Annotated in this window: 52 protein-coding genes and 1 tRNA gene (2 of these 53 only partly in view); 27 read left to right on the top strand and 26 right to left on the bottom strand. The window is 72.1% G+C overall.

The genetic code is table 11. The features are described from left to right. The 4 genes from AOQ37_RS16710 to AOQ37_RS16695 form a co-directional block, all read right to left on the bottom strand. A protein-coding gene (locus AOQ37_RS16710; RefSeq protein WP_062645326.1) for a DUF6227 family protein crosses the window boundary here: on the bottom strand, positions 1-89 show its 5' end (the start). The gene continues 658 nt to the left of window position 1, outside the view; the window shows 89 of its 747 coding nt (coding positions 1-89); its start codon is at positions 87-89; its stop codon lies off the left edge, out of view. A 177-nt stretch (positions 90-266) separates the two neighbouring features. Then, positions 267-1,493, bottom strand: coding sequence for a L,D-transpeptidase (locus tag AOQ37_RS16705; protein WP_062645325.1), 1,227 nt, complete (start codon positions 1,491-1,493; stop codon positions 267-269). 144 nt (positions 1,494-1,637) lie between these two features. Continuing rightward, positions 1,638-2,666, bottom strand: coding sequence for a P1 family peptidase (locus tag AOQ37_RS16700; protein ID WP_062645580.1), 1,029 nt, complete (start codon positions 2,664-2,666; stop codon positions 1,638-1,640). Positions 2,667-2,716: 50 nt separating this feature from the next. Further along, entirely contained in the window at positions 2,717-3,982 is a 1,266-nt protein-coding gene (locus tag AOQ37_RS16695; protein ID WP_374701510.1) for a low temperature requirement protein A, read from the bottom strand. A gap of 122 nt (positions 3,983-4,104) precedes the next feature. On the opposite strand from AOQ37_RS16695, the gene AOQ37_RS16690 reads away from it, so the two are divergent. Then, positions 4,105-4,287, top strand: coding sequence for a hypothetical protein (locus tag AOQ37_RS16690; RefSeq protein ID WP_062645324.1), 183 nt, complete (start codon positions 4,105-4,107; stop codon positions 4,285-4,287). Between the two features lie 76 nt (positions 4,288-4,363). On the opposite strand, the gene mscL is transcribed toward AOQ37_RS16690, so the two are convergent. The 6 genes from mscL to AOQ37_RS16660 all read right to left on the bottom strand — a co-directional run bounded on the left by mscL (position 4,364) and on the right by AOQ37_RS16660 (position 10,176). Next, positions 4,364-4,831: a large conductance mechanosensitive channel protein MscL gene (gene mscL, locus AOQ37_RS16685; RefSeq protein ID WP_062645323.1), complete on the bottom strand. Its 468-nt coding sequence runs from the start codon at positions 4,829-4,831 to the stop codon at positions 4,364-4,366. A gap of 108 nt (positions 4,832-4,939) precedes the next feature. Further along, a complete protein-coding gene (locus AOQ37_RS16680) occupies positions 4,940-5,602 on the bottom strand; it encodes an RcpC/CpaB family pilus assembly protein (RefSeq protein WP_374701507.1) in 663 nt (220 codons plus the stop codon). A gap of 177 nt (positions 5,603-5,779) precedes the next feature. Further along, positions 5,780-6,622 (bottom strand): S-methyl-5'-thioadenosine phosphorylase, encoded by an 843-nt coding sequence (locus tag AOQ37_RS16675; RefSeq protein ID WP_062645322.1) that lies wholly within the window; start codon positions 6,620-6,622, stop codon positions 5,780-5,782. A gap of 75 nt (positions 6,623-6,697) precedes the next feature. Beyond that, positions 6,698-7,018 carry an FmdB family zinc ribbon protein gene (locus tag AOQ37_RS16670; RefSeq protein ID WP_062645321.1) on the bottom strand — a complete coding sequence of 107 codons (321 nt, stop codon included), beginning with the start codon at positions 7,016-7,018 and terminating at the stop codon, positions 6,698-6,700. A gap of 67 nt (positions 7,019-7,085) precedes the next feature. Then, a complete protein-coding gene (locus AOQ37_RS16665; RefSeq protein ID WP_062645320.1) occupies positions 7,086-8,384 on the bottom strand; it encodes an MFS transporter in 1,299 nt (432 codons plus the stop codon). Between the two features lie 277 nt (positions 8,385-8,661). Continuing rightward, positions 8,662-10,176: a potassium/proton antiporter gene (locus AOQ37_RS16660; RefSeq protein WP_062645319.1), complete on the bottom strand. Its 1,515-nt coding sequence runs from the start codon at positions 10,174-10,176 to the stop codon at positions 8,662-8,664. A 251-nt stretch (positions 10,177-10,427) separates the two neighbouring features. Here AOQ37_RS16660 and AOQ37_RS16655 point away from each other — a divergent pair, with 251 nt between their 5' ends. Continuing rightward, positions 10,428-13,214: a penicillin acylase family protein gene (locus AOQ37_RS16655; protein WP_062645318.1), complete on the top strand. Its 2,787-nt coding sequence runs from the start codon at positions 10,428-10,430 to the stop codon at positions 13,212-13,214. Between the two features lie 76 nt (positions 13,215-13,290). On the opposite strand, the gene AOQ37_RS16650 is transcribed toward AOQ37_RS16655, so the two are convergent. Continuing rightward, positions 13,291-13,905, bottom strand: a complete 615-nt coding sequence (locus tag AOQ37_RS16650; RefSeq protein ID WP_078890215.1) for a 5-formyltetrahydrofolate cyclo-ligase — start codon at positions 13,903-13,905, stop codon at positions 13,291-13,293. 104 nt (positions 13,906-14,009) lie between these two features. On the opposite strand from AOQ37_RS16650, the gene galU reads away from it, so the two are divergent. The 7 genes from galU (at position 14,010) to AOQ37_RS16615 (ending at position 19,615) form a co-directional block, all read left to right on the top strand. Further along, positions 14,010-14,912: a UTP--glucose-1-phosphate uridylyltransferase GalU gene (gene galU / locus AOQ37_RS16645; RefSeq protein WP_062645316.1), complete on the top strand. Its 903-nt coding sequence runs from the start codon at positions 14,010-14,012 to the stop codon at positions 14,910-14,912. Positions 14,913-14,917: 5 nt separating this feature from the next. Beyond that, entirely contained in the window at positions 14,918-16,246 is a 1,329-nt protein-coding gene (glp, locus tag AOQ37_RS16640) for a molybdotransferase-like divisome protein Glp (protein ID WP_062645315.1), read from the top strand. 62 nt (positions 16,247-16,308) lie between these two features. Further along, the gene (gene moaC / locus AOQ37_RS16635; RefSeq protein ID WP_020128380.1) at positions 16,309-16,788 is read left to right on the top strand and encodes a cyclic pyranopterin monophosphate synthase MoaC; all 480 of its coding nucleotides are present in this window, start codon (positions 16,309-16,311) and stop codon (positions 16,786-16,788) included. After that, on the top strand, positions 16,785-17,321 hold the full coding sequence (locus tag AOQ37_RS16630; RefSeq protein ID WP_062645314.1) for a MogA/MoaB family molybdenum cofactor biosynthesis protein: 537 nt from the start codon (positions 16,785-16,787) through the stop codon (positions 17,319-17,321). Before moaC ends, AOQ37_RS16630 begins: the two co-directional genes overlap by 4 nt. A gap of 26 nt (positions 17,322-17,347) precedes the next feature. Then, positions 17,348-17,944: a GNAT family N-acetyltransferase gene (locus AOQ37_RS16625; RefSeq protein WP_020128382.1), complete on the top strand. Its 597-nt coding sequence runs from the start codon at positions 17,348-17,350 to the stop codon at positions 17,942-17,944. A gap of 144 nt (positions 17,945-18,088) precedes the next feature. After that, positions 18,089-19,459 carry a divisome protein SepX/GlpR gene (sepX, locus tag AOQ37_RS16620; RefSeq protein ID WP_062645312.1) on the top strand — a complete coding sequence of 457 codons (1,371 nt, stop codon included), beginning with the start codon at positions 18,089-18,091 and terminating at the stop codon, positions 19,457-19,459. An 82-nt stretch (positions 19,460-19,541) separates the two neighbouring features. After that, positions 19,542-19,615, top strand: a tRNA-Ala gene (locus tag AOQ37_RS16615). A gap of 53 nt (positions 19,616-19,668) precedes the next feature. Here AOQ37_RS16615 and AOQ37_RS16610 read toward each other — a convergent pair. Together AOQ37_RS16610 and AOQ37_RS16605 are read right to left on the bottom strand one after the other, a co-directional pair. Continuing rightward, positions 19,669-22,179 (bottom strand): ABC transporter permease, encoded by a 2,511-nt coding sequence (locus AOQ37_RS16610; RefSeq protein WP_062645311.1) that lies wholly within the window; start codon positions 22,177-22,179, stop codon positions 19,669-19,671. Beyond that, complete coding sequence (locus AOQ37_RS16605) at positions 22,173-22,949, bottom strand: ABC transporter ATP-binding protein (protein ID WP_062645310.1); 777 nt, start codon at positions 22,947-22,949, stop codon at positions 22,173-22,175. The genes AOQ37_RS16610 and AOQ37_RS16605 overlap by 7 nt, the downstream gene beginning before the upstream one ends. 133 nt (positions 22,950-23,082) lie before the next feature. Here AOQ37_RS16605 and AOQ37_RS16600 point away from each other — a divergent pair, with 133 nt between their 5' ends. Beyond that, positions 23,083-24,519, top strand: a complete 1,437-nt coding sequence (locus tag AOQ37_RS16600) for a sensor histidine kinase (protein WP_234436920.1) — start codon at positions 23,083-23,085, stop codon at positions 24,517-24,519. Between the two features lie 41 nt (positions 24,520-24,560). Then, positions 24,561-25,151 (top strand): LuxR C-terminal-related transcriptional regulator, encoded by a 591-nt coding sequence (locus AOQ37_RS16595; RefSeq protein ID WP_062645308.1) that lies wholly within the window; start codon positions 24,561-24,563, stop codon positions 25,149-25,151. Positions 25,152-25,275: 124 nt separating this feature from the next. Here AOQ37_RS16595 and AOQ37_RS16590 read toward each other — a convergent pair whose 3' ends face one another. Then, the gene (locus AOQ37_RS16590) at positions 25,276-25,758 is read right to left on the bottom strand and encodes a GNAT family N-acetyltransferase (protein WP_199825028.1); all 483 of its coding nucleotides are present in this window, start codon (positions 25,756-25,758) and stop codon (positions 25,276-25,278) included. A gap of 171 nt (positions 25,759-25,929) precedes the next feature. Between AOQ37_RS16590 and AOQ37_RS16585 the strand changes: the two genes are divergently transcribed. Then, positions 25,930-26,733: an exodeoxyribonuclease III gene (locus AOQ37_RS16585; RefSeq protein WP_062645306.1), complete on the top strand. Its 804-nt coding sequence runs from the start codon at positions 25,930-25,932 to the stop codon at positions 26,731-26,733. 74 nt (positions 26,734-26,807) lie between these two features. Here AOQ37_RS16585 and AOQ37_RS16580 read toward each other — a convergent pair whose 3' ends face one another. Then, positions 26,808-27,452 (bottom strand): MerR family transcriptional regulator, encoded by a 645-nt coding sequence (locus tag AOQ37_RS16580; protein ID WP_062645305.1) that lies wholly within the window; start codon positions 27,450-27,452, stop codon positions 26,808-26,810. A 139-nt stretch (positions 27,453-27,591) separates the two neighbouring features. Here AOQ37_RS16580 and AOQ37_RS16575 point away from each other — a divergent pair, with 139 nt between their 5' ends. The 4 genes from AOQ37_RS16575 (at position 27,592) to AOQ37_RS16560 (ending at position 31,206) form a co-directional block, all read left to right on the top strand. Next, positions 27,592-29,109 carry a flavin-containing monooxygenase gene (locus AOQ37_RS16575; RefSeq protein WP_062645304.1) on the top strand — a complete coding sequence of 506 codons (1,518 nt, stop codon included), beginning with the start codon at positions 27,592-27,594 and terminating at the stop codon, positions 29,107-29,109. Then, positions 29,106-29,981 carry an alpha/beta fold hydrolase gene (locus AOQ37_RS16570; RefSeq protein ID WP_062645303.1) on the top strand — a complete coding sequence of 292 codons (876 nt, stop codon included), beginning with the start codon at positions 29,106-29,108 and terminating at the stop codon, positions 29,979-29,981. Before AOQ37_RS16575 ends, AOQ37_RS16570 begins: the two co-directional genes overlap by 4 nt. After that, entirely contained in the window at positions 29,978-30,862 is an 885-nt protein-coding gene (locus tag AOQ37_RS16565; protein ID WP_062645302.1) for an SDR family oxidoreductase, read from the top strand. Before AOQ37_RS16570 ends, AOQ37_RS16565 begins: the two co-directional genes overlap by 4 nt. 92 nt (positions 30,863-30,954) lie before the next feature. Then, positions 30,955-31,206 carry a hypothetical protein gene (locus tag AOQ37_RS16560; protein WP_062645301.1) on the top strand — a complete coding sequence of 84 codons (252 nt, stop codon included), beginning with the start codon at positions 30,955-30,957 and terminating at the stop codon, positions 31,204-31,206. Between the two features lie 78 nt (positions 31,207-31,284). Here AOQ37_RS16560 and AOQ37_RS16555 read toward each other — a convergent pair whose 3' ends face one another. Then, positions 31,285-34,686 carry a S41 family peptidase gene (locus tag AOQ37_RS16555; protein ID WP_062645300.1) on the bottom strand — a complete coding sequence of 1,134 codons (3,402 nt, stop codon included), beginning with the start codon at positions 34,684-34,686 and terminating at the stop codon, positions 31,285-31,287. A gap of 181 nt (positions 34,687-34,867) precedes the next feature. On the opposite strand from AOQ37_RS16555, the gene AOQ37_RS16550 reads away from it, so the two are divergent. From AOQ37_RS16550 to AOQ37_RS16530, 5 genes are all read left to right on the top strand, one after another. Continuing rightward, complete coding sequence (locus tag AOQ37_RS16550; protein ID WP_062645299.1) at positions 34,868-35,473, top strand: TetR/AcrR family transcriptional regulator; 606 nt, start codon at positions 34,868-34,870, stop codon at positions 35,471-35,473. Positions 35,474-35,596: 123 nt separating this feature from the next. Further along, complete coding sequence (locus AOQ37_RS16545; RefSeq protein ID WP_062645298.1) at positions 35,597-37,822, top strand: MMPL family transporter; 2,226 nt, start codon at positions 35,597-35,599, stop codon at positions 37,820-37,822. A 143-nt stretch (positions 37,823-37,965) separates the two neighbouring features. Next, positions 37,966-38,457 (top strand): YbaK/EbsC family protein, encoded by a 492-nt coding sequence (locus tag AOQ37_RS16540; protein ID WP_062645297.1) that lies wholly within the window; start codon positions 37,966-37,968, stop codon positions 38,455-38,457. Further along, positions 38,454-39,299, top strand: coding sequence for an EamA family transporter (locus AOQ37_RS16535; RefSeq protein WP_062645296.1), 846 nt, complete (start codon positions 38,454-38,456; stop codon positions 39,297-39,299). Before AOQ37_RS16540 ends, AOQ37_RS16535 begins: the two co-directional genes overlap by 4 nt. A gap of 182 nt (positions 39,300-39,481) precedes the next feature. After that, complete coding sequence (locus AOQ37_RS16530; RefSeq protein WP_062645577.1) at positions 39,482-39,754, top strand: DUF1876 domain-containing protein; 273 nt, start codon at positions 39,482-39,484, stop codon at positions 39,752-39,754. 5 nt (positions 39,755-39,759) lie between these two features. Here AOQ37_RS16530 and AOQ37_RS16525 read toward each other — a convergent pair whose 3' ends face one another. From AOQ37_RS16525 to AOQ37_RS16500, 6 genes are all read right to left on the bottom strand, one after another. Next, a complete protein-coding gene (locus tag AOQ37_RS16525; RefSeq protein ID WP_062645295.1) occupies positions 39,760-40,965 on the bottom strand; it encodes a serine hydrolase domain-containing protein in 1,206 nt (401 codons plus the stop codon). A 76-nt stretch (positions 40,966-41,041) separates the two neighbouring features. Continuing rightward, positions 41,042-41,515, bottom strand: coding sequence for an organic hydroperoxide resistance protein (locus AOQ37_RS16520; RefSeq protein ID WP_062645294.1), 474 nt, complete (start codon positions 41,513-41,515; stop codon positions 41,042-41,044). A gap of 303 nt (positions 41,516-41,818) precedes the next feature. Beyond that, positions 41,819-42,286, bottom strand: a complete 468-nt coding sequence (locus AOQ37_RS16515) for a MarR family winged helix-turn-helix transcriptional regulator (RefSeq protein WP_062645293.1) — start codon at positions 42,284-42,286, stop codon at positions 41,819-41,821. Between the two features lie 11 nt (positions 42,287-42,297). Continuing rightward, positions 42,298-43,086, bottom strand: coding sequence for an energy-coupling factor ABC transporter ATP-binding protein (locus tag AOQ37_RS16510; RefSeq protein ID WP_199825027.1), 789 nt, complete (start codon positions 43,084-43,086; stop codon positions 42,298-42,300). Beyond that, entirely contained in the window at positions 43,074-43,835 is a 762-nt protein-coding gene (gene cbiQ / locus AOQ37_RS16505) for a cobalt ECF transporter T component CbiQ (protein ID WP_062645292.1), read from the bottom strand. The genes AOQ37_RS16510 and cbiQ overlap by 13 nt, the downstream gene beginning before the upstream one ends. Before the next feature lie 4 nt (positions 43,836-43,839). Then, positions 43,840-44,913 (bottom strand): energy-coupling factor ABC transporter permease, encoded by a 1,074-nt coding sequence (locus AOQ37_RS16500; protein WP_062645291.1) that lies wholly within the window; start codon positions 44,911-44,913, stop codon positions 43,840-43,842. A 296-nt stretch (positions 44,914-45,209) separates the two neighbouring features. Between AOQ37_RS16500 and AOQ37_RS16495 the strand changes: the two genes are divergently transcribed. Then, positions 45,210-45,566 (top strand): SsgA family sporulation/cell division regulator, encoded by a 357-nt coding sequence (locus tag AOQ37_RS16495; RefSeq protein ID WP_062645290.1) that lies wholly within the window; start codon positions 45,210-45,212, stop codon positions 45,564-45,566. An 18-nt stretch (positions 45,567-45,584) separates the two neighbouring features. Here the strand turns inward: AOQ37_RS16495 and AOQ37_RS16490 are convergent, their stop codons facing one another. From AOQ37_RS16490 to AOQ37_RS16475, 4 genes are all read right to left on the bottom strand, one after another. Beyond that, entirely contained in the window at positions 45,585-47,264 is a 1,680-nt protein-coding gene (locus tag AOQ37_RS16490; protein ID WP_062645289.1) for a penicillin-binding transpeptidase domain-containing protein, read from the bottom strand. Between the two features lie 142 nt (positions 47,265-47,406). Then, positions 47,407-49,044, bottom strand: a complete 1,638-nt coding sequence (locus AOQ37_RS16485; RefSeq protein ID WP_062645288.1) for a penicillin-binding transpeptidase domain-containing protein — start codon at positions 49,042-49,044, stop codon at positions 47,407-47,409. Between the two features lie 239 nt (positions 49,045-49,283). Then, entirely contained in the window at positions 49,284-50,456 is a 1,173-nt protein-coding gene (locus AOQ37_RS16480) for a N(5)-(carboxyethyl)ornithine synthase (protein ID WP_062645287.1), read from the bottom strand. A 209-nt stretch (positions 50,457-50,665) separates the two neighbouring features. Then, the gene (locus tag AOQ37_RS16475; RefSeq protein WP_062645286.1) at positions 50,666-52,417 is read right to left on the bottom strand and encodes a dolichyl-phosphate-mannose--protein mannosyltransferase; all 1,752 of its coding nucleotides are present in this window, start codon (positions 52,415-52,417) and stop codon (positions 50,666-50,668) included. A gap of 62 nt (positions 52,418-52,479) precedes the next feature. Here AOQ37_RS16475 and rsmI point away from each other — a divergent pair, with 62 nt between their 5' ends. From rsmI to rsmA, 5 genes are all read left to right on the top strand, one after another. Next, positions 52,480-53,340, top strand: a complete 861-nt coding sequence (gene rsmI / locus AOQ37_RS16470; protein ID WP_062645285.1) for a 16S rRNA (cytidine(1402)-2'-O)-methyltransferase — start codon at positions 52,480-52,482, stop codon at positions 53,338-53,340. 325 nt (positions 53,341-53,665) lie between these two features. After that, entirely contained in the window at positions 53,666-54,082 is a 417-nt protein-coding gene (locus AOQ37_RS16465) for a hypothetical protein (RefSeq protein WP_062645284.1), read from the top strand. 156 nt (positions 54,083-54,238) lie between these two features. Next, positions 54,239-55,129, top strand: coding sequence for a TatD family hydrolase (locus AOQ37_RS16460; protein WP_062645283.1), 891 nt, complete (start codon positions 54,239-54,241; stop codon positions 55,127-55,129). A 114-nt stretch (positions 55,130-55,243) separates the two neighbouring features. Continuing rightward, positions 55,244-56,758, top strand: coding sequence for a resuscitation-promoting factor (locus AOQ37_RS16455; RefSeq protein WP_062645282.1), 1,515 nt, complete (start codon positions 55,244-55,246; stop codon positions 56,756-56,758). 114 nt (positions 56,759-56,872) lie between these two features. Next, positions 56,873-57,120, top strand: partial view of a 16S rRNA (adenine(1518)-N(6)/adenine(1519)-N(6))-dimethyltransferase RsmA gene (gene rsmA / locus AOQ37_RS16450; RefSeq protein WP_062645281.1) — the start only. 679 nt of this gene lie beyond the right edge of the window; the window shows 248 of its 927 coding nt (coding positions 1-248); it begins with the start codon at positions 56,873-56,875; its stop codon lies beyond the right edge, outside the window.

Raw genomic sequence — 57,120 nt, 5'->3', positions numbered from 1 at the left:
GCGCGACCGAGCAGTCGCGCGAGGTGCTCCTCCGGAGACTCGGGCGACTCGGCTGGTTCGTACGCTGTCGTCTCGTACGGAACGCTCAAGGTTTCTCCCGGCGTTGCTGCATGTCACCTTGTGGGTGCATACCGTAGCCCCTCGGTCGGACATCATGTCCGGGAACCGAGAAAACGTACGCCGTGAAAACGTCGAGGCCGCGCGAAAAATTCCCGCGCGGCCCGACGGCCCATCAGAAATCGCCGGTCAGAGGGCGTCTACGGCGATCAGCCGGCGCTCCCCGCGGTCCACTCGGCCCAGGACATGTTCCACCCGTTGAGCCCGTTGTCGGGAGACACCGTCTTGTCGGGGGAGTTCTTGACGATCACCACGTCGCCGATCAGCGAGTTGTCGTAGAACCACTTGGCGGGCGTGTCACCCTGCGCGCCCTGGGCGTCCGCGAGCCCCACGCAGCCGTGGCTGGTGCCCGTGTTGCCGAAGGGCGGATTGCCCCTGTTGTACCAGTAGTTGCCGTGGATGAAGGTGCCGGACTGCGTCAGGCGCATCGCGTGCGGCACGTCCGGGATGTCGTACTCGCCGCCCAGACCGACCGTCCGGCTGTTCATGCGGGTCTGCGTGAACTTCTCGGAGATCACCATCTGCCCGTTGTAGGTGGTGTGATCCGGGCTGCCCGAGGAGATCGGAACCGACTTCAGCGTCTGTCCGTCCCGCACCACCGTCATGGTCTGCGTGTCGACGTCGACCGTCGACACCTGCGACCGCCCGATGGTGAAGGTGACCGTTTTCTTCTGCACCCCGAACACGCCGTTGGCGCCCTCGACCCCGTCCAGGTCGATCTTCATCGTCACCTTGGAGCCGGCCTTCCAGTACTCCTCGGGACGGAAGTCGAGCCGCTGCGCGCCGAACCAGTGGCCGACGACCTGCTGGCCGCTGCTGGAGGTGACCGTGATGTGCGACTGCACGGCCTTCGTGTCGCTGATGGCCTTGTCGAAGGTGAACGACACCGGCATCCCGACACCGACCGTCGTGCCGTTGTCCGGCGTGTAGGTCCCTACGAAGCTGTTCGCCGAAGAGACGGTGGTGAAGATGGAGTTGGCGGCGGCGGTCTTGCCGTTCGCATCCTTCGCGGTCGCCGATATCTGATACTTCGTCCCGCGCTCCAGCTGCTCCTTCGGCTTCCAGGTGCTGCCGTCGGCCGACAGCGATCCCTCGACGGGCTGCCCCGAACCGGCCACGGTCATCTTCACCTCGGTGAGCCGGCCGTCGCTCACCTTCACGCCGGTCGCGTTGATCGACGCGCTCGTCGAACCGTCCTTCGCCGAGATGACGATCTTCGCCGTGGACGTCTTGACGCCGCTCTTGCCGCCCTTGGCGTCCCCGTCCTTGTCCTTGGCAGTGGCGCTGCCCCCGCAGGCGGTCAGGGTCAGGGCACCGACCACCAGGACGGCACAGGCTCCGACCGCGCGCCGCACTGCTATGTCCGCCGTTGTCACGGGCTGCTCCAGCTTCGTGTGATGTGAGTGATCCGCTCCGGTACGTGGAGAAGGAGGGATCCGGCGGCCGGTGGGGTTCCCTCCGGTCGCCGTTGGCACCATCACGTGACGGAACCGGGACAATCGCCTTCCCGGCCCCCGGGGTCACCGACCGCCGTACAACTCCTCGTACGACGGCCACGTCCCGCCCGCCCCGGTCACCGGCTCGGCGGCCCGCACGGCCCGCACGATCGCACGCGTCACCACATCCGCGCCCGCCGCGAGGACCTCGTTCAGGGCCAGCGGACGGCCGGGGTCGAGCGGGCGCGTGCCAGTCGCCAGCGTGAACACGGTGTCCCCGTCGTTGAGCAGATGCACCGGACGCACGGCCCGCGCGATCCCGTCGTGTGCCGTGCCCGCAAGCTTCTGCGCCTGCGCCTTCGTCAGGTCGGCGTCGGTGGCGACCACCGCGAGTGTGGTGTTGAGCAGGGGCGGGGCGTTCTTCTCCGTGGTGTCGGCGAGACGCCGCCGCGCGGCCTCGTGCACGCGAGCCTCCGGATACTCCACCCGCCCCTGGAACAACTCCCCGTACAGCACGCCGGTCTCCGGATCCGTCACCGAGCCCGCCGCGTTGACCACCACCAGCGCGGCCACCGTGATTCCCGAGTCCAGAAGCACGCTCGCGCTGCCGACACCGCCCTTCAGCGGTCCGGCAACGGCGCCCGTCCCCGCCCCCACGCAGCCCTCCGGCACCCGGTCACCCGGAGCGCTCGCCGCGGCCGCCTCCACGGCGGCCCGGCCGACGGCGGCGTCCGGGCGGGCCCGGAAGTCGCCGCCCCGCGCCAGGTCGAAGACGCACGCTGCGGGCACCACCGGCACGACGTGTGTCGGGTCCGCGCCGACGAGCACCCCGCGCCCCTGTTCCTCCAGCCAGGCCATCACCCCGGACGCCGCGTCGAGCCCGTAGGCGCTGCCGCCGGTCAGCACGATCGCCTCGACCCGCTGCACCACATTGCGCGGATCGAGCGCGTCGGTCTCCTTCGTTCCGGGGCCACCCCCGCGCACGTCCACGGCGGCCACGGCGCCGCCCTCCGGCGCGAGGACGACCGTGGTGCCGGTGAGCCAACCGCCGCCGGTCCGCGTGGCGTGTCCCACGCGGACGCCGGCGACGTCCGTCAGAGCGTCAACTGTCATGGGGACCAGTCTCGTCCGGATCGCGTCGGATGCCGCGGTGTCCCGCCCCGTCACGTCACGGCGCTCGAAGCCCGCTCGGGGCTCTCCCGGGACTCCCGTGCGACCTGGCGCGCCGTCAGGGTCGTCCCGGTCGCCACCGTCAGCGCCGACACCAGACCGGTCGCGAGGACCGCCCACTCGCCGAGGAAGGTGGTGCAGATCACCAGCAGCGCGGCGACGGGCAGCACCAGTTGCTGCGCCAGGCCCACCTTGAAGTGGCGTGCGTGCAGCACCCAGACCGCCATCAGGTACAGCGCCGTCGGCAGGGTGACCGCGGCCGACGCGGCGAGCGTCGAGATATGGGCCTCTCCGACCGCCTGTTCCACCGCCACCTCCAGACCCGCGCCGATCGCAGCGGCCGAGGCGAAGACGACGTAATGCCCGTAGCCCCACAGAAAAGCCTGCTTGCTGGAGCGCAGATGCCCATGGATGGGCACCACGAAGTAGATCCACCAGGCGGCGAAGACGATCAGCAGCCCACCCGCCGCCATCGGCAGCAGCTCGCCCAGCGCGTCGTTCTCCTCGATGCCCGACTTCACGGCGACCGTCGCCGCGGCGATCGTCTCGCCCAGCACGATGATCGTGAACAGCCCGAAGCGTTCGGCGACGTGATGCGGATGCCAGGACGTCGGGTGGTCCTTCTCCGCGTAGAGCGGCACACACATCTCCAGCGGCGCCATCACCAGGAACAGCCACACTCTGCCGCCCTCGGGCAGGATCAGCAGCCCCAGCCAGCCGACCTGGCAGATCAGCACGCCCGCCGCGTACCGAAGCGCCATCGTCCGCTCCGCGCCCTGGGCGGACCACGCGACGCGCAGCCATTGCGAGCTCAGCGCGAACCTCATGATCGCGTAGCCCAGCCAGACGGCCACGAACTCGTGGTCCTCGAACGCCTGCGAGATGCCCGCCGCCAGCACCAGGACCCCGGCGATCTGCACCAGCGTGACGATCCGGTACAGGACGTCGTCGTTGTCGTACGCCGACGCGAACCACGTGAAGTTCATCCACGCCCACCAGATGGCGAAGAAGACCATCGCGTAGTTGAGGATTCCCTCGCCCGCGTGGGACTCGGCCACGGCGTGCACCAGTTGCATGCCCGCCTGGGCGATGGCCACGACGAAGCACAGGTCGAAGAACAACTCGAGGGGCGACGCGACCCGGTGTGTCTCGTCCCGCCCGCGCGCGGTCAGGCTCCGCAACGGCTTCAAGCGGGTGGGAGCCGGGGAGACGGGAATCCCGGGGGGAGGGGGAGAGGCCGACGGAGGCGTACTGGACATCATGGGTACCAGCACAGCAGACAAGCGGCGGAAAATCTTGTGCGGGATCCGCGGGCTCACAGGACGTGCGGCCGGCTGCCGCACCCTGACCCGCGCGGGTACCGGAGCCGTACTCTGGGGGGATGAGCACCCCCTCCGCCTCCGAGCCGCGCGACCCGAAGGCCGCGCTGATCTTCGACGATCCGCTGGACCGGCAGTCCTCGGACGACACCGACCGCGGTTGGGGCGAGCGTCCGTCCGCCGAGGGCGACAGTGCCGCCGACCTGAAGCGCTTCCTCGACGAGAAGCCGCCCCACCACGTCTGAACCCTGCGGACCGGTCCGGTCCGGCAGACCCGGGAGCCCCGGCGGAGCACCGCCCGCAGGGCTCCGTCGAGGGCCTCTACCGCTCGCCGTGCCCCGAGCCCCGCTGGGCGACCAACAGGTCGCGGATCTCCTTGAGGACCTCCAGCTCGGTCAGCTCGACGATCTCCTGCGTGCCCTCCTTGGCCTTCCTGCGGGCTTCCACCTTCGCCAGGTACTTCGACATGGGCAGGACCATCAGGAAGTACACGACCGCGGCGGTGATCACGAACGTGAGGGTCGCGCCGAGCACGGACCCCCACAGGATCCTGACGCCCGTCGCGCTGTCCCCGGTGCCGGTGCAGGGGCCCTTGAGGCAGGAGCTGTAGCTGTCCAGGTTCTTGGTGCCGACCGCTCCGATGAGCGGGTTGATGATTCCCTTCACCACCGAGTTCACGATGTTCGTGAAGGCCGCGCCGATCACCACCGCGACTGCCAGATCGACGACGTTGCCGCGCATCAGGAAGGCCTTGAAGCCCTGCCAGACGCTTGCCTTCTTCTCGCTCACCTCGGGGACACTCCTCGCATGTACAGGTTGTGGAACAAACGACTCCGCAACCTACGTCAACGCCAGGAGGGCCTGTCCAATTCGGTCCCTCGGACGAGGGACTTGACGTCACCACAGGCTCACCGCCAGCCGGGCCGTCGCACTCGCCCCCGCCAGACGCGCGGCGGTGGACCGGGGCACCGACAGGACGACCAGTGCCCCGCCGTCGGCCGGGCCCACAGCGGTGTCCGGCGGCTTCGGCACCTTCGTCACCAGGGCTCCGCGCGCGACGACGCGGGCGTCGCTGCTCGCGTCGTCCACCCCGCCCGGCGTCGTGGACCCGACGGCGATCACATCGATCCGGTCACCGGGGCGCAGCAGCCGGACCGTGTCCGCGTCGGCGATCCGTACCGGCACCGTCACCTTCACCCCGGCGCGCGGGCCGGGCGTAGGGGCGCGTAGAGGGGCATACGCGCCGGGGCGTGCGTGCCCGCCTGCGTTCGCGCGCGCGGTTCCGCCGGGGTGTCCGCGGGCCGGATCGCCGTCCCGTGGACCGGAGGCCACGAGCGCGGCGGCGGTGATCGCGAGTCCCAGGGCGAGGGCACGCCGCCGGCTCCGGACGAGCCGCCCCAGCAGGTACCGTCCGCCGCGGACCCGGACGGGGTCGAAGGACGGCACCTCGCAGGTGGCAGGGGCGTCCGTGCCGGGTGGGCGCGTCGCGAAGGGGAGAGGGGCCGGGACCGGCGAGGGGATCGGAGGAAGCGAGGAGGGAGGAAGGAACGAGTCGGACACGAGGTCACCACCTGCGAGGGGGAACGGGTTTGCGAAGCCACGATGAGGCTTCGCGCCGCCGCTCGCCGGAGCCTGTGGACCACCGCCGGGTTGTGGACAACTCCCTCACCCGAAGGAGAACTTCCGCGCCCGAGGCCTCTCCTCCGGCTCCTCCTGTCGCGTCTGCGCCTGTCCTCGCTAAGGCAGTTCGAACCCCGGATCCAGCCCGCCCAGCGCGTTCGCGCACGGACAGTCCCGCTCGCCGTCGGAGGGCAGCGCGGCCACCGTGTCGAACAGCACACCCCGCAGCCGGTCCACGTTCGCCGCGAACACCCGCAGCACCTCCTCGTGCGACACGCCCTCGCCGCTCTCGGCACCCGCGTCCAGATCGGTGACCAGGTTCAACGACGTGTAGCAGAGCTCCAGTTCGCGGGCGAGCGCGGCCTCCGGGTGCCCGGTCATGCCCACCACCGACCAGCCCTGCGCCTGGTGCCACAACGATTCGGCACGGGTGGAGAACCGCGGCCCCTCGATCACGACGAGCGTGCCGCCGTCCACCGGCTCCCACTCCCGGCCGCGCGCCGCCTTCAGCGCCGCCGAGCGTCCCACGGAGCAGTAGGGGTCGGCCAGGGACACGTGCACCACGTTGGGCACCTTGCCGTCGGGCAGGGGCAGCCCGTCGAAGTACGTACCGATGCGTGACTTCGTACGGTCGACCAGCTGATCGGGCACGAGCAGCGTGCCGGGCCCGTACTCCGGGCGCAGACCGCCCACCGCACACGGACCGAGGACCTGGCGCGCGCCGACCGAACGCAGCGCCCACAGGTTGGCCCGGTAGTTGATCCGATGGGGCGGCAGATGGTGTCCGCGTCCGTGCCGGGGCAGGAAGGCCACCCGCCGGCCGGCGATATCACCTAGGAAGAGCGAGTCGCTGGGCGGCCCGTACGGGGTGTCGACCTGGAGCTCGGTCACGTGGTCGAGAAACGAATAGAAGCCGGAGCCGCCGATCACACCGATCTCTGCGTTCGCCTTGTTCGCCATGCGTCGCACCCTAACGGCCCCGGGAAACGCCGAAGACCCCGTCGTCGTAGGACGACAGGGTCCGCTGAGCGAGCCTTACGCGGCTGAGCTGCTGCCGGTCGACGTGCCGGTGCTCGACGACTTCGAGTCCGAGGACGAGGACGTCGAGGTCGACGGCTTCGCGTCGGATCCGGACGTCGACGACTTCGAGGACGACGCCGGCGAGCTGCTCGACGAGGAGCCGCGGCTGTCGTTGCGGTAGAAGCCGGAGCCCTTGAAGACGATGCCGACGGCGGAGAACACCTTCTTGAGGCGGCCACCGCAGTTGGGGCACTCGGTCAGGGCATCGTCGGTGAACTTCTGCACCGCCTCGAGGCCCTCGCCGCACTCGGTGCACTGGTACTGGTAGGTCGGCACTGTCTTCCTCCTGGCACTCTCACTCAGTGAGTGCTAACGACGGTCTATCTTGACGTATTCCGGAGGATCAGTCCACTGTCACCGGCACGCGGTGACCGACGCCACGTGCGACGGTACGCGCGCGGGGGCGCGCCGCCAGCCGTGAACGCAGCGCCAGCACGGTCACCAGGGCCAGCACGGTGCCCCCCATGGGGACCAGGAAACCGGCGCCGCCCCAGAAGCGGTCCTCCAGCTGACCGGCGATCGTGACGGCGGCCGCCTGCCCGAGCGCGACCGCGCCCGTCAGCCAGGTGAACGCCTCGGTGCGGGCTCCGGCCGGGACCAGTTCCTCGACCAGCGTGTAGCCGGTGATCAGCGCGGGCGCGATGCACATGCCGACCAGGAGGCCCAGGCCCGCCAGGACGAGCACGGAGTGGGCCGCCCACAGGCCGGAGGCGACGAGCGCCAGCGCGGCGTAGGCGACGACCAGGCGCCGGCGCGGGGCGACCTTCCAGGCGATGGCGCCGCACACCAGGCCGGAGAGCATGTTGCCCGCGGCGAAGGTGCCGTACAGGACGCCGTTCAGACCGGGCTCGCCGATGGACTCGGTGAACGCGGCCAGCGAGACCTGCATGCCACCGAAGACGGTGCCGATGCCCAGGAAGGCCACGATCAGCACGCGCACACCGGGGATGCGCAGAGCCGAGGCGTGCTCCACGCGTGCGTGCCCGGCGACGGTGACGGCGACCTCGGGCTGCGTGCTCTTGCGCGCGGCGAACAGCAGGCCGCCGAGCAGGGTCAGCGCGGCCTCGGTGACCAGGCCCGCGGCCGGGTTCACGGCGGTGCACAGGGCGGTCGCCAGCAGCGGGCCGAAGACGAAGGTGAGCTCGTCGGTGACGGACTCGAAGGCCGCCGCGGTGGTCATCAGCGGCGAGCCCTTGAGCCGCGCACCCCAGCGGGCGCGCACCATGGGCCCGATCTGCGGGACCGAGGCGCCCGTGGGCACGGCCGCCGCGAACACCGTCCACAGGGGTGCGTGGGTCAGGGCGAGGACGGTGAGGGTGAGGCCCGACAGCGTGTGCAGGAGCACGCCGGGGATCAGTACCGCGCGCTGCCCGTAGCGGTCGGCGAGCCGTCCGCTGTAGGGCGCGCACAGGGCCATGGAGACACCGGTGACGGCCGCGGCGGCACCGGCCGCGCCGTACGAGCCGGTGGTGTGCTGCACGAGCAGCACGATGGAGATGGTGAGCATCGCGAAGGGCTGACGGGCGGCGAAGCCGGGCAGCAGGAACGTCCAGGCGCCGCGGGTACGCAGCAGCTGTCCGTATCCCGGGCGGGAGGGAGCCGACGAGTCCTTCGACGGCTCGGTGGTGACCGTGGATGCCACGGCCCGTGCCTTTCTGCCGCCTGGTAGCGCGACCCCGTCCGGTGGGCGGGGGCGCCGAGAGCTGTCCTCTTGCGCGTGCTGCGGTAGATGCCGGTGCTCGCCGCACGAGGTGTCCCGGCCGCCATACGGTCGCGCCAGCTCTGCGTCAGGCAGAGTTGGTTCGATCAAGGTGTGCCTTCATCCTACAGGGATCAAGGGACGTCATCCCTGTGAAAATGAGCACCGTAAGGCCGCCCGCCTCGGAATAGCGGGCGTGTGAACAGGTCGAAACACGTACTTAACGCGCGCTGCCGCCGGTGCCCAGCCATCCGGCGAGCTTTCCGCCGTGCCCGACGGCGCGCAGTCGCCGTTCGGCCGCGTCGCGGACCGGGTCGGTGGCGACGACGAGGAGTTCGTCGCCGCGCCGCAGCACGGTGGTCGGCAGCGGCACGAAGGACGTCCCCTCGCGCACGACGAGGGTGACGGCGGCCCCGGCCGGCAGTCGCAGCTCGTTGACCTCGACGCCGTGCATCTTCGACCCTTCGGGGATCGCCACGGACAGCAGGTGCCCGCGCAGCCGCTCCAGGGGCGCTGACTCGACGCCGAGGTCGGCTGCCTCGGGATCGCCGCCCAGCCGCAGTTTGCGCGCCAGCCAGGGCAGCGTGGGCCCCTGGATCAGGGTGTAGACGACGACCAGGACGAAGACGATGTTGAAGATGCGGCGGCTGCCGTCGACGCCGTTCACCATGGGGATCGTCGCCAGGATGATGGGGACGGCGCCGCGCAGCCCGGCCCAGGACATCAGCGTCTGCTCCTGCCACGGCACCCGGAACGGCGTCAGGCACAGCACGACGCTGAGCGGGCGGGCCACCATGGTCAGCACCAGGCCGATGACGAGCGCCGGCAGCACGTCGTCGCCCAGCTCGTGCGGTGTCACCAGGAGACCGAGCAGCACGAACATGCCGATCTGGGCGATCCAGCCGAGACCGTCGGCGAAGCCGCGGGTGGCGGGCCAGTGCGGCAGCTTCGCGTTGCCCATGACCATCGAGGCGAGGTACACGCCCAGGAAGCCGCTGCCGTGCGCTAGGGAGCCCGCCGCGTACGCGGTGACCGCGATCGCCATGACCGCGATCGGGTAGAGGCCGGAGGCGGGCAGCGCGACGTGCCGGAGGCCCCAGGAGCCCAGCCAGCCGACCGCCAGGCCGATGGCGGCGCCGATGGCCAGCTCCAGCGCTATCTCGCCCACCAGCACGTACCAGTGCTCGACGGGGCCGGCCGTGGAGAAGGCGACCACCAGGATGACCACCGGGGCGTCGTTGAAGCCGGACTCGGCCTCCAGGGTGCCCGTCACGCGCGAGGGGAGGGGGATCTTGCGCAGGACGGAGAAGACCGCCGCCGCGTCGGTCGAGGACACCACCGCGCCGATGATCAGCGCCTGTCTCCACTCCAGCCCGGTCAGGAAGTGCGCGGCGGTGGCGGTGACGCCGACGCTGACCGCGACGCCGGCCAGTGCCAGCGCCGTGGCGGACGGCAGGGCCGGTTCGATCTCCTTCCACTTCGTGCCGAGGCCGCCCTCGGCGAGGATCACGACCAGGGCGGCGTAGCCGATGACCTGCGTCATCTCGGCGTTGTCGAAGTGGATGTTGCCGATGCCGTCCTGGCCCATGAGGACGCCGATGCCCACGTAGACGAGCAGGCTGGGGAGCCCGCTGCGCGAGGAGATCCGGACCGCTGCGACGGCGACGAGCAGGACGAGCGAGCAGACGAGCAGGAGCTGGTTGAGGTGGTGGACAGTCAGCGGCGGTCCCTTCACCGGCGCGCGCGGCTTGCGCGCGGGCGCACATGTGCTTCGGATACATCGGACACGAAGCCGTCAGCTTCGGACCCAACTACTTCGTTACCTTACCTAACTCTTGACGATTTCTTGACGCTCGGCGAGGGAAGATCGAACATCCCTCCGTACCGGTACCCGACTCCGGGTCAAGTGGCGCAAGGCCCTGCGCCTATGGTTGCTCCAGCACTCCAGGACCGCCTGCCGCTCGCGTTAGGACAGCAAGGACAGCGATGCCCCCCAACACCACCGCCACATCGGGTGACAAGCCCGGCAAGTCCGGCAGGAAGAAGGGGCGCAAAGCCCGTTTGATCGTGCTTGTGCTGGTGCTGGCCATCATCGGAGGCATCGCCTACGGCGCCTACTGGTCCATCAGCACCGTCCGCGCGTCCTTCCCGCAGACCAAGGGTTCGATCACACTCGAGGGCCTGACCGGCCCCGTGGACGTGAAGCGGGACGGCTACGGCATCCCGCAGATCTACGCGGACTCCGACGAGGACCTGTTCATGGCCCAGGGCTATGTCCAGGCCCAGGACCGGTTCTACGAGATGGACGTCCGCCGGCACATGACCTCCGGGCGGCTCTCTGAGATGTTCGGCAAGAGCCAGGTCGACAACGACGAATTCCTGCGCACCCTGGGCTGGGACCGCGTCGCCGAGAAGGAGTACGACTCCGAGCTGTCGGCCGACACCAAGAAGTACCTCCAGGCCTACGCCAAGGGGGTCAATGCCTACCTCAAGGGCAAGGACGGCGCCGACATCTCCCTGGAGTACGCGGCCCTGGGCTTCACCAACGACTACAAGCCCACCGAGTGGACCCCGGTCGACTCGATCTCCTGGCTGAAGGCGATGGCCTGGGACCTGCGCGGCAACATGCAGGACGAGATCGACCGCGCCCTGATGACCAGCCGTCTGGGCCCGGCCCAGATCGCCGAGCTGTACCCGCAGTACCCGTACGACCGTAACCAGGCGATCGTCCAGGAGGGGCAGTACGACGAGCTGACCCGGACGTTCGAGCAGGGTGACGGCCAGGGCGACTCCGACGACAGCTCCACGGGCGACGGCACGGGCTCCTCCTCGGACTCCTCCTCGACGGACGGTTCGGCCCTCCAGAGCCAGCTCTCGGGCCTCTACGACGTCCTGGACGACCTCCCCACGGCCGTCGGTGTGAACGGCAACGGCATCGGCTCGAACTCCTGGGTCGTCGCCGGCAAGAACACGATCACCAACAAGCCGCTGCTGGCCAACGACCCGCACCTGTCGGCCTCGCTGCCGTCCGTCTGGTACCAGATGGGCCTGCACTGCCGCGCGGTCTCCAGCAAGTGCCAGTACGACGTGTCCGGCTACACCTTCGCGGGCATGCCCGGTGTGATCATCGGCCACAACCAGACCATCTCCTGGGGCATGACCAACTCCGGCGTCGACGTCACGGACCTCTACCTGGAGAAGCTCTCCGGGGACGACGGCTATCAGTACGACGGCAAGGTGAAGCCGTTCGTCACGCGCGAGGAGACCATCAAGGTCGCCGGCGGCGAGTCCAAGAAGATCGTCGTCCGGCAGACCCAGGACGGGATGCCCCTGCTGTCCGACCGCGACGACGAGCTCATCGACGTCGGCAAGAAGGCCACCGTCGACAATGTCGACGCCGCGGCGCCCGACCGCGGTGACGGCTACGGCGTCGCCCTGAAGTGGACCGCACTGTCGCCGGGCAACTCCATGGACGCCGTTTTCGCCATAGACAAGGCCACGGACTGGGACAGCTTCCGCAAGGCGGCCGAGAAATTCGACGTCCCTTCCCAGAACCTGATCTACGCCGACACCTCGAACCACATCGGCTACCAGCTGCCCGGAAAGATCCCCACGCGCGCGAAGGGCGTCGACGGCTCGATCCCGGCGCCCGGCTGGGACTCCAAGTACAAGTGGAAGGGCTTCATCGACTTCGATGAGCTGCCCTACGAGTACGACCCGGCCCGCGGCTACATCGTCACGGCCAACCAGGCCGTCGTCGACAAGGACAAGTACCCCTACACGCTCACCACGGACTGGGGATACGGCGCGCGCAGCCAGCGGATCACCGACCTGATCAAGAGCAAGATCAAGGGCGGCGGCAAGATCTCCACCGACGACATGCGGCAGATGCAGCTGGACGACGACAGTGAGATCGCGAAGCTGCTCGTGCCCGTGCTGAAGAAGATCAACCTCGACGACCCGGACGTCCGCGACGCGCAGAAGCTGCTCGAGAACTGGGACTTCACCCAGGACGCCGACTCGGCCGCGGCCGCCTACTTCAACGCGGTCTGGCGCAACATCCTCAAGCTGGCCTTCGGTAACAAGCTGCCCAAGGAGCTGCGCGTCGAGGACCAGTGCCTGTGGGTCGACCCGGTCAACACCACCGGCCCGGTCGACGACACCGAGAAGGTCCGTGAGTGCGGTCAGCGCGATGCCGACCAGGCGCAGCCGGACGGCGGCGACCGCTGGTTCGAGGTCGTGCGCAGCCTCATGACGAAGACGGACAGCGACTGGTGGACGACGCCCGAGTCGGGCACCCGTCCCGGCGCCGAGCACGACCGCGACAAGCTGTTCGCGCGCGCCATGATCGACGCCCGCTGGGAGCTGACCGCCAAGCTCGGCAAGGACATCGACACCTGGAGCTGGGGCCGGCTGCACCGCCTGTTCCTGAAGAACCAGACCCTGGGCACCAGTGGCCCCGGTTTCCTCCAGTACATCCTCAACCGCGGCCCGTGGAAGCTCGGCGGCGGCGAGGCGACGGTCAACGCCACCGGCTGGAACGCGGCCGGCGGCTACGGGGTCGTATGGGTGCCGTCGATGCGGATGGTGGTCAACCTCGACGATCTCGACAAGTCGAAATGGATCAACCTCACCGGAGCCTCGGGGCACGTCTTCAGCGCTCACTACACCGACCAGACGAGCAAGTGGGCCGACGGTGAGCTGCTCGACTGGTCCTTCTCGAAGAAGGCGGTCGACGACAGCACCAGCGACACCCTGGTGCTCAAGCCCTGAGCTGCCGACCGAAACGGAAGGGGCCCTCCACGCGCGCGTGGAGGGCCCCTTCCGTTCATGGGGGCACCGGCCGGTGTCAGGTGAACCGCCGGGTCCCCGACGGGGTCACGACCGCGTGCACCGGCCGGTCGTGCGCCTCCCCGGGGACGTGCTCGACGACCTCGGTGTCGTACAGGAGCACCACCAGTGAGGGACGGGCCCCGGCGTCCGCCAGCCGGGCGAGTACGCGGTCGTACGATCCTCCGCCGCGTCCCAGGCGCATTCCGCGGCCGTCGACCGCCAGGCCCGGCAGCAGCACGACGTCGGCGGCGGTCACGGCGTCCGGGCCGAGGCGCTCGCCGGCCGGTTCCAGGAGGGCCATCTTCCCGCCGTGCAGGACCCGCGCGAGAGAGCCTTCGCCGGTGTAGGCGCCCCAGTCCAGGTCGTTGTCGGGAAGCAGCGCGGGGAGCAGTACGCGTACGCCCCGCGCGCGCAGCGCGTCCAGCAGCGCCGGAGTGCCGGGCTCGGTCCCCACGGAGACGTACGCGGCCACCGTGCGCGCGTGCGCCAACTCGGGCAGCTCCAGGGCCCGCTCGGCCAGGGCGACGGCCCCCGCGCGTACGTCATCGGCCGTCAACCTGCTTCTCACGGCGAGGAACCCTTGCCGCAACGTACGTTTGTCAGACTCTGGTCCGCCTTCGAGGTGGCTCATATGTCGCTCCCGTACTTCACCTGCACCACTCCAATGCGTTCATATGAACATCAATTAACCGGAGCCACAGATCCCTCTCAAAGTCACCGGATAAGGTTGCCGACATGACGCAGTCGCACCCCAGGATCAGCAAGGCTGTCATCCCCGCAGCCGGCCTCGGAACCCGGTTCCTGCCGGCGACCAAGGCCACTCCCAAGGAGATGCTGCCGGTCGTGGACAAGCCGGCTATCCAGTACGTGGTCGAGGAAGCCGTCTCCGCCGGTCTCGACGACGTCCTCATGGTCACAGGCCGCAACAAGCGCCCCCTGGAGGACCACTTCGACCGCAACTACGAACTCGAGTCGGCCCTCCAGAAGAAGGGCGATGCCGCCCGGCTCGCCAAAGTCCAGCAGTCCAGCGACCTCGCGACCATGCACTACGTGCGCCAGGGCGACCCCAAGGGCCTCGGACACGCCGTCCTGTGCGCGGCCCCGCACGTCGGCCAGGAGCCCTTCGCCGTCCTGCTGGGTGACGACCTGATCGACCCCCGCGACCCGCTGCTCCAGCGGATGATCGAGGTGCAGGAGCGGCACGGCGGCAGCGTCGTCGCGCTCATGGAGGTCGCCCCCGAGCAGATCCACCTCTACGGGTGTGCCGCCGTGGAGGCCACCGTGGACAGCGACGTCGTCAAGGTGACCGGCCTCGTCGAGAAGCCGGACCCGGCGGACGCCCCGTCGAACTACGCGATCATCGGGCGTTACGTCCTCGACCCGAGCGTGTTCGGCATACTTCGGCAGACCGAGCCCGGCCGCGGCGGCGAGATCCAGCTGACCGACGCCCTCCAGCAGCTCGCGCAGGACGAGAAGATCGGCGGCCCCGTCCACGGCGTCGTCTTCAAGGGCCGCCGCTATGACACCGGCGACCGCGGCGACTACCTGCGTGCCATTGTCAGACTCGCGTGCGAACGTGAAGATCTGGGTCCGGACTTCCGGTCCTGGCTTCGCAGTTACGTCACCGAGGAGATGTAGCCACTTTGAGCACCGCCGCGCCCCGCCCCACCGGCCAGGACCAGCTCTGGTCGGTGGACGAGCACCTGGAGGACATCCTCGCCACCGTCCGCCCCCTGGAGCCCATCGAGCTCCAGCTGCCCGACGCGCAGGGCTGCGTCCTCGTCGACGACGTCATGGTGCCGGTCTCGCTGCCGCCCTTCGACAACAGCTCGATGGACGGGTACGCGGTGCGGGTCGCGGATGTCGCGGGCGCGGGCGAGGAGTTCCCGGCGGCTCTGGACGTCGTGGGGGACGTCGCGGCGGGACATGCGGCCGACCTGCTGTACGTGGGGCCCGGACAGGCCGCCCGGATCATGACCGGCGCCCCGCTCCCGGCCGGCGCCGAGGCCGTCGTCCCCGTGGAGTGGACCGACGGCGGACTCGGCGAGGGTCCGGTCAGCGGGATGCGTGCCCGCAGTCTCGCCCCCGAGCAGGCCTCGGGGCATGTGCGCGTGTACCGGCCCGCCGAGGCACGCGCGCACGTGCGCGCGAAGGGCAGTGACGTGAAGGCGGGGGACCGCGCCCTCGACGCCGGGACCGTCCTCGGACCGCCCCAGATCGCCCTGCTCGCCGCGATCGGCCGGGGCACCGTACGCGTGCGCCCGCGCCCGCGCGTGGTGGTGATGTCGACGGGCAGCGAACTCGTCCAGCCCGGCGAGGAACTGGGCAGCGGCCAGATCTACGACTCCAACAGCTTCGCCCTCACCGCGGCCGCCCGCGACGCCGGCGCCATCGCCTACCGGGTCGGGGCGGTGGCCGACGACGCCGAGACGCTGCGCTCCACCATCGAGGACCAACTGGTCCGCGCCGACCTCGTCGTCACCACCGGCGGGGTGAGCGTCGGGGCGTACGACGTCGTCAAGGAGGCCCTGGAGCACGTCGGGGACGAGGACGAGGCGGGCAGCGGGGTCGAGTTCCGCAAGCTCGCCATGCAGCCCGGCAAGCCCCAGGGTTTCGGCTCCATCGGCGCCGACCACATCCCCCTGCTGGCCCTGCCGGGCAACCCGGTGTCGTCGTACGTCTCGTTCGAGCTGTTCGTGCGGCCCGCCATCCGCGCCCTCATGGGCCTCGAGGACGTCCACCGGCCCACCACGCGCGCGAAGCTGACCGCCGACAGGGCGCTGACCTCGCCGAAGGGCCGCCGGCAGTTCCTGCGCGCCCGCTACGGCGGCGACGGCACCGTCCGCCCGGTCGGAGGTGCCGGCTCGCACCTCGTCGCGGCCCTCGCGCACGCCGACTCGCTGATCGTCGTCCCCGAGGACGTGGAGTCCGTCGAGCCCGGCGCCGACGTCGAGGTGGTCCTCCTCGGCTGAGTCCTCCTGGTTGGGGGTACCGTGTCGCGCACAACAGGCCCGGACCGGGAGCGCCCACCACCATGAGTACGCAGGACCGACTGACGCACATCGACGACGTGGGCGCCGCCCGTATGGTCGACGTTTCCGGCAAGGACGTCACCGCGCGCACCGCGCGCGCCAGCGGGAGGGTCCTCGTCTCGCCCCGGGTGGTCGAGCTGCTGCGCGGCGAGGGGGTACCCAAGGGGGACGCGCTGGCCACCGCGCGGATCGCGGGCATCATGGGCGCCAAGCGCACCCCCGACCTGATCCCGCTGTGTCACCCTCTGGCCGTCTCCGGTGTGAAACTGGATGTGTCGGTCGCGGACGACGCCGTGGAGATCACCGCCACGGTGAAGACGACGGACCGCACGGGCGTCGAGATGGAGGCGCTCACCGCGGTCTCCGTCGCCGCGCTCACCGTGATCGACATGGTGAAGGCGGTCGACAAGGGAGCGGTCATCACGGACGTGCGCGTGGAGGAGAAGACGGGCGGCAAGTCGGGCGACTGGAGCCGGGCATGACACTCGACGGGTCGGCCGGCGGCGCCCTGTCCGCCGCGTACAGCGCGCTGGTCGTGACCGCGTCCAACCGGGCCGCGGCCGGCGTCTACGAGGACCGTGGCGGCCCGCTGATCGCCGAGGCTCTGCGCGGCTTCGGCTTCGCCGTGGACGGGCCGCAGGTCGTTCCCGACGGGGACCCGGTGGAGGCCGCGCTGCGGGCCGCCGTCGAGGCCGGGTACGACGCCGTCGTCACCACCGGCGGCACCGGGATCTCGCCCACCGACCGCACCCCCGAGGCGACCCGCGCGGTGATCGAGCGCGAGGTGCCGGGCATCGCCGAGGCCGTCCGGGCGTACGGCCGGGAGAAGGTGCCCACCGCGGCGCTCTCCTGCGGCCTGGCCGGGGTGGCGGGCGGCACGCTGATCGTCAACCTGCCGGGTTCCACCGGCGGGGTGAAGGACGGGCTGGCCGTCCTGGAGTCCCTGCTGACGCACGCCGTCGACCAGATCCGTGGCGGCGACCACCCCAGAGCGAGTCACGGGGGTGCGAGCTGAACACCTCGGCCTGGCCCGTCGAACTGGTGGAGGGCGACATCGTCCTGCGGCCCATAAAGCTGCGCGACCAGCGGGCCTGGCGTGAGGTCAACCGGCGGAACCGGGACTGGCTGCGGCCCTGGGAGGCGACGATCCCGCCGCCCGCGCCCAGCGGGCCGATCGCGCACCGGCCGACGTACCGCCAGATGGTCCGGCATCTGCGGTCCGAGGCGAACGCCGGCCGGATGCTGCCGTTCGTGATCGAGTACCAGGGGCGGCTCGTCGGGCAGTTGACGGTCGCGGGGATCACCTGGGGCTCGATGTGTTCGGGGCACGTCGGTTACTGGGTGGACGAGTCGGTGGCGGGCCGCGGTGTGATGCCGACGGCCGTGGCGCTCATCGTGGACCACTGTTTCCGCACCGTCGGACTGCACCGCATCGAAGTCTGCATTCGGCCCGAGAACGGGCCGAGCCGCCGGGTCGTGGAGAAACTCGGATTCCGTGAGGAAGGACTGCGGCCGCGCTATCTCCACATCGACGGCGCCTGGCGTGACCACCTCGTCTTCGCGCTCACGGCGGAGGAGGTCCCGGAGGGCCTGCTCAACCGGTGGCGGCGTACCCGCTCGCAGAAGGCGTCCAATTGAATTGGTCGACCAGCCGAATAAATGTTCGAAAATGATCGGTTGATCGCACCGGTCGCAAAAAAAGTTCGAAATATCAGCCAGATCGTGCGACACACCGGCCCAATTGGCGGATGGCCTCACGTAAACCCCTCTACCGTGTGAGGCGTGAGCAGCAGCGGCCTCATCTACGCAGTCATCGTCGGGGCCTGGGCCGCCTACTTGGTGCCTATGTGGCTCCGTAGGCAGGACGAGCTGAACGAGGCCCGTCCGACGGAACGCTTCAGCACCGCCATCCGGCTGCTGTCCGGACGGGCGGGTATGGAGCGCCGGTACGCCAAGGACCTGCGGGCGCGCTCCACCGAGGAGGGGGAGTCCGACGCCGACGTTCCGGACGCCGTCACCGCATCGGTGGACGTCCGGTCCTTCGCCATGCCTCCGACCCGCCCGCAGGTGAAGGCGCCGGTCCAGGAGCGCGGCCAGGAACGTGAGCGCGCTTCGGAGCGGGCGCAGGACCGGACCCAGGAACGCGGTCACGACCGGGCTCAGGAACGGCCTCAGGAGCGCGGCCAGGAACGAGGGGCCGGGCGCCCGGAGGCGGCGCGTGAACCGGCGCGCGATCCGGCGGCCAAGCCCGCGCACGACCCTCGCGAACAGAGCGCCAAGCCCGCCCGCGAGGGGAGCGCCGCTCCGGCCGCCCGACGGGCGCCCGTCGCCCGGCGGACACCCGCCGAGCAGGCGTCCGCCGCGCGTGCCCAGCGCTCGAAGGCGCTCGCGCGCCGTCGGCGCACCACCGTGATGCTCTTCCTCGCCTTCACCCTCGGCGCGATCGTCGCCGCGGTCGGCGGGCTCGCGTTCCTGTGGGCGCCCGGCGTTCCCGCCGTCCTGCTCAGCGCGTACATCGGCTACCTGCGCTCCCAGGAGCGCCGCCGGTTCGCCTTCCAGATGGACCGCAGGCGCGCCGAGGTCGCCGCACAGCGGCTGCGCGAGCGCCAGCCGCGCCGGCGGGCGCCCGCCCCGGCGAACGCCACGTCCGTCGACGCCGGCCTCGACGCCGGCGCAGAGGAGCCGCACGCGGCCCCCGAGCCGGAGACCGACCCGGGGCTGCTGGCGCTCGCCGCGGACCGCAGGGCACTCGTCGAGCAGACCGACCACGCGGAGTGGGTCGACCAGCAGCGCGAGCGGCAGCGCCGGCCCGGCCACGGCGAGAGCTGGGATCCGGTACCGGTACCGCTGCCGACGTACGTGACCGCGCCGGTCGCGCCCCGGGCGACCTCCGACGTGGACCTCGGCGCGCCGGACTCCTGGAGCTCGGCCCGCTCGAGTTCGGTGGCGCCGGAGCACGACGCGGCGGACGCGGCGGACGCGTCGGCCGGGGACCCCGACGACGCGGACCACGCGGAGGACAGGGGAGCGGACGGCGACGAGCGCAGCGACGCCCGGCGCGCGGCCTCCGCGCGGCGCTCGCGCGAACGCGGCCGCACCCCTTTGTTCGACCAGTACGAGGACGGCGAGCGACCGCTGGCCGCCAACGAATGAGACCCGCGGCATCCCGCCCCCGGCCTCGGGGAACGGATTTCCAAGCAGGCCGACCGGGGTGCTAGAGTTTCACTCGTTGCAAGGGCCTGTGGCGCAGTCTGGTAGCGCACCTCGTTCGCATCGAGGGGGTCTGGGGTTCAAATCCCCACAGGTCCACGCAGCATAGAGCCCCCGCCGGGTGACCGGCGGGGGCTCTATCGTGTTCGGGCTCAGGGTCGGCGCGGGCGCAGTGACGGTGTCGTCGTGGTCAGTGCCGTGGCCGTCGCGAGCAGGGCGCATGCCGCCGTCGTCCAGGCGAGTGCCCGCCAGGGCAGGACGATGGCCGCCGGAGCCGACAGCAGGTGCAGGGCGGCGCTCAGGCCCGCCAGGTCGACGACCGTCACCAGCAGGCCCAGCAGCGCGCCCAGCGCGACGGCCGTCAGCGCCTCCGCGGCGGCCAGTCCCAGCAACTGGCTACCTGTCGCGCCGGCCAGTCGCAGGGCCGTCAGGGCGGGTGCGCGCTCGGCGGCCGCCATGGCCAGGGTGTTGGCCAGCGAGATGCCGGTGTAGACGAGGGCGATGCCCAGGACGAGCAGCATGCCGAGCCGGGTCGTCCGGTTGGTCTGCGGGTGGGCGGCCCGCACCCACTGTGTGTCGTTCATCACCCGTACACCGTCGACGGCCCGCAGTCGTGCCGCGACCGCCGCCGGGTCGGCGCCCGCCCGCACCCGCACGTCGACGCGGTCCACGCCACCGCCACCGGCGTTCGCCGGGGTGACCCAGGCGCCGTTGTCGCCGGTGCCCACGGACAGGACGGCGGCGATCCGGAGGGTCTTCGGCGTGCCGTCGCCTAGCCACACCCGCACCCGTTGTCCCACCCGGTGTCGTGCCCACTCCTCCGTCACGACGATCGACCCGTCGTCGAGGTCGGCGAGCCGCCCGGCGGTCACCGGCAGCCGTACGGTCGCGGCGAGCAGCGCCGGATCGGCCGCCCGTGCCTCGGACTTCACGAGCGCCACGCCGTCCTCCAGCGTGAACACGGCGGTCGCGGAACCGGCCGAGACGAGCGTGCCGGGCACCTGCCGCAGCCGTTCGAGCGTTCCTGGCCGCAGGGTTGTCCCGTCCTGCGGTGTCACCACGAAGTCGGCGGACGTCTGCTGCCGTACCTCCGCCGCCCGCGCCGCGCCGATCGTGGCCGTCGCGCCCGGCAGGGAGCCCGCGAGCGCGACGGTGACCAGGACGGGCGCCGCCACCGCCGCGGTGCGGCGGACCGCGGCGACCGCGCCGGCCCGCGCCAACAGGCCCACCGCGCCCGGCAACCGGGGCATCAGCGGACGGACCGTCAGGGGCGAGAGCAGCGCCACCGCCGTGATGAACAAGAGGGGGCGGCTGATGTACGACTTGCGGTGGAGGAGCTCGCCCGGGTCGGTCGCCAGTGTGTACGCGAGGGTCGCGACCGCCGCGAACAGCAGAGCCGTACCGCACAGGCGCCGTCCGCGGGTCAGCGCGCGTCCGTCCACGAGGGCTTCGCGCAGCGCCTGGGCGGGGGCGGTGCGGCCGGCCCGCCAGGACGCGGCGAGCGCACCGCACAGGGCGACCAGCAGGCCCGTCCAGAAGGCGAGGTGGTACGGCCACACGCCGGCCGAAGGGCCGCCGATCGCGTACCAGTTCGGCGCGAGTCCGCCGTCGACCACGCGCTCGGCCAGGAGCGGCGCGCCGTATGTGCCCAGCACACAGCCGGCCGCCGAGGCGAGTGTGCCGACCAGCAGGGCCTCCGCGAGGACCGTCCGCCGGATCTGGGCCGGTGTGGCCCCGGCGGTGCGCAGCAGGCCGAACTCGCGGCGGCGCCGGTCGACGGCGAAGGCGAAGGTGGAGGCCACGACGAAGACGGACACGAACGCGGTCACGCCGCCCGCGGTGCCGAACAGGGCGTTGAGTGCGGTCAGGGCCTCGGCGTCGCGACCCGGGTCGGCGTCGGCCAGCCGGCGGGCGTCCCCGGTGAGGATCCGCACACCCGCGCCCGCGCCCTCGTCGCTGTGCTCGTTCTTGACCGCCGCCCGTACGGCCGCCGCGTCCGCCTCCACGACCAGTTGGGTCGACTCCGGGGCGAGCCGGGCGGCTTGGGTGTCCGGGTAGAACACGGCGTGCTCGAAGCCGGGTCCGGGTTCGGGGTCGAGTCCGGGTACGGGTTCGGATCCGGGTTCGGGTGGGACTTCGGTCGGCGCCGTCGCGACCGTGCCGACCACGTGCAACGGGCCGTCCGTGGTGCGCAGTCGGGTGCCCACGGTCGCCCAGTCGCCGCTGGTCACCACCTCGCCGGCCGCTGCCGGGGCCCGGCCCGCGGTCAGCCGGTAAGGGGCGAAGCGGGCCGTCGACCAGGGGTGGCCGACCAGGTCGTCCGGTGCGGCGGGGGTGCCGTACGCGCGGACCGGGAAGGAGCGGTCCTCGGTGACCGGGCCGACCGCGCGGAGCGCGGCGACGGTCCCGGCGGGCACCGGGCGCGGCCGCGCCAGCTCCTTCGTCCGCACACCGGTGGGGGTCGTCACCCGCAGGGTGTCCTGGCCCCTGACCACCACCGGCGCCGCCGCGAACCGTTCGGGGGCGCGCGCCGGGGCGTGCAGTGACGCGGCCAGCGCCTGTCCCATCACGGTGAGCAGCGCGACGCCGAGCGCGAGGGCGACGAAGCTGCCGACGAACGCGGCCCATCGGGCGCGCAGGGTGTGCCACGCGACGCTCAGCACGCGGCACCCGCCGGGGCGAGCGCGGCGCGGTCGGCGGCGGTCTCCAGCCCCGCCAGCCGGGCGGCGATCGCCTCCACGGACGCGTCGGCGCCCGTGAGTTCGCCGTGGACGCGGCCGTCCACCAGGAAGACCACCCGGTCCGCCCAGGAGGCGGCGAGCGGGTCGTGGGTGACCATGACGACCGTCCGGCCGTCCCCGTCGACGAGGGAGCGCAGCAGGGTCAGCACCCCGCGGCCGGTACGGGAGTCCAGCGCGCCCGTCGGTTCGTCGCCGAACAGGACCTCGGGGCGGGTGATGACCACGCGGGCCAGGGCGACGCGTTGCTGCTGGCCGCCGGAGAGCCGGTCCGGGCGGTGACCGGCACGGTCGGCGAGTCCGACCTGCCGCAGCGCGTCGCGGACCTGTGCCCTGGACGGGCGGCGGCCGGCGAGCCGCAGCGGGAGGGCGACGTTCTGCTCGGCGGTGAGGGCGGGCAGCAGGTTGAACGACTGGAAGACGAAGCCGATCCGCTCCCGGCGCAGCAGAGTCAGCCGCCGCTCGCTCAGCCCGGTCAGCTCGGTCGCGCCGATCCGCACCGACCCCGAGGTCGGCCGGTCCAGCCCGGCGGCGCACTGGAGCAGCGTCGACTTGCCCGAGCCGGACGGCCCCATGACGGCGGTGAACGAGCCCCGGGGCAGGGCGAGCGTGACGTCGTCGAGCGCGGTCACCCCGGTGCCCGCGGCACCGTATCGCCTGCTCACGGAGGTCAGTTGGACGGCGTGTGTGGTCATGGTCCCACCAAACCGCGCGGGCCCCGGTCCGGTCTCTCGGGCAGGACCGAGACCTGGGGTAGGGCCAGGCATACCCCAGGACCTCCGGTCAGGCCGATGGCCTCCGCGCGAGGGCCCTTCTACGGTGATCCGCATGCAACCCCGAAACGTGTGGCAGGCCTTGCTCCGCCCGGGCTACCTGCTGTCGCCGTGGCCCTGGCGGGCCGTCGCCTATCTGCTGACGGGCGCGGTCACCGGGGCCGCCGTCCTGGTGGGGCTGGTCGCGGTGGTGGCGGTGGGCGGGGTCCTCGCGCTCGTCCTCGTCGGGCTGCCGCTGCTCGCGGCCGTGGCCTTCGCCGGACTGCCCGTGGCGGCTCTGGAGCGGCGCCGGCTGCGGCTGGTCGACGAGGACGACGCGCCCGGCGCGCACAGCGAGCCCGCCGCGCCGGGCCTGCGCGGCTGGCTCACCACCCGGCTGCGGGAGCGTGCCACCTGGCGGGAACTCGGCCACACCCTTCTCGCCGCGTGTCTGCTCTGGCCGGCCGAGGTACTGCTGCTGACGGTCGCCCTGTTCGTCCCTCTCGCGACGGTCGCGGCTCCCTTGTCGCTGGCGACGGTCGGCGGCGGCCGGGAGACGAAGGTGCTCAAGGTGTGGACGGTGACCGGCTGGCCGGCCGCCCTCGGCGCCGCCGCGCTCGGTGTGCTGCTGCTGGCCGCGGGCGGGTACGCCCTGGGGGCGGCGGCGGGTGCCCGGGCCGCGCTGACCCGGCTGCTCGTCGCCCCGCGCGCGGGTGATCCGCGGGCCAGGGTCGTGGAACTCACGCGCTCGCGCGCGCGGTTGGTCGACGCGTTCGAGGGGGAGCGGCGGCGGATCGAACGCGACCTGCACGACGGGGCCCAGCAGCGTCTGGTCGCGCTCACCATGAGCCTCGGCCTGGCGCGGCTCGACGCCCCGCCCGGCGGGGCGCTCGCCGCGCAGCTGGCCCGTGCCCACGAGGAGGCGGGCGCGGCCCTCGCGGAGCTGCGCGAGCTGATCCACGGCATCCACCCCCAGGTGCTCGCCGACTACGGCCTGGAGGCGGCCGTGGCCGACGCCGCCGACCGCTCGCCCGTCCCCGTGGACGTGGAGTTCGCCCGGCCGTCACCGCGGCTCCCGCAGGCCGTGGAGGCCGCCGCCTACTTCGTGGTCCGTGAGGCGCTGGCCAACGTGGCCCGGCACAGCGGGGCCGCACGCGCGCGGGTGCGCGTGGAGCACCGGGGCGGGCGGCTGCTCGTCCTGGAGGTGACCGACGACGGGCGCGGCGGCGCCGACAGCGCCCGCGGCACCGGCCTCACCGGTCTCGCCGACCGGGTGTCGGTGCTCGATGGAAGACTGACGCTGACCAGCCCGCCGGGCGGACCGACCCTGCTGCGTGTGGAGATCCCTTGCGAGTCGAGCGAGTCGAGCGAGTCGAGCGAGCAGAGCCAGCAGAGCCAGTCGAGCCGGCCCGGTCCGCCGAGTCGGCCGAGCGATCCGGGTCCGTCGAGCGGGCCGCGGGGGCCGAGGGGGCCGAGCGGGCGGACGGGGGCGGTCACCGAGGCCTCCGCGTAGTCCTCGCGGAGGACGGCGTCCTGCTGCGCGACGGCCTGACGATGCTGCTGACCCGCTTCGGGCACGAGGTCGTGGCGGCGGTGGGCGACGCGCCGGGACTGCTGGAGGCGGTCGCCGCGCACGGGCCCGACATCGTCGTGACCGACGTCCGTATGCCGCCCGGCTTCCAGGACGAGGGGCTGAGGGCGGCGGTCCGGCTGCGCGCGGAGCGGCCCGGGCTGCCGGTGCTCGTCCTCAGCCAGTACGTGCAGCGCGCGTACGCGGCCGAGCTCCTCGACTCCGGGGACGGCACCGGAGTCGGTTATCTGCTCAAGGACCGGGTCGGCCAGGTGGAGCAGTTCGTGGACGCGCTGCGCGAGGTCGCGGCCGGCGGCACGGTCGTCGACCCGGAGGTCGTGCGGCAGCTGCTGCGCCGGCGCCGCGACCCGCTGGCCCGGCTCACCCCGCGCGAAAGGGAGGTGCTGGCGCTGGTGGCGGAGGGGCGGTCCAACGGCGCGATCGCCCGTCGGCTGGTGGTGTCGGAGGCGGCCGTCGGCAAGCACATCGGCGGCATCCTGACCAAGCTGGACCTGCCCCCGGCGGACGACACCCACCGCCGCGTCCTCGCGGTGCTCGCCTACCTCCGAAGCTGAGGCTCCTCGGTGGCCGGGGCCTCAGGGCCGAACGGCTCAGGTGGCCCGGCGGCTTCGGGGCCCGGCGGCTCCAGGGGCCGAGCGGCTCCAGGGGCCCGGCGGCTCCGGGGACCAGGGCGGCGCTTCAGGAGCCGAGCGGCTTGGCGTAGCAGCGGCTGTCCTCGTACTCGCGGTAGTAGCCGAACTTCGTGCAGGGCGCGTACCCGCTGGAGGTGTACAGCGCGATGGCCTCGGGCTGCTGGGTGCCGGTCTCCAGGACCATCCGGACACGGCCGGCGGCTCGCGCGTCCTCCTCCAGCGCGGTGAGCATCCGCCGGGCGAGTCCTCTGCCCCGCATCTCCCGGATCACGAACATCCGCTTGAGCTCGGCGTCGCCGTCCTCGTGCCCTTCGCCGTCGGCGTCCTGGCTGCGCCAGCCGCCCGTGGCCACCGGCCGGTCCCGCTCGTCGTACGCGATGAGGTAGATCCCGCGCGGCCGCTGGAAGTGCGACGGCTCCAGGACCGTGGCGTCACCGCCGTCGCCGTAGCGCTCGTGGTACTCGGCCTGGACCTCGTCGTTGAGCTTCACGGCGTCGGGGTGGTCGAAGGCGACCGGACGTATATTCATGCTGCCCACAGTAGTTGTATGCACATTCCTGGAAAAGTGGATTCGGACCCGGTCCAGTGTGCCGGTATCCACCCCAGGGAGCAGACCGGAGGACCCCGCGCGGGCGTCCGCGTGTCCGCCGCAGGGAGGAGGCCGGAGGATCCCGCGTGGGCGTCCCTGTATCGTGCCCGGGTGCTGACCGTGACCTCCGTGAACGTTAATGGACTGCGTGCCGCCGCGAAGAAGGGCTTCGTGGAGTGGCTCGCGGACACCTCCGCCGACGTGCTGTGCCTCCAGGAGGTGCGTGCCGAGCCGGGGCAGTTGCCGGAGGCGGTGCGGGCCCCCGAGGGCTGGTTCGTCACCCACGCCCCGGCCGCCGCGAAGGGCCGCGCCGGCGTCTCCCTGTACAGCCGTCGTGAGCCGGACGCCGTCCGGATCGGTTTCGGTTCGTCCGAGTTCGACGGCAGCGGCCGTTACGTCGAGGCCGATCTGCCCGGTGTGACGATCGCCTCCCTCTATCTGCCCTCCGGCGAGGTCGGCACCGACCGCCAGGACGAGAAGGTCCGCTTCATGGGTGAGTTCCTGGCCCACCTCAAGGACCTGCGCGCCCGTGCCGCCGCCGACGGCCGCGAGGTCCTCGTGGTGGGGGACTGGAACATCGCCCACCAGCAGGCCGACCTGAAGAACTGGCGCTCCAACACCAAGAACTCCGGCTTCCTGCCGGAGGAGCGCGACTGGCTGTCCCAGGTGTTCGCCCCGGCCGACGGCGGCTACGTGGACGTCGTGCGGTCGCTGCACCCGGACGTGACGGGGCCGTACACGTGGTGGTCGTACCGGGGCCGGGCGTTCGACAACGACTCGGGGTGGCGCATCGACCTCCACGTCTCGACGCCGACCCTCGCGGACAAGGCCGTCAAGGGGTTCGTGGAGCGGGCTGCCACGCACGGCGAGCGCTGGTCGGACCACGCGCCGGTCACGGTGGTCTACGACCTCTAGCCCCGGGACGCAGCCCCGGGACGCAGCTTGGGGGACGCCGCGCGTACTGCCTGGGGATGAGGCGGGCGCGACCTCTAGGTCGGCCGGTGCAGCCGCCGGTCCAGGGCGAGGGACAGTTCCGCCTCCACCACGCTGCGGGCCAGCGGGCGCAGGCGGGGCAGGTCGTCCTCGGTCGCGTGGCGCAGGATCAGGTCGGTGAACAGGGTGGCGAGGGCGTCGGCGTGTTCGCGGACCCGGACGCCGGCCGCCAGTACCTCGGCGAGCGGGATGCCCTCGCGGACCAGGGCGGAGGAGACGTCCAGCAGCCGGCGGCTGATGTGGACGATCTCGTCCCCGTCGGTGCCCAGGTAGCCGAGGTCCAGGGCCGCGGCGAGGTTCTCGGTGGTGACCTGGCCCTCGAAGCGCGCGGCCAGTTCCTCGGGGGTCAGGCGGACCGGCTCCTCCTCGGTGGGGCCGCCGACGCCGAGGAGGTCGGCCACGCCGCGGCCGTGGTCGAGGGCGTCCGCCAGCTCCGCGATGCCGGTGAGGGTGTGGCCGCGTTCCAGCAGTGCCGCGATCGTGCGCAGACGGGCCAGGTGATGGTCGTCGTACCAGGCGATACGGCCCTCGCGGCGGGGTGGCGCGAGGAGTTTGCGCTCGCGGTAGAAGCGCAGCGTGCGCACCGTGATGCCGGCCTCGGCGGCCAGCTCCTCCGTTCGGTACTCCCGCTTGTCGGTCACGGGCGAAGCCTATGTTGTACCGCCGGTAACTTTCCCTCTCCCGGCCCTACCCATCGGTACGGAGCTGCTCTACGCTCCCATTGCGCCAGTGTTCACTGGCAGAGTCCGTAGAGTCGCACCACGGCTAGGAGGCGTCGGGATGACCGAACACGTACGGGTGGCGGTGATCGGGTCCGGTTTCGGTGGACTGGGGGCCGCCGTACGGCTGCGCCGCGAGGGGATCACCGACTTCGTCGTCCTGGAGCGGGCGGACAGCGTCGGCGGGACCTGGCGGGACAACAGCTACCCCGGGTGCGCCTGTGACGTGCCCTCCCACCTGTACTCCTTCTCCTTCGCGCCCAACCCGGACTGGCCGCGCACCTTCTCCGGGCAGGAGCACATCCGCGCCTACCTGGAGCACGTGGCGGACGTCTTCGGACTGCGCCCCCACCTCCGGTTCGGCTCCGAGGTGCTGCGGATGACGTGGGACGCGCGGGAGCTGCGCTGGGACATCGAGACCGGCGGCGGGCGGTACACCGCCGATGTCGTCGTGTCGGCCACCGGGCCGCTGTCCGACCCGAAGATCCCGGAGATCCCCGGCCTCGACACCTTCCCGGGCAAGGTCTTCCACTCGGCCCGCTGGGACCACGACGCCGACCTCACCGGGCAGCGCGTCGCCATGGTCGGCACCGGCGCCTCCGCCATCCAGATCGTGCCCGCCGTCCAGCCCGACGTCTCGCGGCTGACGCTCTTCCAGCGCACCCCGCCCTGGGTGATGCCCCGCATGGACCGTGCCATCAGCGGCGCGGAGCGCACCCTGCACCGCGCGCTGCCCGTCACCACCCAGCTGCGCCGCGGGCTGCTGTGGGGCATCAGGGAACTCCAGGTCCAGGCGTTCACCAAGCACCCGAACCAGCTCGGACTCGTCGAGCGGCTCGCCCGGCAGAACATGGCCCGCGCCATCAAGGACCCGGCGCTGCGGGCCAGGCTCACCCCGGACTACCGCATCGGCTGCAAGCGGATCCTGCTGTCCAGCACCTACTATCCGGCCCTCGCACAGCCCAACGTGGACGTCGTCGCGAGCGGGCTCAGCGAGATCCGCGGCTCCACGCTGGTCGCCGCCGACGGCAGCGAGGCCGAGGTCGACGCGATCGTCTTCGGTACCGGCTTCCATGTCACCGACATGCCGATCGCCGACCGGGTCGTGGGCGCCGACGGGCGGACGCTCGCGGAGAGCTGGAAGGACGGCATGGAGGCCCTGCGCGGCGCCGCGGCCGCCGGCTTCCCCAACTGGATGACGATCATCGGCCCCAACACCGGCCTCGGGAACTCCTCCATGATCCTGATGATCGAGTCCCAGCTGAACTACATGGCCGACTATCTGCGCCAGCTCGACGTCCTCGGAGGGCGCGCGGCCCTGGACGCGCGGCCGAGCGCCGTGCACGCCTGGAACCGCCGGGTGCAGGACCGGATGAAGCGGACCGTGTGGAACACGGGCGGCTGCACCAGCTGGTACCTGGACGACAGCGGCCGCAACACCACCATCTGGCCGGGCACCACCGCCGAGTTCCGGCGGGCGACCCGTCGCGTGGACCTCGCGGAGTACGAGGTCCTGCGCGCCCCCGCGGTGCCGCCGGCCCGCGCGGAGCACAGCGAGAGCGACGAGGTGACGGCATGACCTCCGTCCGCGAGCTCACCGCCGTCTCCGCCGACGGCACACTCCTGCACGTCGAGGTCCACGGCCCCGAGACCGGGCCCGCCGTCGTCCTCGCGCACGGCTGGACCTGCTCGACCGCGTTCTGGGCGGCCCAGATCCGCGACCTCGCGGCCGATCACCGGGTGATCGCCTACGACCAGCGCGGACACGGGCGCACCCGGCCGAGCCCGGCGTGCAGCACCGACACCCTGGCCGACGACCTGGAAGCGGTCCTCGCCGCGACGCTGGCGCCCGGCGAGAAGGCGGTGATCGCCGGGCACTCCATGGGCGGCATGACGGTGCTGGCGGCGGCCGCCAGGGACGTCTTCCAGGAGCACACGGCGGCCGTCCTGCTGTGCAGCACCGGCGCTTCGGGACTGGTCGCCGAGTCGACCGTCCTGCCCCTGCGCCCCGGTCCGCTGCGGACCTGGCTGACCCGGCACATCCTCGGGTCGAGGGCGCCCCTGGGGCCGGTCACGCCGGTCGCGAAGCGGATCCTCAAGTACGCGACGATGGGGGCCGGTTCCGCCCCGCACATGGTGGACGCGTGCGCCCGTATCGTGCACGCCTGCCCGCGCGCGGTGCGGCACACCTGGTCGCACGTGCTGAACCTGCTCGATCTCGAGCACGGAGTACGGGAGTTGCGGGTGCCCACGGCGGTGATCGTGGGCACCGGCGACCGGCTCACCCCGCCGGTGCACGCCCGCCGGATCGCCGCCGCCCTCCCGCACTGCGTCGGCCTCACCGAACTGCCCGGCCTCGGCCACATGACGCCGGTCGAGGCACCCGACCTGGTCACCGGCCGGATCCGGGAACTCGTCACCACGTACGCACAGTTGAAGGAGGGCGCATGAGCAGGGTCAGTCTCGAAGGACGGGTCGCCGTCGTGACCGGGGCCGCGCGGGGCGTCGGGGAGCTGCTCGCGCGCAAGCTGTCCGCGCGCGGGGTGAAGGTGGCGCTGGTCGGCCTGGAGCCGGACGCGCTCAAGCAGGTCTCCGAGCGACTGCACAGCGACAGCGACCACTGGTACGCCGACGTCACCGACCACGAGGCGATGGCCCGGGTCGCGGCGGAGGTGAAGGAGCGCTTCGGCAAGGTGGACATCGTGGTCGCCAACGCCGGTGTCGCCAACGGCGGTCCGTTCGCCGACTCCGACCCGGAGGCCTGGCGCCGGGTCATCGAGGTCAACCTGATCGGCTCGGCGGTCACGGCCCGCGCCTTCCTGCCGCTGCTGCGGGAGAGCCGCGGCTACCTGCTCCAGATCGCCTCGCTCGCCGCGATCACCCCGGCGCCGATGATGACCGCCTACTGCGCGTCCAAGTCGGGCGTGGAGGCGTACGCGCACAGCCTGCGCGCCGAGGTGGGTCACCAGGGTGTCCGCGTCGGTGTCGGCTACCTGTCGTGGACCGACACGGACATGGTGCGCGGCGCCGATCAGGACGAGGTGATGCGGGAGTTGAGGCAGCGGCTGCCGTGGCCGTCGAACAAGACGTACCCGCTGGGGCCGGCCGTCGACCGGATCGTGGCCGGGATAGAACGGCGCTCGTCGCATGTGTACGGGCAGTGGTGGCTGCGCGGGATGCAGGGGGTGCGCGGCTATCTGCCCGCGCTCATCGGGACGGTGGGCCAGCGCGAGATGAAGCGGTTCGCGCCCCGGCTGCACGGGATGCGGACCGGGCTGGTGGGCGCGGGCGGTTCCGCCGACGAACAGGCGAGGGCTACGCAGCGTAAGTGATCGAGATGCGCGCCGTGATCGCCCGTGTGAATCTGGTCGAGGCCCCACCAAGGGGCCCCAACCCCCCTCATCTCCTACAGGAGTGAACCCACATGGGCATGAAGGACAAGTTCCAGGACCAGTCCGAGCACATCAAGCAGCAGGCCAAGCAGAAGGTCGGGCAGGCCAAGGAGCAGGCGCAGCAGCGCGGCAAGCAGCGTCCGGGCGAGCGTCCCGGTGAGCGTCCGGGCGAGCGGGCCGGTGAGCGTCCCGGCGAGCGGCCCGGGGAGCGTTCCGGCCAGCGTCCCGGCCAGGACACCGAGCGCATGCGGCGCGACGACGACCGTATCGGCCAGGACTTCTAGCCGGACGCGGTCTGCGCGACGACGTGGGGCGCCCTCCCTTCCAGGAGGGCGCCCTGCCCCGTTGGGCCGTGCCTGCCTCTAGAGCCCTTTGCGGGGCGGCAGTCGGGGCCGGGAGCGGTCGGGGACGTCGTCGTAGGTCGGCGGGGTCGCCGGGGGGCGGGTGGCGAGCAGGTCCAGTGCCAGCCGTACGGCGTCGTCGAGTTGGGCGTGGCGGCCCTCGGCCCAGTCGAGCGGGGTGCGCAGCACCTCCAGGTCGGGCGTGACGCCCCTGTTCTCCACGGACCAGCCGTACGCGTCGAACCAGGCGGCGTTCATCGGGACGGTGATCACCGTGCCGTCGCCGAGCTGGTGGCGGCCGGTCATGCCGACCACACCGCCCCAGGTGCGCTGGCCGACCACCGGGCCCAGCTTGAGCAGCTTGAAGGCGGCCGTGATCATGTCGCCGTCCGAGGACGTCGCCTCGTCGGCGAGGGCGACCACCGGGCCCCTCGGCGCGTTCGAGGCGTACGACACCGGCTGGGCGTCGCGGGTGAGGTCCCAGCCCAGGATCGTGCGCGTCAGTTTCTCCACCACCAGCTCGCTGATGTGGCCGCCCGCGTTGCCGCGCACGTCCACGAGCAGCGCCGGCCTGGACACCTCCATGCGCAGGTCGCGGTTGAACTGGGCCCAGCCCGAACCGCCCATGTCGGGGATGTGCAGATAGCCGCACCGGCCACCGCTCAACTCGTGTACCACGGCCCGTCGTTTGGCCACCCAGTCCTGGTAGCGCAGCGGGCGTTCGTCGGTGAGCGGGACCACGGCCACCCGGCGCGGACGGCCCGGTTCGCCCTGGGCCGGGGTGAAGGTGAGTTCGACGGTGGTGCCGCCCGCGCCGGCGAGGAGCGGATACGGGCCGGTCACCGGGTCGACGGGGCGTCCGTCCACGTGCGTGAGGACCGCGCCCTCCCGGATGCCGGTCCCGGCCAGCGGGGAACGCGCCTTGGAGTCGGAGGAGTCGCCGGGCAGGATCCGCCGGACCGTCCAACCGGCCTCCCGGTGGACGAGGTTGGCGCCCAGCAGGCCCTGGAGGCGCTGGTAGTGCGGCGGGCCCTCGTTGCGGCGGGCGGCGGAGACGTAGGCGTGGGAGGTACCCAGCTCGCCCAGCACCTCGCGCAGCAGATCCGCGAACTCGTCGGGTGACGCGACCCGTTCGACCAGCGGCCGGTACTGGTCCAGGACCGCGTCCCAGTCGACGCCGCACATCCCCGGGTCCCAGAAGTAGGCGCGGATCAGCCGCCCGGCCTCCTCGTACGACTGGCGCCACTCGGCGCCCGGGTCCACCTCGTGCAGGATGCGGCGCAGGTCGATCCAGACCGTGGAGTCCAGGTCGCCGGACTCCGCCGACGGCACCGCCCGCAGGTCGCCCTCGTCGACGACGACCAGCCGGGAGCCGTCCCCGCTGAGCGCGAACCAGTCGAGGTGGTCGACGAGTTCGGACTTCTTCGCCTTGCTGATGTTGAAGTGTTCGAGCGTCGGCCGGCCGCTGGTGTCGTCCGGGTTCGCGAAGGTCTCGCCCAGCGCGCCGGAGATCGGCCAGCGCAGCCACACCAGGCCGCCGCCCGCCACCGGATAGAGCGCCGAGTACTTGGACGCCGGGACCGGGAAGGGGGTGACGCGGCTCTCCAGGCCCTCGACCTCGACGGTCACGGTTCCGTCGCCGGCCTCGTCGTCCTCCACCGGGTCCAGGCCTCCGGCGGCGGGCCGGCCCTCCGGGGTCAGGGCGAAGGGGGAGGGGGTCGCCGACGACAGCGGCACCAGGTAGGGGCGGCAGCCCAGCGGGAACGACAGGTCGCCGGTGTGCACGTCGTACACCGGGTCGAAGCCGCGCCAGGAGAGGAAGGCCAGGTAGCGGCCGTCCCTGGTGAACACCGGGTTCTCGTCCTCGAAGCGGCCGTTGGTGACGTCCACGATGAGCCGGTCCTTCATGCGGGCCATCTTGATCTGCCGCAGCGACCGGCCGATCCCCGGATGCGACCAGGTCAGCCAGCTTCCGTCGGGGGAGAAGGCCAGGTCCCGCACGGGCCCGTTGACCGACGAGATCAGCTCGGTGACCGCGCCGTCCCGGCCCGCGCCGCCGGAGTCCGTGCCGTCGGGGTCCGCCGCGCCCGGGTCCGCGTCGGCCGTGTCCGCCGGGTCCGCGTCGCCGGCCCCGGTGTTGTCGTCGCCGTTGTCGTCTCCGATGTCGTCTCCGAGGGCGTCGGACACGCCGAGGTCGTCGTCGGACACGGTGATGAGGAGCAGCCGTCCGTCGTGCGAGGCGACGGCGAGCCGCTCGCCGTCGGGGTCGGACACCATCTCCAGCACCCGCCCGAGCCGCCCCGAGGCCAGCCTCCGGGGCGCCCGGTCGCCGGTGGCCCGGGGCAGCCGCGCGATCTCGACGGCGTCCTCGCCGTCCGCGTCGGTCACATAGGCGATCCGGCCGCCCGAGCCGAGCATCTCCGGCAGCCGCACCCGTACGCCGGGGGTGTCGGTGATCGTCCGGGCGGGGCCGTCGCGGTGCGTCAGCCAGTACAGGCTGCCGCGCACGACGACGGCGCTCGCCCGTCCCGTCTCGTCGACGGAGATGCCGTCCACGTGCTGGGCGGCGGGGATCTGGTACGGCCGCCGCCCCGCGCGCGGTCCGCCGAGCCGTACGTCGATCCGGCGCGGCCGGGAGTCGGCGGCGAGGTCGTCGACGATCCACAGGTCCCCGGCGCACTGGTACACCACCCGGGTGCCGTCGCTGGAGGCGTGCCGGGCGTAGAAGGCGTCGTGGTCGGTGTGCCGGCGCAGGTCGGAGCCGTCCTGGGCGCAGGAGTAGAGGTTGCCGACGCCCTCGTGGTCGGAGAGGAAGGCGATCCGTCCGCCGACGAAGAGGGGGGAGTGCAGATGGCCGTCGAGGTCCGCGAGGAGGCGCTGTCCGTGCAGCCACAGGCGGCCGGTCGCGCCGCCCCGGTAGCGCTTCCAGGCGGCGGGTTCGTGCGGCGGGGTGCCGGTGAGCAGGAGGGTCCTGTGTTCGCCGTCGATGTCGGCGGTCTGGAGGTCGGAGACCGGGCCCCAGGGGAGCTTGCGGCCGGGGGCGCCGTCGGTGGGCACCTTGTAGGCCCAGGTGAAGTAGGAGAAGGGCTCGCCGTGGGAGGTGACGGCGAGGAGGTCGCTTTTCCCGTCCTGGTCGGGGGGTGTCCAGCCGCGGACCTGGGTGTCGGAGCTGCCCCAGTACGTCAGCCGCCGTCCCGGTCCGCCGGCCACCGGGACCAGATGGATCTCCGGGACGAGGCTGCGCCAGCTCGTGTACGCGATCAGGGTTCCGTCGGGGGAGAACCGGGGGTGTCCGGCCTTGGTGCGGTCGACGGTGAGCCGCCAGGCGCGGCCGGGGTCGTCCAGGGGGGCCAGCCAGAGGTCGTCCTCGGCCACGAAGCACAGCAGGTCACCACTGAGGTGGGGCAGACGCAGATAGCTCACCTCCCCATGCTTTTCCGGCGAAAGGGGCCGGGCAACTTATGTGCCGGGACCCTTTCGCCTTATGCGCTCTTCACCTTCGTGAGCCAGCACACGTACGAAACGGTTTCGTTTCGCTGATCCTCGGGGTATCTTCATGGTGTACGAGACGAGTTGGCGACGACGGGGCCGGAAGGTGAGTGGCATGACTGAGATCGCAACGGCGCGTCGCAGTCGCATCACGCCCGAGCGCGAGGCCGAGCTGTACCGGGCCGTGCTCGACCTGCTCCGTGAGGTCGGCTACGACGCCCTCACCATGGACGCCGTGGCGACCCGCACCCGGTCCAGCAAGGCGACGCTCTACCGCCAGTGGGGCGGCAAGGCCGAGCTGGTGGCCAAGGCGGTACGGCACGACAAGCCGGGCGCCGCGGGCGGCGGTGTCGACACCGGATCGCTCCGAGGCGACCTGCACGCCCTCACGATGCGTTCCGACGACTGCGAGATGGAACAGAACTCCGCGCTGATGCGAGGACTGGCCATGGCGATCCATGGCAGCCCGGACCTCCTGCGGGCGTTCAAGGAACATCTCGTCGAGCCGGAGATGGCGGAGTTCCGCAGTGTGCTCCGGAGGGCGATCGACCGGGGCGAGATCCGTGCGGACAACCCGGCCATCGACTTCGTGCCGCACATGATGATCGGCGCGTTCGCCGCCCGCACCATGCTCGACGAACAACCGCCGACACAGGCCTTCCTCCTCTCGTACATCGACGCCGTCGTCCTCCCCGCCCTCGGCGTCTCCACCACCCCCTGACCGTCCCCACGGTCCGCCCATCCTGACGTCACCGCTCACGTCGTCGGGCCGATCACCCCTGCTTCCCGCCGGGTTGGTCAACCCTGCCCTGCACCTACACGACCTGACCGGGAGTACGCCTCCGTGGCCACGTTCCTTTACAAACTCGGCCGGTTCGCCTTCAGGCGACGCCACTTCGTCGCCCTCATATGGGTGGCCCTGCTGACCCTGGCCGGCGTCGGCGCCGCCTCCGCGCCCGCCGCCGGCTCGACCTCCTTCTCCATTCCGGGCGTCGAGGCCCAGAAGGCCTTCGACCTGCTGGAACAGCGCTTCCCCGGTGCCAGCGCCGACGGCGCGACCGGGCGCATCGTCTTCAAGGCGCCCGACGGACAGAAGATGACGGACGCCGCCAACAGGGCGACCGTCGAGAAGACCGTCAAGGAGCTCGGCGACGGCTCCGAGGTCGTCTCCGTCACCGACCCCTTCACGACCGACGCCGTGAGCAAGGACGGCACGGTCGCCTACACGTCCGTGAAGTACGACGCCCCCGGCATGGAGCTGGCGGACTCGACCAGGGACGCCCTCGAGAAGGCCGGCGACGAGGCCCGGGCCACGGGGCTGACCGTCGACGTCGGAGGCGACGCCCTCCAGGCCGGTGCCGAGCCCGGTGCGGTCGGCGAGGTCGTCGGCCTCGCGATCGCCGCCGTCGTCCTCGTCATCACCCTGGGCTCGCTCGTCGCGGCCGGACTGCCGCTGCTGACCGCGATCATCGGTGTCGGCATCGGCGTCTCCACCATCACCACCCTCGCCAAGGCGCTCGACCTCGGCGACACCACCTCCACCCTCGCGCTGATGATCGGCCTCGCGGTCGGTATCGACTACGCGCTGTTCATCGTCTCCCGCTACCGCAGCGAACTCGCCGAGGGCCGGGACCGCGAGGAGGCGGTCGGCCGCGCCACCGGCACCGCCGGCTCGGCGGTGGTCTTCGCCGGCCTCACGGTCGTGATCGCCCTTGCCGGCCTCGCCGTCGTCAACGTGCCGATGCTGACCAAGATGGGCCTCGCGGCGGCGGGCACGGTCGTGGTGGCCGTCCTCATCGCGCTGACCATGATCCCCGCGCTGCTCGGCTACGCCGGGAGCAAGGTCAGGGCCACCGGGGAGAAGCGCCGGCCGGCCGCGGAGAAGGACAGCCGGGGCAAGCCCGCCAAGCCCGGCCCGGGCGTGCGCTGGGCGAGCTTCGTGATCCGCCGCCCTGCCGCCGTGCTGCTGCTCGGCGTGGTCGGTCTCGGCGCGATCGCCGTGCCCGCCACCCAGCTCGAGCTGGGGCTGCCGGACGACGGCTCGCAGCCGACGTCCACGACCCAGCGCCGGGCGTACGACCTGCTGTCGGAGGGCTTCGGCCCCGGGTTCAACGGCCCCCTGATGATCGTGGTCGACGCGCGGAACAGCGACGACCCCAAGGCGGCGGCCACCACGGTGACCGACGGCATCAAGGGCCTGGAGGACGTCGCGACCGTCACCCCGGCGATGTTCAACAAGGCCGGCGACACCGCCACGATCACCGTGATCCCGGGCTCCAAGCCGTCCTCGACCCAGACCGAGGACCTGGTGCACGCCATCCGTGACCAGGGCATCGAGGTCAGGTCCGACACGGGCGCGCAGGTGCTGGTCACCGGCACCACCGCGATGAACATCGACTTCTCGCAGAAGCTCAACGACGCGCTGATCCCGTACCTGGGCCTGGTCGTCGGCCTGGCCTTCCTGCTGCTGATCGTGGTCTTCCGCTCCATCCTGGTCCCGCTGAAGGCGGCCCTCGGCTTCCTGCTCAGCGTGCTCGCCGCGCTCGGCGCCGTCGTCGCGGTCTTCCAGTGGGGCTGGCTCGGCGGCCTGATCGGCGTCGAGGAGACCGGACCGATCATGTCGATGATGCCGATCTTCATGGTCGGCGTGGTCTTCGGCCTCGCGATGGACTACGAGGTGTTCCTCGTGACCCGGATGCGGGAGGCGTACGTCCACGGCGAGAGCCCGAGCCAGGCCATCGTCACCGGCTTCCGGCACAGCGCCAAGGTGGTGGCCGCCGCCGCGATCATCATGATGGCCGTCTTCGGCGGCTTCATCAGCTCCAGCGAGTCGATGATCAAGATGATCGGCTTCGGCCTCGCGATCGCCGTCTTCTTCGACGCGTTCATCGTGCGCATGGCGATCGTGCCGGCGGTGCTGGCGCTGCTCGGCAAGAAGGCCTGGTGGCTGCCGAAGTGGCTGGACCGCGCCCTGCCCAACGTGGACGTCGAGGGCGAGGGCCTGAGGACCCCGGCCGACGCCGCCTCGTCCCGGGACGGCGACGAGGACCGGGAACTGGTACGCGCCTGACGTACCGGTCCACCTGAAAGACCGCCGGTGAGGGCTCCGTGGGGACGGGGCGCCCTCACCGGCTTTTTCACGTCCGCGGCAGGCACCGCACCGGGGCACAATCCACTCGCGTGCCCCGTACACCGGCCACTAGCGTGCCGTGCATGACGACGACAGCCGCGCATCCCCGTTTCGCCGAGGCACTCCAGGACCTGGGCCTCGACGAACTGCACACCCGGGTCCGCCGCTTCCCCGAGGCGACCCGGACCGCCGCCGAGGCCGCCGCCGCGATCGGGTGCGAGCTGAGCCAGATCTGCAAGTCCCTGATCTTCGCGGCGGACGGGGTGCCGGTGCTGGTGCTGATGGACGGCGCCTCACGCGTCGACCTGGAACTGGTCCGCAGGGAACTCGGCGCAGGGAAGGTGACACGGGCCGCTGCCGACGTCGTACGGGAGACCACCGGCTACGCGATCGGGGGCGTGCCGCCCTTCGGACACCGGACGCGGACACGGGTGCTGGCCGACCGCAACCTGCTCGCGCACGACGTGGTGTGGGCCGCCGCCGGGAACCCGCACGTCGTCTTCCCCATCGCGCCCGCGGAGCTCGTCGAGCACGCCGAAGCGACCCTCGTGGACGTGCGCGAGCACACCGCGTGACCCCGCTGGTCACCGCGGCCGTCCTGTGCGCCGCCGTCACCCACGCGGGCTGGAACGCCATCGCCCACCGCATCACCGACAAACTCGTCGGGTTCACCCTGATCGCGGGCGGCGGCATGCTCATCGGGCTCGCGCTCGTGCCGTTCACCGCCTTCCCGGCGGCCCGCGCCTGGCCGTACCTGCTGAGCTCCGCCGCCGTCCACATCGCCTACTACGCGCTGCTCATGCGGTCGTTCCGGCTCGGCGACTTCGGCCAGGCGTACCCCCTGGCGCGCGGCTCCGCGCCGCTCGTCGTAACCGTCCTCGCCGCCGTCTTCGCGCACGAGGTCCCGGACGGCTGGGCGGCCGCCGGTGTCGCGCTGTCCTGCGCGGGGCTGAGCGGCGTCGCCCTGTGGGGGCTGCGCGGACGGCGGCCGAACTGGGCGGCGATCGGGGCCGCGCTGGCGACCGGGATGACGATCGCCGCGTACACCGTCATCGACGGGCTCGGCGTCCGCGCCTCCGGGTCCTCCCTGGGGTACATCGCCTGGCTGATGGCGGTGCAGGGGGCCGTCGTCCCGGCGTACGCGGTGCACCGCTGGCGCGGGCGGACCGTCACCCTGCTGCGCCCCTACGCAGCCCTGGGCCTCCTCGGCTCCGCGCTGTCCGTCCTCGCGTACGCCCTCGTCCTGTGGGCGCAGACCCGCGCCGAACTGGCACCGATCGCCGCGCTGCGGGAGTCGTCGATCATCGTCGGAGCGGCCATCGGCGCGCTGTTCTTCAAGGAACGGTTCGGCGCGCCCCGGATCGTCGCCGCCGGCCTGCTCGTCGTCGGCATCGGCCTGATGCTGCACACCGGCTGACCGGCTGACCGGCTGACCGACCGGCCGACCGGCTGACCCGCGTGGTGGCTGAACCGCACACGGCTGACCCGCGCGCCGGATCGATAGCCGGTCGGCCGGGTCGGCCGGGCCGACTGGGTGCGGCCGACCGCTCCCGGGAGCACCCTGGAAGGAGGACTTCCGGAGGTGACCCCATGACCACCATGCACACCACTGTCGGCTGGCATGTCGAGCTGGAGTTCGAGGAGGACGGCCGGCACACGCGCGCGGTAGCGATGGTCCGTCTGCCCGACGGGACCGAGATCCGGGCCCACGGGCACGCCACCCGGCACAACGTGGACGTCGATCAGCCACGGGTCGGCGAGGAGATCGCCGGTGCCCGTGCCCTCAACGAGATCGCCATGCGGTTGCTGACCAAGGCGCACGTGGAGATCGACGACGACTCGGGCCGCCGGTCGCACTCGATCAACGTGTGAGGGGGTCAGCTCCCGGCCGCCAGGGCCGTCCGCAGCGCCCGCAGCAGAGCCTGGGCGCGCGGATCCGCCGTCACGCTCGTCCGGAAGCCGTTGGTGACATAGCCGAAGGCGATCCCCGACGCGGGGTCGGCGAGGCCGAGCGCGCCCCCGCGGCCCGGGTGGCCGAACGAGGTGGGGGACAGCAGCGGGGACGCGGCCCCGTGCAGCATGTGTCCGAGGCCGAACCGGGTGTTCACGACGAGCACCCGGTCGGGGCCCGCGGACTGCTCGCCGCGCGCCAGCTCCACGGTCTCCGGGCGCAGCAGCCGCACCCCGCCCGTCACCTCGCCGATCAGTGACGCGTAGAAGCGGGCCAGGCCGTCGGCGGTGGCGATGCCGTTGGAGGCGGGGAGCGCCGCGGCCCGGTAGGCGGGGTCGTTCTCGTCGGGGAGCGGGGTGATCGCGGCGAAGGCGCGGCGGGTGAGGGAGGCGGGGTCGGCGTAGGCGGCGGTGACGGCGGGCTTGGGCCGGGTCCTCAGCGCTCCGGCGCGCACCGGCGCGTCCACCTGCCCCACCCGCCCCGCTCGCGCGCGTCGCGCCTCCGGCAGGCCGAGCCAGAGGTCGGCGCCGACCGGCCCGGCGATCTCGTCGGCGATCCACTCGCCGATGGTCCGGCCGGTGATCCGCCGGACCAGTTCGCCGGTCAGCCAGCTGTACGTCTGCGCGTGGTACCCGTGGTCCGTCCCGGGTTCCCAGACCGGGGCCTGCGCAGCGACCGCCGCCGCGCCGAGGTCGGGATCGGCGGCCTCGGCGGGTGTCAGCGGCCGGTCCAGCACGGGGACGCCCGCGCGGTGCGCGAGCAGGTGCCGCACGAGCGTCCGCTCCTTGCCGGCGGCCTTGTACTCCGGCCAGTAGGCCCCCACGGGCGCGTCCAGGTCCAGTTCCCCGCGCTGGTGCAGCAGCAGGAGCGCGGCGGCGGCGACGCCCTTGGTCGCCGACCGCACGATCTGCGCGGTGCCCTGCTCCCAGGGGGCCGCACCGGTCCCGTCGGCCGCACCCGCCCCACCGGTCGCACCGTCGACGTCCCGGGTGCCGCCCCACAGGTCGACGACCTTGTGCCCGTCCCGGTAGACGGCCACCGCGGCGCCCCGCTCGCCGAGCAGCTCGAAGTTCGCCGCGAACGCCTCCCGGACCGGCTCGAAGCCCTCGGCCACCGCACCGTTCACGTCCACGCCCGCACGCCCTCTCGGAGATCACCTTCGACTCCTCGGGGAACACCCCCGTGAAGCCTGCGATTCCTTCGTTGCCCTAGCCGAGAATGATCGTTACATCGATGTTGCCGCGGGTGGCGTTCGAGTACGGGCACACCTGGTGCGCCGCCTCCACGAGCTTCCCGGCGACCTCCTGGTCGAGGACGGGGAGCGAGACGCTGAGCGCGACGGCGAGCCCGTAGCCCTTGGTCCGGTTGGGGCCGATCCCGACCTTCGCGGCCACCGTGGAGCCGGTGAGGTCGAAGCCCGCGCGGTTGCCGACGAGGATCAGCGCGTTGTGGAAGCAGGAGCTGTAGCCGGCCGCGAAGAGCTGCTCCGGGTTGGTGCCGTTGCCGTCGCCGCCCAGCTCCGGCGGCATCGTCACCTTCAGCCCGATCTGGCCGTCCTGGCTGGTCACGTACCCGTCGCGGCCGCCGTGCGCGGTGGCCTCGGCGACGTAGGTGATCTTCGTCGGACGGGTGTCGACCGTATGGACGGTGTGGACGGCGTCGACGGCGCTGTCTTCGGTCACGGCGGGACCTCCCCCGGGAACTCGCCCAATGGCTTGCCCAATAGCGTTGCCCAATTACATCGTGCACAAGGTACCGGCCGGTAGGTAGGTGCTTGCCCACCAGGGGCTGGTAACCGTGGGTAAGTTCCGCCGGGCGCGCGGGCGCGCGGGCGCGCCGGGCAGTCGTGCGGGCGGACGATCAGCCGTGCGGGCGGTCCGGCGGTCCGGGGGGTCAGCCGTGCGGGCGGTCCGGCGGTCCGGGGGGTCAGCCGTGCGGGCGGTCCCGCGGTCCCGCGGTCCGGTGGTCGGGCGGTCCGGCGGAGTTCAGCGGGTGCGGTCCGCCGCGCCCTGGGCCCGTTCCGCGAGGCCCCACAACTCCTCGCGCAGCCGCGTGACCTCCGCCGTCCCCAGCCCCGTCGTCGCGAGCAGGGTGCCTGGTACGCGCTCCGCGCGCTCCTTGAGCTCCTCGCCGCGCCCGGTGCACGCCACGAGCACCGAGCGCTCGTCCCGTGCCGAGCGCTCCCTGCGCACCAGCCCGGCCGCCTCCAGCCGCTTCAGCAGCGGCGACATCGTGCCGTAGTCGAGGCGCAGGGCCGCCGCCAGCTCCTTGACGGTCGTCTCACCGCGCTCCCACAGGACCAGCAGCACGAGGTACTGAGGGTAGGTGATCCCCAGTTCGTCCAGGAGCGGCCGGTACGCGGCCGTCACGGCGCGCTGGGCCGCGTACAGCGCGAAGCACAACTGCTCGTCGAGGAGCAGGGTGCCGTCGGCCGTGGGTGCCTCGTTCGTCACGCGCCCGTTGTTCACGCGCCCATTGTTGCGGAGCGCGGGTCGAACCCGAAGGGCAACTCCAGGCGGTGCGCGCGCATGAGGGCGTCGTCGGCGAGCAGATCGCCGGTCCGGCCGTCCGCGGCGATCACGCCCTCGCTGAGGATCAGGGCACGCGGGCACAGCTCCAGGGCGTACGGCAGGTCGTGCGTGACCATGAGCACGGTGACGTCCAACGAGCGCAGGATGTCCGCCAGTTCACGGCGTGAGGCGGGGTCGAGGTTGGAGGACGGCTCGTCCAGGACGAGGATCTCCGGCTCCATCGCGAGCACCGTGGCGACGGCCACCCGGCGCCGCTGACCGAACGACAGGTGGTGCGGCGGACGGTTCTTGAACTCCGCCATGCCGACCTGCTCCAGGGCGTGGTCGACCCGCGCCTCCAGAGCGGCCCCCTTCAGTCCGGCGGCGGCCGGCCCGAACGCCACGTCCTCACGGACCGTCGGCATGAACAACTGGTCGTCCGGGTCCTGGAAGACGATGCCCACCTTGCGGCGGATCTCGGCTATGTGCTGCTTGCCGACGGGCAGTCCGGCCACCGTCACGCTGCCCGCGCCGCCGGTGAGGATGCCGTTGAGGTGCAGCACGAGGGTCGTCTTGCCGGCGCCGTTGGGGCCGAGCAGCGCGACCCGTTCGCCGCGCGCGACGCGGAAGTCCACGCCGAACAGGGCCTGGTGGCCGTCGGGGTAGGCGAAGGCCAGACCGGCCACCTCGAGGGAGGGCGAGGGCGTCACGGAAGGCGTCACAGCGTCAGTCACAAGGACCATCCCAACACGCATACCAGGAGGGCGGCGAACGGGAGGGCCAGCGCGTACGACCACTGCGCCCGGGACGCGGTCACCTCGTCGATCACCGGCACGGAACCGGCGTACCCCCGGCTGATCATGGCCAGATGCACCCGCTCGCCGCGTTCGTAGGAGCGGATGAACAGCGCGCCCGCCGACTTCGCGAGCACCCCCCAGTGCCGGAGGCCACGCGCCTCGAACCCGCGCGACTCCCGGGCGACGCGCATGCGCCGCATCTCGTCCGTGATGACGTCGCCGTAGCGGATCATGAAGGACGCGATCTGCACGAGCAGCGGGGGCAGCCGCAGCCGCTGGAGGCCGAGGAGCAGCTCACGCAGCTCCGTGGTGGACGCCAGCAGTACGGAGGCGGCGACGCCCAGGGTGCCCTTCGCGAGGACGTTCCAGGCGCCCCACAGGCCGTTGACGCTGAGGGACAGGCCGAGCACGTCCACCCGCTCGCCCTCCGCCACGAACGGCATCAGCACCGCGAACGCGACGAACGGCACTTCGATCAGCAGCCGTTTGAGCAGGAAACCGGCGGGCACGCGCGCGTGCCGTGCGACGAGCCCCAGCAGGACCGCGTACAGGCCGAACGCCCACATCGCCTCCCGCGGTGTCGACACCACGACCACCACGAAGGCGAGGACGGCGGCGAGCTTGGTGTGTGGCGGCAGGCCGTGCACGGGCGAGTGCCCGTGCCGGTAGAGCCGGTGTGCGTGTCCCGCGCCCATGACGTCAGACGTTCTCTACGGCCGTCGGTGACACGTCGTCGCCCGTGCGGCGCCTGCGCACCGCCCAGAACACCGCGCTGCCCGCGACGACGGTCGTGCCGACGCCGATGACGCCCGCGAGGCCGCCGGACAGACGGGCGTTCGTCACGTCCTTGACGCCGTAGTCGGCGAGCGGCGAGTCGGAGGACGCGTGCTCCTCGGTCTTCTTGTCGATGCCCTTGTCGGCGGCGACCTTCTCCAGGCCGTCGGGGTTCGCGGAGGCGTAGAAGCTGACGAAGCCGGCCAGGACGAGGGAGGTGACCAGACCCGTCACCCACAGCGTGCGGCGCGAGGTGCGCGCCGCCACGGGAGCCGTGCGCGCGCCGGCCGGTGTCCCGTCGGCCGCCGGGGCGTCGACGAGTTCGCCGTGCACCCGCAGCCGGAGCTTCTGCCGCAGATCGCGCGCGCCGTGGACGAGGTCCGGACGTACGGCGACGACGGCGCCCACGGTCAGCGCGGTGATCACGGCCTCGCCGATGCCGATCAGCACGTGCACGCCGATCATCGCGGTCGCCACCTTGCCGATCGCCACGTCGGTGGTGCCGCCGATCCAGTAGATGAGGGTGAAGGCGACGGCGGCGGCGGGCACCGACAGCACGGCGGCGACGAAGGACGCGACCGTGATGGACCGGCGGCCGCGCGGCAGCACCTTCACGAGGCCGCGGAAGACGGCGTACGACACGACGGTCGTCACGATCGCCATGTCGGTGATGTTCACGCCGAGGGCGGTCAGACCGCCGTCGGCGAAGAGGATGCCCTGCATCAGCAGGACCACGGACACGCACAGGACCCCTGTGTAGGGGCCCACGAGTATCGCGGCGAGCGCGCCGCCGAGCAGATGGCCGCTGGTCCCCGCCGCGACGGGGAAGTTCAGCATCTGCACGGCGAAGATGAACGCCGCCACCAGGCCGGCCAGCGGCGCGGTCCGGTCGTCGAGCTCGCGGCGCGCGCCGCGCAGGCTCACGGCGATGGCGCCGGCGGCGACGACTCCGGTCACGGCGGAGGTCGGGGCGTTGATGAATCCGTCGGGTACGTGCACCCGACGATGATAGTGGCTTAATGCGAACGATTCGCAAGAGCGAGAGCCTTGTGCTTTCGGAGCCGCGGCGGATTCACGGCGGATTCACGGCGGATTAACGACGGAGCCGCGGTCGATCCATGGCCGGGACCGCGCCGGAGCCGCGGTCGATCCACGGCCGGGACCGCGCCGGACCCGTGTATCGCACAAGTGAGATATACCTGCGCGAAGGAGCGCAATCCGCAAAATATGCGACATTGGAAGGGGAGTGGACGCACAGCTTCCGCACAGGTCACGCTGCGTGAGAGGGTCGGCCGATGTCCGTAGTCGAACAGTACGCGCGAGCCCACATCGTCACCGACGCCGACCAGGCCGAGGAAGGACGCACGGCGGTACCCGTCGTCCTGCGCTATGACCCCGAGGACCCCCGCTCGGTCCGCGTCGGACTCCCCGACCGGCGCGAGTGGACGTTCTCCCGCGACCTCCTCGAACAGGGACTGCGCGCCCCGACCGGTACCGGCGAGGTACGGGTGTGGCCGTGCGGGCGCGTCCAGGCCGTCGTGGAGTTCCACTCCCCGCACGGGGTGTCGGTCGTCCAGTTCGAGTCGAAGACGCTGCTGCGGTTCCTGCGCCGCACCTACATGGCCACGGCGCAGCAACCCGTCACGCACTGACCGGCGCGGGCCCGGGCCTCAGTCGCCCAGACGCAGCAGTGCCGCCACGATCGGCCCGGCCGTGTCGCCGCCGTGGCCGCCCGCCTGGACGACGCCCGCGGCCGCCAGGTCGCCGCGGTAGGCGGTGAACCAGCCGTTCGGCTTCTCCTGGTTGTCGACCTCGGCCGAGCCCGTCTTCGCGCCGTAATCGGGCCCCAGACCGGACATCGCCTCGGCCGCGGTGCCGGCCGCAGCGGTGTAGTTCATCAGCTCCCGCAGCTGGGACAGCGTGGACGACGACATCGTGCGCGAGGCCTTCGCCAGCGTGCGGCCGTCCACCGACGGGGCGACCAGATACGGCTGGTGGAAGGCGCCCGCCTTCACGGTGGACGCGACCGACGCCATGTTCAGCGGGTTCATCCGGACCCCGCCCTGGCCGATCAGGGACGCCGCCATCTGCGCCGCCGACTGCACCGGCACCGAGCCGTCGAAGGACGGCACGCCGATCGCCCAGTTGTTCATCGACAGGCCGAAGACCTGCTGCGCCTGCTTGGTCAGGCTGTCGTTGTCCAGCTCGGGCGCCTGGCTGATGAAGGCGGTGTTGCACGAGCGCGCGAAGCTCGCCTTGAACGAGCCGCCGTCGATCTCGAAGTCGTCGTCGTTGTGGAACTTCCAGCCGCCGTAGGTGAACGTCTTCGGGCAGGGGTGCACCTTGTCCGCCGACGCCAGGTCCTTCTCGATGAGGAGCGACGAGGTGATGACCTTCATCGTGGAGCCGGGCGCGAGCGAGCCGTTGAACGCCGTGTTGAAGCCGTGCCCGGCGTTGGCCACCGCGAGGATCTCGCCCGTGGAGGGGCGCATCACGACGACCGACGACTTCGCGGTCTTCGCCACCTGCTGCTCGGCGGCCGCCTGGAGGGTCGGGCTCAGCGTGGTCCGCACGGTGCCCGGAGTGCCCTTGCTCAGCTCCAGCAGTGTCTTGTCGGAGGCCTTCTTCGCCTTGGACGCCTTGCCGCGGACGATCTGGAGCTCCACGCCGGCCTTGCCGCCCGCCTTCTTGCCGTACTTCTCCCGCAGTCCGTCCAGGACGGGCTCCAGGGAGGGGTACTCGGCGGCGGTCAGCTCGCCGCCCGCGCTGTCGAGGGCCTTGACCGGCGGGGTGCCGGACTCGCCGGTGACGAGCCGGTCGCCGTCCTGGAGACCCGGGTGGACGACGGACGCGTGCCAGTCGACCTGCGCCTTGCCGTTCTTCGGGTTGCGGACGACGGTGAGGGCGCTGTCGTAGGCGAGCGCCTTGCTGACGCCCTTGTACTTCACCGTCCCCTTCACGGAGAACGGGACCTTGGTGCCGCCCGCCTTGCCGGCGGTGAGGGTGACGCCCGTGACATGGGCGTCCTTGGTCCAGCCGGTGAGCAGGGCGGTGGCGGCCGCGGAGTCGTCCGTGACGGCGGCCGCTCCGGACACCTTGCCCTGCTGCCAGGCCTTCAGGAACCGGGTGGCCGTGCTCTTCGCCTCGGCCGCCGACGGCGCGTCGGCCCTCACCCGGGGCACCTGATTGCCGTTGACCGCCGCGGCCGCCCCCTCGTCGGCGGCCGCTCCGCCGCCGTACAGCGCGTAGGCGCCGATGCCCGCCCCACCGACCACGACGGCGATCATGCCGCCGGCCACGGCGGGCCGCCGCTTGCCGCGCCGCTCTTCGACACGCCTTCTCTTGCCCACTGCCAGATCCTCCGGATCCCCAGGGGCCGCCCCCCAGCCCCGCTGCCCTCGTTGCCCTCACTGACCCCAACGACGGCTACCACCCTAGAGTCCCGTCCTGTGCGGTGACGTCACGTGTGACGTCGACCACCGTCCGTACGGCTCATCCCGCCCGCAGCACTCCCGCGACGATCGGGCCGGACGCGTCGACGCCGTGACCGCCGTCCTGGGTCATCGCGGCGGCCGCCACATCGCCCCGGTACCCCGTGAACCAGCTGTCGGACCTGTTCTGCCCGTCGACCTCGGCGGAACCGGTCTTCGCGCCGATCCGGCCGCTCAGCCCCGCCATCACCTCGGCCGCGGTGCCGCTGGTCGCGGTGCGGTTCATCATGGAACGCAGTTGCTGCACGGTGCCCGACGACAGACCACGCGCGCGTGCCGGTTCGCGGCCGTCGAGGTCGAGCGGCACGATCACCGGCTGCCGGAAGGTGCCCGTCATCGCGGTCGCCGTGACCGACGCCATGTTCAGGGGGTTCATCTGGACCTGGCCCTGACCGATCAGGGCTGCCGCGGTGTCCGGGCCGCCGGCGGCCGGGACGGAGCCGTCGAAGGACGGGATGCCGGTCTGCCAGTCGAGGCCGATCCCGAAGCGGTCCCGGGCCTCGTTCGTCAGCGAGTCGACCTCGACCTCGTCCGCGAACTTCACGAACGCCGTGTTGCAGGACCGGGAGAAGCTCTCGGCGAGGGTCGCGCTCTCGTTCGGCTTCATGCCGGTGATGTTGTGGAAGGTCTGGCTCTCGGAGACGGCCGAGGCCGGACAGGGCGCGGGGCCGTTCGCCGTGGTCAGCCCGTTGTCGATGAGGGTGGCCGCGCTGACGATCTTCATCGTCGAGCCGGGCGCGACCTCCCCCAGGAACGCGGCGTTCCAGCCGTCCGCGCGGTTGTTGGCGACCGCCAGCACCTCGCCCGTGCTCGGCTTGACGGCCACCACCGAGGACTCGGCGTACTTCTGCACCGCCTTCTCCGCGGCCGCCTGCACCTCCGCGCTGAGGGTGGTGGGCACCTTGCCGGTCCTGCCCTCCGCGAGGGTCAGCAGCGGGGTGTCGGCGGTGTCCGGGGTGGCGTGTCTGATCGCCAGCTCGACACCGGCCGTCCCGCCCGCCTTGTCCCCGTACTTGGCGCGCAGCTGGTCCAGGATCGGCCCCAGGGAGGGGTACTTCTCCTTCGTGAGCACCTTGCCGTCCCGGTCCACGGCCTCGATCGACGGCGCCGCCGAGGAGCCCGTGACCAGGGTGTCGTCCATGGACTTCAGCTGGGGGTGGACGACCGACGGCTGCCAGTCCACCAGCGCCTTGCCGGTGGTGAGACCACGAACGACCGTCAGCTCGCTCTTGTAGGTGAGCGGCTTGGACTTCCCCTCGTACGACACGGTGGCCTTGACCGTGAACGGCACGCTGTCGCCCACCGCCGCGCCCGGGGTGATCTTCACGCCGGTGATGTGCGCCGCCTGGCCGTAGGAGGTCAGCAGGGGCTCGGCCTTCGCCGCGTTGTTGGTGAGAGCGGCGGCCGCCACGGCCTGCCCCTTCTCCCAGGCCGCGAAGAACCGGGTGTACGTGTCCTTCACCTCGGACCCGCTGGGCGGCCCGGTCTTCACGACCGCCGGCTCGCCGCCCGCCGACCCGTCGGCCCCGCTCCCGCTCCCGTTCAGCGCGTTCACGAGGTTGAAGGCGCCGTAACCGGCCCCGCCCACCATCACCGCGAAGACCGAGCCGATCACCGCTGTCTTGGCCCCCTTGCGCATCCCCACGCCCTCCCCGTCGTCCCCGTTGTCCCCGTCAGTGTCCCCGTGAGTCTTTCTGAACGCGTTCAGAAAGTTCTCCTCGGGCTCACAGTAAGCGGTAGCGGTGGCGTGTGGGGCGAGAGTTTCCGCAATCGTTAGGCCTATGTATCCGGCCACATACGTGAACACGGGTCGCCGACCGGGACCGCGACGCGCGCCGCGCGAGGTCCGCGCGGGCCCGGCCGGGCCGGATCGCCGGGCTAGTCCCCCGAGCCGGGCGCGGCCGCCCGTACCTCGGGGGCGTGCGGGTAGGCGGCCGACCGGTGCTGGAAGGAGAGGATCTTCGGGTTCTGGACGACGCCGTCGCGGATCTCGATGGCCTTGCGGACCGTGATGTCGGCGTCCCAGGCCGCCGGACCGCTCATGACCTTCCGCAGGTACGGCAGGAGCGCCTCGCTGATCTCCCAGGTGGCGGAGTTCCACAGGTGGGACGGGCTGTGGTCCACCGCGTAGTAGTGGCAGCCCGGGCCCACCGCGGGCATCGGGTCGCCGAACGTGGTCGGACGCGCCCACGCGAAGCCCATGCCCTCGTCACAGGCGACGTCGACGAAGAAGGTCCCCGGCCGGAACAGGGCGAGTTCCTCGTCGGTGACGAACATGAGCGGCGCGTCGGTGTCCTGGAGCACGCAGTTGACGATGATGTCGAAACCGGCCAGGTACTCCGCCAGCGGCACGGCGCCGGCCGCGGTGACGGCCCGCAGGCGCGACGGATCGTCCTCCCGCTCCTCGAAGTGGGCCATCACGACCGAGGGCATCGGCGAGGCGACCGCCGCGGCGGCGCGCTGGGTGAGCACCGTGACGTCGGTGACCCCCATGGCGCCCAGACCCGTGACCGCGCCGCGCGCCGTGGCGCCGAAGCTGATCACCACCGCGCGCAGCCGGCGCCCGTAGCTGCCGGTCAGCCCGCCCAGCTGGAGGGCGTGCAGCACCGAGCAGTAACCGGCCAGCTCGTTGTTCTTGTGGAACACGTGGACGCTGAAGGCGCCCGTGGAGGTCCAGTGGTTCATGGCCTCCCAGGCGATCAGGGTCAGCCGCCGGTCGATGCCTAGCTGGGTCGTCTTCTCGTCCTGCACGCAGTGCGGCCAGCCCCACAGGACCTGGCCCTCGCGCAGTTCGGCGATGTCGTCGTGCGTCGGTTTCGGCAGCAGCGCGATGTCGCACTCGGCGATGAGCCGCTCGCGCGAGCGCAGGCCCGCCACGAGTGGTCGCAGCGCGTCGTCGGCGACGCCGAACCGTTCGCCGTAGCCGTGTTCGAGGAAGATCCGCTCGCGAATGTCCGGGGCGATCCGGTCGAGGTGGCGCGGGTGCAGCGGGAGGCGGAACTCGTTCTCCTTGCGGGAGGACGCGAGTACTCCGAGAGTCATCAGGCTCATGTGGGGCGGCTCATTTCCGACCGGGCACGAGGTGCTCCGGCATTGCCGTTCCCCGAGGGCGACGCCGAAACGGCTGACGGCGTGCGAAGTGCGCTCGGTACGGCCACCGTACTCCCGACCCCGACCCCGACCCCGACCCCGACCCCGACCCCGACCCTGCCCCCGACCAAGGCCCGGGTCCCGAACCCGCACCCGGCCCGGGGTCGGGCCTACACCCAGGTGTCGAGCCACATCCGTGAGCGCCAGTCGTCGATGGGGATGGCCTGGCCCGTGTACAGGGGCCAGAAATAGATGAAGTTCCAGGCGATGAGCAGGACCAGGACGCCCGCGCCGGTGGCGCCCGCCACGCGGCGGGTGTCGCCGGAGCCCGGTGGCCCGACGAGCGCGCCGATCATCATCGCCAGCGCCAGGCACAGGAAGGGCAGGAAGACGACCGCGTAGAAGAGGAAGATCGTGCGTTCCTGGTACAGGAACCACGGCAGATAGCCGGCCACGATGCCGCAGACGATCGCGCCGGCCCGCCAGTCACGGCGGAAGAGCCAGCGCCACAGGACGTAGGCGATCGCGAAGCAGGCCGCCCACCACAGCAGCGGGGTGCCGATGGCCAGCACCTCGCGGGCGCACTTCTCGCCCGCGTCCGTCGGGCAGCCGTCCTTGCCCGGAGCGGGGGACTCGTAGAAGTACGAGACCGGGCGGCCGAGGACGAGCCAGCTCCACGGGTTCGACTGGTACGTGTGCGGCGAGGTGAGGTGGGTGTGGAACTCGTAGACCTCGTGCTCGTAGTGCCACAGGCTGCGCCACCAGTCGGGGAACAGCCAGGTCCAGTTGCCGCCCTTGCCGTCGGTGGCCGCCCAGTTGCGGTAGTAGCCGCCCTTGCCGTCGGTGGCGGACAGGATCCAGCCCGTCCACGACACCAGGTAGGTGACCAGCGCGACCGGGACCGTGGCCAGGAACGCGAAACCCGTGTCGTGCTTCAGGACCGCCAGGTACGGGCGGCGGGCGCCCGCCACCTTGCGCGAGCCGACGTCCCACAACACCGTCATCAGGCAGAACGCGACCAGGATGTACAGGCCGTTCCACTTGGTGCCGATGGCCAGGCCCAGCATCAGGCCCGCGCCCCAGCGCCAGGGGCGCGGCCCGAGGCGGGTCGTCTCCGCGATGTGCGGGTCGGGGCGGTGGCGGCCGTCCGCGTCGAGCGGCAGCGCGGCGGCGAGTCTCTCGCGCGCCTTGTCCCGGTCGACCACCAGGCAGCCGAACGCCGCCAGCACGAAGAACATCAGCACACCGTCGAGCAGCGAGGTGCGGCTCATCACGAAGGCCAGCCCGTCGACCGCCATGAGCGCGCCCGCCAGGCAGCCCAGGAAGGTGGAGCGGAAGATCCGGCGGCCGATCCGGCACAGCAGCAGGACGCTGAGCGTGCCGAGCACCGCCGTCATGAACCGCCAGCCGAACGGATCGAACCCGAAGATCAGTTCGCCCAGGCCGATCACGTACTTGCCGACCGGCGGATGCACCACGTACGCCGCGTCCGTCGGGATCGTGACGTGCCCGCCGGAGGAGAGGATGACGTCGTTGGCGTTCTTGTCCCAGTTGACCTCGAACCCGCGGTGGACGACCGCCCACGCGTCCTTCGCGTAGTACGTCTCGTCGAATATCACCGCCTTGGGGCTGCCCAGATGCCAGAACCGGAGCACCCCCGCCAGCAGCGTGACCAGCAGCGGACCGGCCCAGGACGACCAGCGCGCGATCCGGTCCGCCCACACCGGCGGGAGCCCCACCGCCTGCCACAACCGGGGGCCGGGCTGCGCGAACGGCGGCACCAGCCGCTCCCGGACGTCGGCGGACGACTCCGCGCTGTATCCGAAACGGCGCAGCCGTTGCTGCCACGACGGCCGCTGGTCGGGCGGCGCCTGGCCCTGCCGGTAGTCCGTGGAGTCCATGGAGGACGCGGTACTGGTCACCGCGCCATCGTAGGGAACAGGTCTGTGTGAGTCCCGTGCACCGGCCCTGCGAGGATGGAAACGTGACAGCTACGCCCGGAATCCTCGTTCTCGCCGGTACTCCCATCGGTGACGTCTCCGACGCCCCGCCCCGTCTCGCCGAGGAGCTGACCGGCGCCGACGTGATCGCCGCCGAGGACACGCGCCGGCTGCGGCGGCTGACCCAGGCGCTGGGAGTGACGCCCAAGGGACGGGTCGTGTCCTACTTCGAGGGCAACGAGTCCGCCCGCACCCCCGAGCTGGTCGCGGACCTGGTGGGCGGCGCGCGGGTGCTGCTCGTCACCGACGCCGGGATGCCGTCGGTCTCCGACCCCGGGTACCGGCTGGTCGCCGCGGCCGTCGAGCAGGACATCCGGGTCACCGCCGTCCCCGGGCCGTCCGCGGTGCTCACCGCGCTGGCCCTGTCCGGGCTGCCCGTCGACCGGTTCTGCTTCGAGGGGTTCCTGCCGAGGAAGGCGGGGGAGCGGCTGTCCCGGCTGCGGGAGGTCGCGGAGGAACGCAGGACCCTCGTGTACTTCGAGGCCCCGCACCGGCTCGACGACACCCTCGCCGCGATGGCCGAGGTGTTCGGCGCGGACCGGCGGGCCGCCGTGTGCCGGGAGCTGACCAAGACGTACGAGGAGGTGAAGCGCGGCCCGCTCGGCGAACTGGCGCAGTGGGCGGCCGAGGGCGTGCGGGGCGAGATCACCGTCGTCGTCACCGGCGCGCCCGAGCGCGGGCCCGAGGAACTCGACGCGACCGAGCTGGTGCGCCGGGTGCGGGTGCGCGAGGAGGCGGGCGAGCGCCGCAAGGAGGCCATCGCGGCGGTGGCGGCGGAGGCCGGGCTGCCCAAGCGGGAGGTGTTCGACGCGGTGGTGGCGGCGAAGAACGCCGGGGCGCTGTGACGGACGCCGGGCGCCGGGCCGTGTGACGGTCGCCGGGGCGCTGTGACGGTCCTCGGACGCCGGGAAGCCGGGCGTTGTCACGGTCGTCGGCGGGTGTCTGTGACGGGTGTGGCCCGGGTGCTGTGAAGGGGCTCACACCCCCTCTGAGCAGGGCGCATGTCGTCTGAGCGTGCGCCCCATGCGCGGGCAAAGGGTGCCGGGCGTTGTGGCAAGGGACGCCCAAATCGGCTTCAACAGTGCACAGGTCGAGTGCATTCGCTCCGGGCGGGGCGTCCACTGGGTGACGGGGCTTCAGCAGCCCCACCGGCGGACCACAGGAGCGGTCATGAGTGAGACCACAGGGCGGACCGGCCTCCGCGGCGGCGCGAGCGCCGTCGTCGACGAGTCGTACTCCTTCGCCTGCATGCGCTGCGGGCACGGCTGGGAGCAGGCCTACGAGATAGAGCACCACACCGACGCCGACGGCCACGAGTTCGTCCTCTACGTGGCGGACGGGCGGGTCGTTCCGTCGCCGCTGAGCCGTCCCGCGTGCCAGAACTGCGACGGGCACGTCGTGCGCATCATGCGGGCGGGACAGGTCTCGTCGGTGCAGAGTGCCTCCGCGGCCGGCCGGCGCGCCGTGCCCACGGCGGCCCGGCCGGCGGGGACGGCGGCCGGGGAACGGTCCGGGGACCGGCCCGCGGGGCAGCACCACCACTGGCACCTCTCGGATCTGCTGCATCCGTTCCGCAAGGCCGGCTGACGTCCGGCGACGTCCGGCCGAGGGCCGGCTGACGTCCGGCCGAGGGTCTGACGTCCGGCCGAGGGTCTGACGTCCGGCCGAGGGCGGCGCCCCGGACGCGTCCCGCCCGGCACACGGCCGTGTCCCGGGCCTCGGGACCTTCCGTAGGATCGGGGCATGCCTTCGAACGCCGACAAGAGCGCCGACAAGAACGCCGCGCCGCCGCTTCCGGCACCCCTCGGGGTGCCGGTCGCCGACTCCCACACCCACCTCGACATGCAGTCGGGCACGGTGGAGGAGGCCCTCGCGAAAGCGGCGTCGGTCGGCGTGACGACGGTCGTCCAGGTCGGCTGCGACGTGCGGGGGTCCCGGTGGGCGGCCGAGACGGCGGCGGCGCACGCCGCGGTCCACGCCGCGGTCGCCCTGCACCCCAACGAGGCGCCGCGCATCGTGCACGGCGACCCCGACGGCTGGTCGCGGCAGGGCGCGCGGACGCCTGGCGGCGCGCGGGCGCTCGACGAGGCGCTCGCCGAGATCGACCGCCTGGCCGCGCTTCCTCACGTCAAGGGGGTCGGCGAGACCGGACTCGACCACTTCCGCACCGGGCCCGAGGGCAAGGACGCCCAGGAGAGCTCGTTCCGCGCCCACATCGAGATGGCCAAGCGGCACGGCAAGGCGCTGGTCATCCACGACCGCGACGCCCACGCCGACGTGCTGCGCGTGCTGAAGGAGGAGGGCGCCCCCGAGCGCACCGTCTTCCACTGCTACTCCGGCGACGCCGAGATGGCCGAGATCTGCGCCCGCGCCGGGTACTTCATGTCCTTCGCCGGCAACGTCACCTTCAAGAACGCCCAGAACCTCCGGGACGCCGTCGCCGTGGCCCCGCTGGAGCTGCTCCTGGTGGAGACCGACGCCCCCTTCCTGACCCCGGCGCCCTACCGCGGACGGCCCAACGCGCCGTATCTGATCCCGGTCACGGTGCGCGCCATGGCCGCCGTCCGGGGCATCGACGAGGACACCCTGGCCACCGCCCTCGCCGCCAACACCGCACGCGCGTTCGGTTACTGAGCGCGTCCGACACCCGTCGAACACAACTCTCGGTAGCCGTGCCACTTTGGAGAGTGACGGTCGCTCCGCTAGGTTCTGGGGGCCCGATCCGGACCCCTCCCCTGGAGTGTCGGCGTGAGCAACGCGCAGTACTTCGAGTCCGAGCCGTACGGCGGTGGCGGGTCGTACGTCGACCTGCACAACGCCGAGACGATCGCGTACGGCGTGTACGCGGCACCCGGGACGTACGACGACACCTACCGCCCCGCGTACGAGACGTACGAGACGTACGAGGCGCCGCCGGGCCCCCAGGCACCGCCCGGCCCCCGGCGGACGCACGGGCCCCACGAGTCGGTCCAGCCCCCCGAGACCCTCCAGCTCCCCGAGCCGGTCCCGTTCGCCGACCCGGTGCGGCTCACCGGAGCATCCCCGTACGCCGAGACGGTCCTGCTCCCCGGCCCGCTGCCGACCCGGCCGGCGCCGCTGCCGCGGCAGGGCGTGGGGGAGGACGGGGGGCGGGCCGCGCGCCGGCGCCGGACGCGCTCCGCCGAGCGTCCGGAGTCCACGATCCGCCGTCTGGTCCCGCAGGCCCTCGTCGTCGCGTTCCTGGCCGGCGGCACCACCGCCTTCGTCGCCGAGGACAAGGCGGTCGAGCTGACCGTCGACGGCAAGCCGCGCACGCTGCACACCTTCGCCGACGACGTGACCGAACTCCTCGCGGAGGAAGGTGTGCGGGTGGGTGCCCACGACGTGGTGGCACCCGCCCCCGACACCGCCCTCACCAGCGGCGACGAGATCACGGTGCACTACGGGCGGCCCGTGCGGCTCACCCTGGACGGACAGCGGCACGAGGTCTGGACGACGGCGCACACCGTGCGGGAGGCACTCGAACAGTTCGGCGTGCGCGCGGAGGGCGCCTACCTGTCCGTGCCGCACTCGCGGCCGATCGGCCGCGCGGGGCTCGCGCTCGACGTGCGCACCGAGCGCTCCGTCACGGTCATGGCCGACGGCCGGGCCCGCACCGTCCGCACCAACGCGGCGACCGTGCGCGAGGTGGTGGCGGCGGCCGGGATCACCCTGCGCGGCCAGGACACCACGTCCGTCGCGCCCGGCAGCTTCCCGCGCGACGGGCAGACGGTCACCGTGCTGCGGATCACCGGCTCCAAGGAGGTGCGTGAGGAGGCGATCCCGTTCGACGTGCGCCGCACCGACGACCCCTCGCTGTTCAAGGGCACGGAGGTGGTGGAGCGGGCCGGACAGCCCGGACTGCGCCGGATCACGTACTCCCTGCGCACCGTGAACGGCGTCCGCCAGACACCGCGGCGCATCCGCGACGAGATCGTGCGCGAACCGCGCGCTCAGGTGGTGAAGGTCGGCACGAAGCCGCGGCCGGCCTCCGTGCGGGGCGCCGACGGCCTGGACTGGCAGGGCCTCGCGGTCTGCGAGTCGGGCGGCCGGCCGAACGCGGTCGACCCCTCGGGCACCTACGGAGGGCTCTACCAGTTCGACACCCGCACCTGGCAGAGCCTCGGCGGCAGCGGACGGCCGCAGGACGCCCCGGCGGCGGAACAGACGCTCCGCGCGAAGAAGCTGTACGTGCGACGCGGGGCGAGTCCCTGGCCGCACTGCGGGACGCGCCTGCACGGGTGAGGCCTGCCGCACCGGGCGGATGAGAGGTGCGGCCGGGCGGGTGAGAGGTGCGGCGCCGGGCGGGTGACAGGTGCGGCGGCGGGCGGTGTCCGTGCGCCCCCGTACCCTTGTCCCGTGAGTACCAGCCCCGCCCCCGACGCCCTCCTGGGCCCCGCCGACATCCGTGAGCTGGCGGCCGTCCTCGGCGTGCGGCCCACCAAGCAGCGCGGCCAGAACTTCGTGATCGACGCGAACACGGTCCGCCGGATCGTCCGCACCGCGGAGGTCCGGCCCGACGACGTGGTCCTCGAGGTCGGCCCCGGGCTCGGCTCCCTCACCCTGGCGCTGCTGGAGACCGCCGACCGGGTCACGGCCGTCGAGAT

Origin of the sequence: Streptomyces maremycinicus (assembly GCF_001184025.1) — a bacterium.
GTDB classification, from domain to species: Bacteria; Actinomycetota; Actinomycetes; order Streptomycetales; family Streptomycetaceae; genus Streptomyces; species Streptomyces maremycinicus.
This window is presented reverse-complemented; position numbering and strand designations above follow the sequence as displayed.

What these genes read in the sequence shown, in the direction of transcription:
- AOQ37_RS16530 (WP_062645577.1), top strand. Translation starts at nt 39,482, where the DNA reads ATGCACACCACTGTCGGCTGGCATGTCGAGCTGGAGTTCGAGGAGGAC.
- AOQ37_RS16695 (WP_374701510.1), bottom strand. Translation starts at nt 3,982, where the DNA reads ATGTCCAGTACGCCTCCGTCGGCCTCTCCCCCTCCCCCCGGGATTCCC.
- AOQ37_RS16630 (WP_062645314.1), top strand. Translation starts at nt 16,785, where the DNA reads ATGACACTCGACGGGTCGGCCGGCGGCGCCCTGTCCGCCGCGTACAGC.
- AOQ37_RS16540 (WP_062645297.1), top strand. Translation starts at nt 37,966, where the DNA reads ATGACGACGACAGCCGCGCATCCCCGTTTCGCCGAGGCACTCCAGGAC.
- cbiQ (WP_062645292.1), bottom strand. Translation starts at nt 43,835, where the DNA reads ATGGGCGCGGGACACGCACACCGGCTCTACCGGCACGGGCACTCGCCC.
- AOQ37_RS16590 (WP_199825028.1), bottom strand. Translation starts at nt 25,758, where the DNA reads ATGAATATACGTCCGGTCGCCTTCGACCACCCCGACGCCGTGAAGCTC.
- AOQ37_RS16560 (WP_062645301.1), top strand. Translation starts at nt 30,955, where the DNA reads ATGGGCATGAAGGACAAGTTCCAGGACCAGTCCGAGCACATCAAGCAG.
- AOQ37_RS16575 (WP_062645304.1), top strand. Translation starts at nt 27,592, where the DNA reads ATGACCGAACACGTACGGGTGGCGGTGATCGGGTCCGGTTTCGGTGGA.
- AOQ37_RS16465 (WP_062645284.1), top strand. Translation starts at nt 53,666, where the DNA reads ATGAGTGAGACCACAGGGCGGACCGGCCTCCGCGGCGGCGCGAGCGCC.
- AOQ37_RS16595 (WP_062645308.1), top strand. Translation starts at nt 24,561, where the DNA reads ATGCTGCTGACCCGCTTCGGGCACGAGGTCGTGGCGGCGGTGGGCGAC.
- AOQ37_RS16485 (WP_062645288.1), bottom strand. Translation starts at nt 49,044, where the DNA reads ATGCGCAAGGGGGCCAAGACAGCGGTGATCGGCTCGGTCTTCGCGGTG.
- AOQ37_RS16550 (WP_062645299.1), top strand. Translation starts at nt 34,868, where the DNA reads ATGACTGAGATCGCAACGGCGCGTCGCAGTCGCATCACGCCCGAGCGC.
- AOQ37_RS16600 (WP_234436920.1), top strand. Translation starts at nt 23,083, where the DNA reads ATGCAACCCCGAAACGTGTGGCAGGCCTTGCTCCGCCCGGGCTACCTG.
- AOQ37_RS16495 (WP_062645290.1), top strand. Translation starts at nt 45,210, where the DNA reads ATGTCCGTAGTCGAACAGTACGCGCGAGCCCACATCGTCACCGACGCC.
- AOQ37_RS16510 (WP_199825027.1), bottom strand. Translation starts at nt 43,086, where the DNA reads ATGGTCCTTGTGACTGACGCTGTGACGCCTTCCGTGACGCCCTCGCCC.
- AOQ37_RS16690 (WP_062645324.1), top strand. Translation starts at nt 4,105, where the DNA reads ATGAGCACCCCCTCCGCCTCCGAGCCGCGCGACCCGAAGGCCGCGCTG.
- galU (WP_062645316.1), top strand. Translation starts at nt 14,010, where the DNA reads ATGACGCAGTCGCACCCCAGGATCAGCAAGGCTGTCATCCCCGCAGCC.
- AOQ37_RS16655 (WP_062645318.1), top strand. Translation starts at nt 10,428, where the DNA reads ATGCCCCCCAACACCACCGCCACATCGGGTGACAAGCCCGGCAAGTCC.
- AOQ37_RS16675 (WP_062645322.1), bottom strand. Translation starts at nt 6,622, where the DNA reads ATGGCGAACAAGGCGAACGCAGAGATCGGTGTGATCGGCGGCTCCGGC.
- AOQ37_RS16570 (WP_062645303.1), top strand. Translation starts at nt 29,106, where the DNA reads ATGACCTCCGTCCGCGAGCTCACCGCCGTCTCCGCCGACGGCACACTC.
- AOQ37_RS16565 (WP_062645302.1), top strand. Translation starts at nt 29,978, where the DNA reads ATGAGCAGGGTCAGTCTCGAAGGACGGGTCGCCGTCGTGACCGGGGCC.
- AOQ37_RS16605 (WP_062645310.1), bottom strand. Translation starts at nt 22,949, where the DNA reads ATGACCACACACGCCGTCCAACTGACCTCCGTGAGCAGGCGATACGGT.
- moaC (WP_020128380.1), top strand. Translation starts at nt 16,309, where the DNA reads ATGAGTACGCAGGACCGACTGACGCACATCGACGACGTGGGCGCCGCC.
- AOQ37_RS16460 (WP_062645283.1), top strand. Translation starts at nt 54,239, where the DNA reads ATGCCTTCGAACGCCGACAAGAGCGCCGACAAGAACGCCGCGCCGCCG.
- AOQ37_RS16650 (WP_078890215.1), bottom strand. Translation starts at nt 13,905, where the DNA reads ATGAGCCACCTCGAAGGCGGACCAGAGTCTGACAAACGTACGTTGCGG.
- AOQ37_RS16700 (WP_062645580.1), bottom strand. Translation starts at nt 2,666, where the DNA reads ATGACAGTTGACGCTCTGACGGACGTCGCCGGCGTCCGCGTGGGACAC.
- AOQ37_RS16480 (WP_062645287.1), bottom strand. Translation starts at nt 50,456, where the DNA reads ATGAGCCTGATGACTCTCGGAGTACTCGCGTCCTCCCGCAAGGAGAAC.